Raw genomic sequence first — 54,382 nt, 5'->3', positions numbered from 1 at the left:
TGCTCGCCGCCAAGGACGCCGCTGAGCTGGCCGGACTCTCCGAGTCCGAGACCACCGAGAAGATGATGGAGGCGGCGACCAATGGCTGACCCGAAGGGCTTCCTCACCACCCCGCGCGAGACCGCCTGCTCCCGTCCCGTGGCCGAACGGCTGAAGGACTGGAACGAGGTCTACGTCCCGGGCTCGCTGCTGCCGATCATCAGCAAGCAGGCCGGCCGCTGCATGGACTGCGGCATCCCGTTCTGCCACAACGGGTGCCCGCTCGGGAACCTGATCCCGGAGTGGAACGACTTCGCGTACCGCGAGGACTGGACCGCGGCCTCGGAGCGTCTGCACGCGACGAACAACTTCCCGGAGTTCACCGGGCGGCTGTGCCCGGCCCCGTGCGAGTCGGCGTGCGTCCTCGGCATCAACCAGCCGGCCGTCACGATCAAGAACGTCGAAGTCTCGATCATCGACAAGGCCTGGGACAACGGCGACGTCACCCCGCAGGCCCCGGAGCGGCTGTCCGGCAAGACCGCCGCCGTCATCGGCTCCGGCCCGGCGGGTCTCGCCGCGGCCCAGCAGCTGACCCGGGCCGGCCACACCGTGGTGGTGTACGAGCGCGCCGACCGCATCGGCGGTCTGCTCCGCTACGGCATCCCCGAGTTCAAGATGGAGAAGGTGCACATCAACCGCCGCATCGAGCAGATGCGCGCGGAGGGCACCAAGTTCCGCACGGGCGTCGAGGTCGGCCGCGACATCACCGCCACCGACCTGCGCAAGCGGTTCGACGCGGTGGTCATCGCGGCGGGCGCCACCGTCTCCCGCGACCTCCCGGTCCCGGGCCGCGAGCTGAACGGCATCCACTTCGCGATGGAGTACCTGCCGCTCGCGAACAAGGTCCAGGAGGGCGACTTCATGGCGCCCCCCATCACGGCCGAGGGCAAGCACGTGGTCGTCATCGGCGGCGGCGACACCGGCGCGGACTGCGTGGGCACCGCCCACCGCCAGGGCGCGGCCTCGGTCACGCAGCTGGAGATCATGCCGAAGCCGGGCGAGGACCGTAACGCCAACCAGCCCTGGCCGACGTTCCCGATGCTGTACAAGGTCACCTCGGCGCACGAGGAGGGCGGTGAGCGGGTCTACTCCGTCTCCACCACCCACTTCGAGGGCGACGAGGACGGCAACGTCCAGGCCCTGCACCTCGTCGAGGTGGAGTTCAAGGACGGCAAGCTGGAGCAGAAGCCGGGTACCGAGCGCGTCCTCCCCGCGCAGCTGGTCACCCTGGCGATGGGCTTCACCGGCACCGACCAGGCCAACGGCCTGGTGGAGCAGTTCGGCCTGGAGCTGGACGGCCGCGGCAACGTCGCCCGCGACGCCTCCTACGCGACCAACGTCGACGGCGTCTTCGTCGCCGGCGACGCGGGCCGCGGCCAGTCGCTCATCGTCTGGGCCATCGCGGAAGGCCGCTCGGCCGCCCGCGGCGTGGACCGCTTCCTGACCGGCAGCAGCACCCTCCCGTACCCGGTCAAGCCGACGGACCGCTCGCTGACCGTGTAATACGGGCAGCGGCAACACCCGCAACACCCCCGCCTCGCGAAGGGCGGGACCCCTCATACGGTCCGTACAAAGGCGTACGGAACTCCCGGCACAGCGCCCGCCATGTCCCCGACCAGGGATGGCGGGCGCTGTGGCGTGTGCGGGGCTACTCGGGCTGGACGACCGTGGCGCCCCAGCGGGTGGACGGGGTCGAGGTCGTCACCCAGGCCCCGTAGCCGCCCTGGAGGCCGGAGCCGAGGGGGACGGTGACGCGGGCCGGGTCCGTCGCGGGGCAGTCGACCGTGAACGGGGCCGGGTCGCGGTCCGGGTGGTTGTCGAGGTGGAAGGCCACCTCGATGCTGCCGCCACCGGCACAGCCGAAGGTGATGAACGTGTCCAGCCGCGGCGAGAGGCCGCCCGAGACGAAGCCGCTGGAACCGGTGTGCTCGGCGATCCAGATCAGTCCGTCGGGGCCCGGGTAGCCGATGATCTCGTCTGTCGGTGCGGCCTGGGCCGGTGCTGCCGCGAGCGTCAGCGTGACCGCAGCGGTCAGTGCGGCGAGGGTGGTGGCCTGCTTCTTCATGTGATCCCCCAGGTGGTGTCGTTCGTATCGACACCCGCGACGTTAGCCAGTGGTACTGACACCCGCCTGAGTACAGGTACTTACCCGCGAGTATTGACTAAAAGTCAAATCGGGTCCACGCTCGGGGCGAGCCGTCGTCGCCCTGTGGGAGGTCGCCCGTGAGTACGGAAGAACTGGCCCGGTTGCAAACGGAGTTGGGGGCAGTCGAACTGCCCGGATCCTTCGGCTCGCTCGCGCCGCAGGACGTGACGCGGCTCGCCGACGCGCTGCGCGCCGAGCGCGCGCGGCAGGCCGGCGGGCTGAACGAGGCCGCCGAGGAAGCGCTCAAGCTCGTGCCCGCCCTCGCGCGCGGGGCCGTCCGCAAGGTGCTGTTCCGGTGAGCGCCGGGAGCCGTGCCGAGGTGGAGAAGGTCGCCCGGCTGGTGGGCCTCGACACCGCCGAGGTCGGATTCCTGGCGGGGCTGCCGGGCGAGGACGTACGGGCCTTCCGGGAGCGGGCCACCGCCGCGCTCTTCGACGGCGCCCCCGAGATGCTCGACCGGATCGCCGCCGCCACCAAGCTGGTGCCCGCCGGGGTCGCCGCCGCCATCTCGCAGAAGGCGCTCGGCCCCCGGCTGGCCGCGGCGGTCGCCGGGCGGCTGGAGGCCGGACGCGCCGCCGACATCATCGAGAAGCTGCCCGTCTCCTTCACCGCCGAGTCCTGTGCCCACCTCGACCCGCGGAAGATCGCCGCGGTCGTGGACCGGCTCGACGAAGGGCTCGTCGTACGGATCGCCGTCGTGCTCGCCGAGAGGCGCGACCATCTGACGATGGGCCGGTTCGTCGGGCACATGCGGGACCAGGTGCTCGGGCGGATCCTGGAACAGGTGGGTGACTCCGATGTGTTGAAGGCCGGCTTCTACGTGGACCTGCCCGAGCGGCTGCCCCGGATCCTCGAACTCATGGGCGACGAGCGGCTCGCCTCGGTGGTCCGCACCGCCTCCGCCGCCGGGCTCTGGGAGGAGGCCCTCGCCGTCGCCACCATGGTCGGCGGGGACCAGCGGCTGCGGATCGCCCAGCTCACCGCCCGCCTCGACGGGGCCGAGCTGGACTCACTCGTGCGGGTGACGCACGAGCGGGGGCTGTGGGAGACGCTGCTGCCGCTCGTCGCCCTGCTCGGCGAGGAGGACCGGCTCGCCGTGGCCCGGCTGGACTCCCTGCGGGACCCGCAGGTGCTGGCCGGCGTGGTCCGGGCCGTCGTGGCGACCGGGCTGTGGGGCGAGTTCCTGCCGCTGGTCGGAGTCCTGCCCGAGGAGGCGCGCAAGGTGGTGGCGGACGCGGCGGCCGCGCTGGGCGACGCCGAACTGGACGCGCTCGTACGGGAGGTGGACAAGCAGGACCTGTGGGAGCTGGTGCTGCCGCTGGTCGAGCTGATGGAGGAGGCGGGCAAGGAGCGGATCTTCGCGCTCCCGGCCTTCCAGGACCAATCCTGACCCTGGCCGAGTCGAGGGGTGCGGCGCCATGGCCGGGGCTCTGCCCCCGACCGCTGCTGCCCGGCGCCGCGCCCGAGGCGGTCGGGGGTGCACCGGCACCGCCCCGCAACGCATAGGCCGTACGGGCCATCTGGGGGACGGATCGGTGCAGTTGGGGCGGGACCCCGTCTGGTAACAGTGGGTCACATGCCCATCCGAACGCTGCTGAGCGGCCTCCTCGGCGCCGCCCTGCTGGTCCCGGTACTGCCCACCGGGACGACCGCCGCCGCCGACGCGCGAACCATCGACTACGGCGGTCTGCGGCTCACCGTCCCCGCCGACTGGCGGGTCGTCGACCTCGACCTCGACCCCGACGCCTGCCTGCGCCTCGACCTCCCCACCCTCTACCTCGGCCACGCCGGCACCCAGAGCCGGTGCACCGGCCGGGCCGTCGCCGGCCGCGCCGACACCCTCCACCTCGAACCCCTCGACGGAGCCCCCGAACGCGCCGACATCCCCACCATCGCGGTCGACTCCGGAACCACGCTGCCCGAGACCCCGCCCCGGTCCGACAGCAACGAGCTGCGGTACGCCCTGACCCGGCCCGGCGTCATGGCCACCGTCTCCTACGGGGCCGCGCCCGACGCCGTACGCCGGGTCCTGGCGCGCGCCCGCGCCGTGACCCCCACCGCCCCCCGCCCCAGGCACCCCGCCGAGCCCGCGCTGGCCGCCGACGGCGAGACGCTCCGTACCGCACAGGTGCCCTTCACCGGCGAGGGCTTCGACGCCTGCACCGCCCCGTCCCAGCGGTCCATGGACACCTGGCGGGCCGATTCCCCCTTCGGCGCGGTCGGCATCTACATCGGCGGCGGCGCCCGGGCCTGCGCCCAGCCGCGGCTCACGGCCGACTGGGTCCGGCGGCAGGCCGGGGCGGGCTGGCACCTCATGCCGATCTGGGTGGGCCCGCAGCCCTGGCACAGCGCCGGAACCGGCCTGTCCACCGACCCCTCCGAGGCCGACGCGCAGGGCACGGCCGCCGCCGACGGCGCGGTGGCCGCCGCCGGATCCCTGGGGCTGCCCCCGGGCACCGTGCTCTACAACGACCTGGAGCACTACGACGACCGCGCCACCTGGGAGGCCCCGGTCGTCGCCTACCTGACCGCCTGGACGGTCCGGCTGCACGACCTCGGCTACCGCTCCGGCGCCTACGTCTCGGCGAGCTCCGGGGTCAAGGCGCTGAAGGCCCACCACCACCAGGCCCCCGAGGCCATGCCGGACGTGCTGTGGGTCGCCCGCTGGAACGACTCGCCCTCCGTCGGCGACGCCGACATGGGCCTGCCGACGGGTACCCCCAAGTGGGCGGGCCGGCGCCGCGCCCACCAGTTCCGCGGCGACCACACGGCCTCCTACGGCGGAGTGACCATCACCATCGACCGCAGCTGGATCGACATCGACCCCTCCGTCATCGGGACCGCCGACATCTTCCCGCTCAGCTGACGGGGTCCTCCCGCGGCGGCTCGTCGTCATTGCCCCGGCGGATGGTGCGCAGGCCGCGCGCCGGGGTCCAGGTCCGCACCACCAGATCGTCCCCCTCCACGCCGATGTGCACGACCTCCGTCAGATCGGCGTGGAAGAGGTGGAACGGGTGCGGGGTGTCCGTCTCCTCCGCGTACCGGTGCAGCTCGGGCGGGTCCACCTGCTCCACCGCGCGCCCGGAGATCCGTACGTCCCCGTCCGGCATCTCCTCGCCCGCGCCCGGATTGGTGTGCAGGGCGAACCGCGGATCGCGCTGGAGGTCCCGGGCCTTCAACGAGCCCGCCATCATGCCCAGCCACAGCTCCCCGCCGCGGATGTCGACATTCAGCCCGGCCAGCCGGGGGGAGCCGTCCTTGCGGAGGGTGGCCAGGACGTGGTGCGGGTACTGCGCGAAGCGGGCCTGGACGGCCGCCGCGAACTCCGGCTCCGCCTTCTCGAACGCTGCCCAGTTGTTCTTCGTCATACCTCCATCAAAGCGCGCGGTGCCGACGGACGCCGCTCAGGCGCGCACGATGCCCGCGCCGCGCGCTGCCTTCAGCCAGTCCGGGAACTCGCCGATCAGGCGGTCGTACAGCTCCGAGTCCGGGACGGCGCGTGGGTCGGGGCCCGCGTGGAAGTAGCCGGCGTTGTCCACCACGCGCCGGTCCGGGACGGGCAGTTCGTCCAGCCGGCGCAGGAAGTCGAACTGCGAGCTGCGGGTGTTGCCGAAGCCGACGAACTGCCAGAAGAGCGGCAGCCGGGCCGCCTTGCACAGGTACTTCTCCGCCGCGAACCTGCTGAGCGGCCCTCCGTCCGTCTGGAAGACGACCAAGGCCGGGTCCGCGGCCCCCGAATCCAGGTAGTGGTCGATCACCGCTTCCATCGCCGCGTCGTAGGACGTCTTGCCCATGTGGCCGAGGCGGGAGGCCATCTCGGTGACCCGGCCCTCGTGCCCGGCCAGGGAGATCTCCTCCATCGCGTCGACCTCGGTGGAGAAGAACACCACCGGGACGCGGCCGTCGTCGTCCAGGTGCGCGGACAGCCCCAGCACCCGGTCGGCGAGGGCCTGCACGCTGCCGTCCCTGTAGTACGGGCGCATCGACCCGGAGTAGTCCAGGACCAGGTAGACCGCGGCGCGCCCGCCCTCCAGGCCGTACTTGCGCAGGGAGACCCCGGCGCTCTTGTAGAGGCTCACGAGCGCCGGAGCCGTTTCCTCGACCTTGCGGAGGCTGATCGCACTGCCCGTCATGGGGCCGAGGGTACGTCAGCCCGCCGACAGGAAGGCCAGTTCGGCCGCCAGCCGTTCCCGGTGCGCGGAGGGCGTGCCGAACAGGTGGGCGGAGCCGTGGGCGCGCTTGAAGAACTCGTGCGCCCCGTGCTCCCAGGTGATGCCGATGCCGCCGTGCAGCTGGATCGTCTCCCCGGCGACGTACGCGAACGCCTCCGAGCAGGCCGCCTTGGCCGCGGCGGCGAGCTCCGGCCGGTCCCCGGCGCCGGCGGCTGCCGCGAGGGCCAGCGAACGGGCCGTCTCCACCGCCGTGTACATGTCCGCCAGTCGGTGTTTCACCGCCTGGAAGGAGCCGATGGGCCGCCCGAACTGGACCCGGTCCTTCGCGTACCGGACCGTCACCTCCAGGGCCCGGCCGGCCGCCCCCGCCTGCTCGGCGGCCAGCGCCGTGCAGGCCGCGTCCCGCACCCGCGCGAGGATCCGGGCGCCGTCGGCGCAGAGCAGCCGGGCCGGGGTCCGGTCCAGGGCCAGCTCCGCGAGGGGGCGGGTGCGGTCCATGGTGGACCGTACGGTGAAGGCCGCGGGCGGCGCGGTGAGTTCGAACAGGCCGAGACCGCCGTTGCCGCCCTCGCCGGTCCTGGCGAAGGCCAGCAGCAGCCCGGGCTCCACCGGCCCGGCCAGGACGTACCGCTTGGCCCCGGTGAGCAGCCAGTCGGAACCGGCCCGCTCCGCCCGCGCGGCCAGGTCGTCGGCCGCCCAGCTCCCGCGCCCGGCGGCGGAGGTCTCCGCCCAGGCCAGCGCGCCCACCACCGTGCCCTCCGCCAGCCCCGGCAGGTGCCGTGCGCACGCCTCCCGGTCGCCCGACTCCAGCAGCGCCCGTGCGGTCAGCACCGCCGAGCCCAGATACGGTACGGGGCTCAGCGCGCGGCCCAGCTCCGCCATGACCACCCCGACCTCGGCGGCCCCGCAGCCCAGGCCCCCGTACTCCTCCGGCACCGCCAGCGCGGCCGCGCCCACCTGCGCCGTCAGCGGGGCCCAGGCCGCGTGGCCGGGGTGCCGCGCGAGGACCGCCCGTACGGCCGCGCCCAGTTCCTCCTGCTCGGGGGTCCATTCCAGGCCGGTCATGCGGAATCCCCCCGCGCCGCGCGCCGCAACTCCGTCTTCAGCAGCTTCCCGCCGGCGTTGCGCGGGAGCTCGGCCAGCCGCGTGAACCGCCGCGGCACCTTGAAGTTGGCCAGCCGCTCCCGGGACCAGGCGGTCAGCTCCGCGGCCGTGACCGGGCCGGTGGTGACCACGTAGGCCACCCCGACCTCGCCGAGCCGCTCGTCGGGGGCCCCGACCACCGCCGCGTCGGTGACGGCCGGGTGGGTCAGCAGGACGTTCTCCACCTCCGCCGGATAGGCGTTGAACCCGCCGACCACGTACATGTCCTTCAGCCGGTCGGTGATCGAGAGGTAGCCGCGCCCGTCCAGGACGCCGATGTCCCCGGTGCGCAGCCACCCGCCGGGCAGGATCGCCTCGGCGGTGGACGCCGGGTCGTCCAGGTAGCCGGGGGTGACGTGGTAGCCGCGGACCTGCACCTCCCCGGCCTCCCCGGCGGGCAGCACCGCGCCGAGCGGGGAGGCGATCCGTACCTCGGTGTCCGGCAGCGGCAGGCCGACGGTGTGGGCGAGGGTCCAGGCGTCGGCGTCGGTGGGGCAGACGGTGACGACGCCGCCGGACTCCGTCAGTCCGTACGCCGTGAACACGTCGGGGGCGCCCAGCACCTCGCGGATCTCCTCGACGAGGGCGGTCGGCACGGAGGCGGCGCCGGTGCCGGCCAGCCGCAGCGCGGACAGGTCGTGGGCGGCGCGCCCGGGGTGGCGGATCAGGCCGTGGAAGACGGTCGGCGGACCCATCAGGCAGGTCACCCGCTCGGCGGCCATGCGCGCCAGGATGCGGTCGGTGTCGTAGACGGCCTCGGGGAGCATGGTGACCCCGCGCAGCAGGCAGGCCAGGACGCCCGCCTTGTAGCCGAAGGTGTGGAAGAAGGGGTTGACCAGCAGGTACCGGTCGCCGGGGCGCAGGGTGACCAGCTCGGACCAGGAGCTGTAGAGCAGGATCGTCTGGCCGTGGGTGGTCGTCACGCCCTTGGAGCGGCCGGTGGTGCCGGAGGTGTAGAGGATGTCGCTGAGGTCGTCGGGGCGTATCAGGTCCGCCCGGGCGAGGCGTTCGGCCTCGGTGACGGACTCCCCGGCGGCCAGGTACGCCTCCCAGGTCTCGGCGCCCGTCCCGCCCCGCAGGACGACGGTGGAGCCGAGCGCGCCGAGGTCCTCGCCCGAGGTGTGCAGGGCTTCGGCGTAGTCGGTGCCGAGGAAGCCGCGCTCGGTGAAGAGCACGCGGGCTCCGCTGCGCCGGATGATGTCGGCCGCCTCGGCGGGCTTGTAGCGGGTGTTGACCGGTACGAGGACCGCTCCCGCGGCGACCGCGCCGAGGGCGGCGGTGATCCACCGGCGGCTGTTGGGGGCCCAGAGCGCCACCCGGTCGCCGGGCCGGATCCCGTGCGCGATCGCGGCGCGGGCGGCCGCGGCGGTTTCGGCGGCCAGCCGGGTGAAGGTCCAGCGGACCTCGCCGTCGACGAGCGCCTCCGACTCCCCGTAGGCGGCGGCCGCGTACTCCGGGAGCCGGGCGAGCGTGGCGGGTGGTGCGGGCGGTGGTGGCATCGGACCCTCCCTGTGCGACGAGCGAGTGGCGAGCGAGCGAGCGTGAGCCGTATCCAACCACAGCTATTTCTGTTAGGCATATACCTAGTAGGCATAATCCACTCGGGAGGTTTCCATGCCGGACCTCAAGTCCGCCCTGTCCAGCTTCTGCACCGGCGTCGCCGTCATCACGGCACGCGGAAGCGACGGCCACCCCGTCGGAATGGCCGTGCAGTCCTTCTCCTCCGTGTCCCTGGACCCGCCGCTGGTCTGCTTCTGCCCCGCCCGTACGTCGACCACCTGGCCGAGGATCCGGGCCGCCGGCGCCTTCGCCGTCAACATCCTGGCCGAGGACCAGCAGGAGCTCTGCCGCCGCTTCGCCGTCACCGGGGGAGACAAGTTCGCCGGCGTGCCCTGGCGGGCGGGCGGCAACGGCGCGCCCCTCCTCGACGGGGTCCTCGCGACCGTCGAGTGCGTGCTGGAGGGCGTCCTCGACGGCGGCGACCACGCCATCGTGCTCGGCCGCGTCACCGACCTGACCGCGCACCGCGCCGGCGAGCCGCCGCTGCTCTACTTCCGGCGCGCCTACGGGCGCTTGCCGAGCTCCTCGATGTCGGAGAGCATGGCGGCCGCCAGGTCGCGCTCGGAGGCGTAGTACCGCTCCGCCCACTTGAGGGTGAGCGTCGGGTACGCCCACGCCGCCTCGTCCTTCGCGCCTTCCACGTCGGCCACCGCGCGGCGCCGCATCTTCTCGGCGAACTCCTGGTGCTGTACGAGGACTTCGCGCATCTGCCCGGGCTCCAGCAGGTGGCCCAGCCACAGCCGCAGCATCGGCCCGTGCTTGAGCACCGGTGGGTCGACCGGGGCCTCGCGCGCCCACTCCCGTACGGCCGCCATGCCCTCGTCGGTGATCCGGTAGACCCGCTTGTCGCGGGTGCCGCTCTCCGGGGCGACCATGCGCGAGGAGGCGTAGCCGGCCTTCTCCAGCCGCTTGAGCTCCCCGTAGATCTGGCTGAAGGACGGGCTCCAGTAGAAGAAGCGCAGCGACCAGTCCGACCACTTCTTCAAGTCGTAGCCGGAGAGCTCCTCCCCGAAGGAGAGCAGGCCGAGCACCGCCCAGCTGGTCGCGGGGAGGGTCTGCCTCTTCGTCGCGCCCGCCGCTTCGTCCGCCGCTTCGTCCGCCGTCTCTTCCGCCGTCTCTTCTGCCACGCAGCGCAGTCTACGACCGGTCCCCGCGGTGCCCTTCCCCCTGAGGGGTATGACTGCTAGAAGTATTTCTATTAGAAATAACTCCCTGGATGGAGGGACCTCACCGTGAAGTTCTCGATGATCTTCGAGGCGCAGCTCGTCGATCCCACCCCCGAACGCGAGCGCCAGGTCATCCACGACTGCGTCGAACAGGCCGTCTTCGCCGAGGAGATGGGCTTCGACCGGATCTGGGCCGTCGAACACCACTCCCTGACCCAGTACGCCCACATGAGCGCCTCCGAGATCTTCCTGACCTGGGTCGCCGCCCGGACGCAGAAGATCCGGATCGGCCACGGCGTCGTCACGATGCCCTTCGGCTACCAGCACCCGGTACGCGTCGCCGAGCGCGCCGCCATGCTCGACGTCCTCTCCGGCGGCCGCGTCGACATGGGTGCCGGGCGCGGCGCCACCCGCCAGGAGATGTCCATGTACGGGGTCCGCCCCGAGGACACCTACCCGCAGATGGAGGAAGCGCTGCGGATCTTCTCCGCCGCCTGGAGGGAACCGGAGTTCGAGTGGCACGGCTCCCTCGACATCGGCCCCGGTGCGATCCTGCCCCGCCCCGTCCAGGACCCGCACCCGCCGCTCTTCATGGCCTGCTCCAAGCACGACACCCTCAAGCTCGCCGCCGAACTCGGCATCGGAGCCCTGGTGATGGGCTTCGCCGGCGCCGACGACGTACGCGCCATGCGCAAGTTCTACGACGAGGCCATCGCCACCCGAGGCACCGAGCGCTTCGTGTCCGACCGGCCCAACGACCACCTCTCCGCCCTCTGCCCGACCATCGTCCTCGACGACGCCGAACGGGCGCTGCGGCTCGGCACCCGGGGACAGCGCTTCTTCGCCGAGTCCATCGCGCACTGGTACGGCAACGGCCCCGAACCCACCGGCCACGCCGAGGACGAGGACCACGTGGCCGCCCTCGCGCACGGCCGCGAGGAGCTCGTCGCGAAGCTGCACGAGGCGAACATCCCGGCCCGCCCCGTCGACACCGGCACCTACAACGCGGAGCACGCCTACGGCAGCGCCGAGACCGCCATCGCCTACGTCGAGCAGCTGCGCGAGATCGGCGTCGACGAGGTGATGTGCCTGATCCAGATGGGCACCGTGCCGCAGGAGGCGTGCATGGAGACCATCCGCCAGTGGGGCGAGAAGGTCATCCCGCACTTCCGCGCGCTGGAGGGCTGAGCCATGGCCGTATCCCTCGACGGGAAGGTCGTCGTCATCACCGGCGCCGGGCGCGGCCAGGGCGCGGCCGAGGCCCGGCTGTGCGCCGCGGCCGGGGCCCGGGTCGTCGTCACGGACGTACGGCAGGAGGAGGGCCGGGCGGTGGCGGCCTCGCTGGGTGACCAGGGGCTGTACGTACGGCACGACGTGGCCGACGCGGCGAGCTGGACGGGCGTGGTGGAGGCGGCGGTCGCGGCCTTCGGCACGGTGTCGGCGCTGGTCAACAATGCGGCGCTGTGGCGCACGGCGCACGTGGAGGAGCAGACCCTCGAAGGCTTCGAGGCCCTGCTGCGGGTCAACCTGCTGGGGCCGTTCCTCGGCATCCGGGCGGTGGCGCCGGTCCTGCGGGCGGGTGGCGGGGGCTCGGTCGTCAACATCTCCTCGACGGCCGGACTGGTCGGGATACCGGGCCACGCGGCCTACGGATCCACCAAGTTCGGGCTGCGCGGCCTGACCCGGTCGGCGGCGCTGGACCTGGCGCGCGACCGGATCCGGGTCAACTCGGTGCACCCCGGGGCCATCGACACCCCGATGGTGGCCGAGGCGGTCGCGGGCCGGGACTGGTCGCACGTGCCGCTGGGCCGGATGGGGCGGCCGGAGGAGGTCGGGGAGCTGGTCCTCTTCCTCTGCTCGGACGCGTCCTCGTACGTGACGGGCACGGAGTTCACGGTCGACGGGGGGATGACGACGGCATGAGCGATCTCCTGTCACCGGCGGCCCGGCAGCTGTGCGACGCCATGACGGCCGGCTTCCCCGGCCCCGGCGATCCGGCGGCCCTGCGGGCGGCGGCGGCCTCCGGTCCCCGTCCGCGCGGCCCGGAGGTGGCCTCGGTGTACGACGCGGTGGCGGACGGCGTGCCGGTCCGGGTCTACGACCCCGCCCCGGGAGCCGGGGGCCGCCCCCTGGTCGTCTACCTCCACGGCGGCGGCTGGGTGATGTGCGGCCTGGACACCCACGACGCGCTGTGCCGCAGGCTGGCCGCCGCCTCGGGCGCGGTGCTGGTCTCGGCGGACTACCGACTCGCCCCGGAACACCCCTGGCCGGCGGCGCCGGACGACGCGCTGACCGTGCTGCTGTGGGCGCGCGCGCAGGCGCCGGCGCTGGGCTGCGACCCGGACCGGGTGGTGGTCGCGGGGGACTCCAGCGGCGGCAACCTCGCCGCCGTCACCGCGCTGCGGGCCCCCGAACTGGTCGCGGGCCAGCTGCTGTTCTATCCGCCGCTGGACGCGTCGATGGGCTTCGAGTCGGTGACCGCGTACGGGCGCGGCTACTTCCACACCGCCGCGCACATGGCCTGGTACTGGGACCAGTACGGCGGCGACCCGGACCACCCGCACGTCTCCCCGCTGCGCGCCCCCGACCTGTCGGGGCTCCCGCGCACCCTGATCGTCCTCGCGGACTGCGACGTACTGCGGGACGAGGGCCTCGCGTACGCGCGCCGCCTGGCCGAGGCGGGCGTCGACTGCGCGGTCCAGCTCCACCCGGCCGTCTTCCACGGCTTCCTGGGGCTACCGCTGCAGACCGCGGCGACGGCCCTGGCGGGCGCGGCGGCGTGGGTGGCGGCGGTGGAGTAGGGGGGCGGGGCGGCCGGATTCGAACCGGCGTCCTCCTCCATGCTGTGTAGGCGCACTACCTCTGTGCTACGACCCCGCCCTTGCCCCGGATCCTACGAGACGCGCCGGGAGGACCGCACCCGGATTTCCCCGGGTGTGGTCCGGCGGGCCGCGGCCCTGAAACCGCTGGCCAACGCGCCGCGGGCCTCCGTAGGGTCGCCCGCATGTCCACCACCACCCTCTGGCGCCCTACGGGCCCCGTCGAGCTCGACCTGGTCCGCGCCCTCGACTGGCGGGCCTGGCCGCCGCGCCTGCCGGAGCAGCCGATCTTCTACCCGGTCCTGAACGAGGACTACGCGATCCGCATCGCCCGCGACTGGAACGTCAAGCACGACGGAGCCGGCTTCGTGACCCGCTTCGAGGTGGACTCGGCCTTCCTCGCGCGCTACCCGGTCCGGCAGGCCGGCGGCGAGACCATCCTGGAGCTGTGGGTCCCGGCCGAGGAACTGGACGAGTTCAACCGGCACATCGTCGGCCGCATCGAGGTCGTGCGCGAGTTCCACTGAGCCGGGGACCCGCTGGACCGGCTCGGGTAGATCGAAAACAATGGCCGCATGACGTCACGCGCCAGGTCCTTCGATGCCGCCGCCGCGCTGTACCAGGCCTCGCGCCCCGCCTACCCGGCGGCGCTCTTCGACGCCGTCGAGGAGCTCGCCGGGCGGCCGTTCGCCGGGGCGCGGGTGGCCGACGTGGGGGCCGGGACCGGGATCGCCACCGCGTTGCTGCGCGCCCGCGGGGCCGAGGTCGTCGCCGTCGAGCCGGGGGACGGCATGGCCGCCGAGTTCCGGCGGGCCCACCCGGACATCCCGATCGTGCGCGGCGACGGAGACCGGCTGCCCCTGGCGAGCGGCGCCTTCGACTTCCTCACGTACGCCCAGGCATGGCACTGGACCGACCCCGCCCGCTCCGTCCCGGAGGCCCGCCGCGTGCTGCGCCCCGGCGGCGCGCTCGCGCTGTGGTGGAACGACCTGGATCCCTCGGTCCCCTGGGTCGCCGAACAGGACTCCCGCATCCGCGCCTTCCTGGGGGAGATCGGGCTTCCCCCGCGCGAGACCACGGACGGGCTCGACATCACCGGCCGGCGGCAGGTCCGCTGGTCGCGCCGGATCCCCCTGGAAGCGCACCTCGCCAACCAGGCCAGCCACTCCGCCTTCCTCCTCGTCGGGGAGGACCGCACCCGGGAGTTCATGGACGCCGAGCGCGAGCGACTGCTGGCCCGCTTCCCCGACGGGTCCGTCGAGGAGCCGTACGTGGTCAGCCTCACCGTCGCCCGCGTGTGAGGCGCAGAACAGAGCGCTGGACAACCCGCCCCGGCTGGGTGAGGTTGTGCGCATGACAGCACCGCACCGCCCCCGGACCTTCGGGATCCTGAACGACCTCCTCGCCTTCGTCCTGGAGGTCTTCGCCCTGCTCACCCTCGCCCTGTGGGGCTACCGACCGGGCGGCGGGCTGATCGGTGGAGTGCTGCTCGGTACGGCGGCCGCGGCCGCCGCCGCCCTGCTGTGGGGCGCCTTCGCCGCACCCAAGGCCCGGTACGAGGTCCCGCTGCCCGCCGTGCTCGCCGTCAAGGCCGTGGTGTTCGGGGCCGCCGCCCTCGCCCTGGCCGGGCTCGGGCTGCGGCCGCAGGCCTGCTGGTTCGCGGTGATCGTCCTCGTGAACACCGCTCTCGTCACGTACTACCGCTCTCGCGGCTCCCGCGCCTGAAGCACCTCCGCCCGGCAGGCGGAGGGCGATCCCCACGCGTCGCGCAGCGGGCGGGCCTTGCGCAGCCACAGGGACAGGTCCAGCTCCTCCGTGTAGCCGACCGCCCCGTGGAGCTGGAGTGCGGAGCGGGCCGCCGCGTACGCCGCCTCGCCCGCCGTGAGCTTCGCCGCCGCCACATCCCCGCCGGACAACGACAGCGCCGCCGCCCACACCAGCGGCCGGGCGAACTCCAGGCCCAGCAGGGTGTCCGCCAGCCGGTGCTTGACCGCCTGGAAGGAGCCGATCGGCGTCCCGAACTGGGTGCGCTGCTTCGCGTACTCCACCGTCCGGGCCAGCAGGGTCTCGCCGACCCCCAGGCACTGGGCCGCCGTCAGCAGCCGTGCCCAGCGCCCGGCCGCCTCCGCCGCCTCCGCCACCCGCGGGCCCGCCGCCAGCAGTTCGCCGCCCGCCGCGGGCACGGCCGGCCGGCGGGCCGGGTCCGTCGAGGCCAGGGGCGGACCGCCCCCGTCCGGCGCGAGCCGGAGCTCGCCCGCCCGCGACACCGTGAAGCAGTACGTCGCCGCGTCCGCGTCCAGGGCGTACGGACTCCCGCCCGGCAGCGTCAGCGTCGCCGAGGCCTCGCCCGCCACCAGCCCGGGCAGGAAGCGCTTGGCGGGCCCCTCGTCCCCCAGTCCGGAGAGCAGGACCGCCGCCGCGGCCGTTTCCACCACCGGCCCCGGCACCCCGGCCCGGCCCAGCTCCACGAAGCCGAGGGACAGCTCCAGCGGGAGCGGCCCCACGCCGTCGTACGCCTCGGGCACCGCCAGGGCGAACAGGCCCGTGTCGGCGAGCTTCGACCAGAGCGCCCGCCCCGGCCCGTGCCCGCCGCCCGCCCAGGCCCGTACCACCGCGGGGACCTCGGCCGTGCCCAGCAGGGCGCGCAGCGTACGGGCGAAGTCCGACTGCTCGTCGGTCGGCAGGAAGCGCATCAGCGGCGGCCCTTCGGGAGGCCGAGCAGCCGCTCGGCGATGATGTCGCGCTGGATCTCGTTGGTCCCCGCGTAGATCGGCCCGGCCAGCGAGAAGACCCACGGCTCGGCCCACTCGCCCTCCGCCAGCTCCGCGTCCGGCCCCAGCAGGTCCAGCGCCGTCTCGTGCAGCGCGATGTCGTACTCCGACCAGAACACCTTGTTCAGACTGGACTCGGCGCCGATGGTCTCGCCCGCCGCGAAGCGGGAGGCGTTGGCCCAGGTGAACAGCTCGTAGGCGCGCGCCCCGACCACCGAGTCCGCGACCCGGTCCCGCAGCGCGGTGTCGGACGGGTCGCCCTGCTCCCGCCACAGCCCGACCAGCCGGTCCGCGGCCGCCAGGAACCGCCCGGGGGAGCGGAGCGTGAGCCCGCGCTCGTTGCCGGTGGTCGACATCGCGATCCGCCAGCCCTGGCCGGGCTCCCCGATCACGTCCTCGTCCGGTACGAAGACCTGGTCCAGGAAGAGCTCCGCGAAGGCCGGCTTGCCGTCGAGCCGGCCGATGGGCCGCACGGTCACCCCGGGCGCGCGCAGGTCGAACATCAGGTACGTCAGCCCCTGGTGCGGTTTCGGGGTGTCCGGCTCGTTGCGGAAGATACCGAACGCGCGGTCCGCGAAGGCGGCCCGCGAGGACCAGGTCTTCTGCCCGGACAGCAGCCAGCCGCCCTCCGTGCGCACCGCCCGCGACTTCAGCGAGGCCAGGTCGGAGCCCGACTCCGGCTCCGACCAGGCCTGCGCCCAGATCACCTCGCCGCTCGCCATGGACGGCAGCACCCGCCCCCGCTGCTCGGGCGTCCCGTGGTCGAAGAGGGTCGGGGCCAGCAGGTTGATGCCGTTCTGCGAGACCCGGCCGGGCGCGCCCGCCGCCCAGTACTCCTCCTCGAACACCAGCCACTTCACGATGTCCACGCCCCGGCCCCCGTACTCCTCGGGCCAGGACACCACCGACCAGCGGTCCGCGTGCAGGAGCGCCTCCCACTCCCGGTGGGCCGCGAAGCCCTCCTCCGTCTCCAGCGAGGGGAGGGGAGCGGGCGGCACGTGGGCGCGGAGCCAGGCCCGGGCCTCCGCCCGGAAGGCCTCCACGTCGGGCGTCTGCGTCAGGTCCATCAGCCGTTCGCCTCCTTCATGGCGGCGATGTTGACGCCGCCGAGCGAGTCCGCCGCCGTCTCCGCGTTGTGCGCGTGGGCCAGGTGGTGCAGGCCGAACACCGAGTCCATGCCGGTGTGCAGGCCCTGGAGGTCCTCGGCCTGGTTGACGGCCCGCTTGGTCAGGGCCAGCCCGAAGCCGGGCATCTCGGCGATCCGCAGCGCCAGCCGGTCCGTCGCCTCCGCCAACTCCGCCCGTTCCACGACCCGGTTGACCATGCCGACCTCGTAGGCCCGCCGTGCGCTCATCCGGTCGCCCGTGTACAGGAACTCCTTCGCGATCCGCGGCGGCATCGCCCACGGGTGCGCGAAGTACTCGACCCCGGGGATGCCCATCCGTACGACCGGGTCAGCGAAGAAGGCGTCCTCGCTCGCCACGATCAGATCGCAGACCCAGGCCAGCATCAGCCCGCCCGCCACGCACGCCCCGTGCACCGAGGCGATCACCGGCTTCGGCAGCTCGCGCCACCGCCGGCACATCCCGAGGTAGACCTCCGACTCGCGCGCGAAGCGGGATTCGGCGCCCGGTCGCCGCGAGTGGTCCCACCACAGGCCGGCCCGCCGCTCGAAGGGCAGATGGGCGTCGCGCTCCGGGGTGCCGATGTCGTGGCCCGCGGAGAAGTGCTCGCCCGCCCCGGCCAGGACGACCACCTTCACCTCGGGGTCGTCGGCGGCGCGGTAGAAGGCGTCGTCCAGGGCGTAGGTCATGGCGCTGTTCTGCGCGTTGCGGTACCGGGGGCGGTTCATGGTCACGTACGCGACCGGGCCGCGCCGCTCGTACAGCACCACGGGGGCTTGGGGCTCGGGCATGCGGGGATCCTTCCCTAACAAGTGTTTGGTAGGTTAACGTACGGCCATGAGCAGCGTCGAGGAGTTCCGCACCGAGGTTCGGAGTTGGCTACGGGCCCACCTCACCGGCGAGTTCGCCGCCCTCAAGGGCCGCGGCGGACCCGGCCGGGAGCACGAGGCATTCGCCGAACGCCTCGCCTGGGAGCGGCACATGGCGGCCCACGGCTGGACCTGCCTCGGCTGGCCCGTCGAACACGGAGGCCGCGGCGCGAGCATCGAGGAGCAGATCGCCTTCCACGAGGAGTACGCCCTCGCCGACGCCCCCGCCCGCGTGAACCACATCGGCGAACAGCTCCTCGGCCCCACCCTCATCGCCCACGGCACCGAGGAGCAGAAACGCCGCTTCCTCCCGAACATCCGTGCCGTGGAGGAGCTGTGGTGCCAGGGCTACAGCGAGCCCGACGCCGGCTCCGACCTCTCGAACGTCCGCACCCGCGCGACCCTCCACCGAGGGGAATGGGTGATCGACGGCCAGAAGATCTGGACCTCCCTCGCCCACGAGGCCCAGTGGTGCTTCGTCCTCGCCCGCACCGAACCCGGCTCGCGCCGCCACGCCGGCCTGTCCTACCTGCTCGTCCCCATGGACCAGCCCGGGGTCGAGGTCCGGCCCATCGTCCAGCTCACCGGCACCTCCGAGTTCAACGAGGTCTTCTTCGACGGCGCCCGCACCGACGCCGCCCACGTCGTCGGCGCACCCGGCGAGGGCTGGGCCGTCGCCATGGCCACCCTCGGCTACGAGCGCGGCGTCTCCACCCTCGGCCAGCAGGTCGGCTTCCGCCGCGAGCTGGAAACCCTCGCCGCACTCGCCCGCCGCAACGGCGCCATGGCCGACCCCCTCGTCCGCGACCGCCTCGTCCAGGCCTGGATCGGGCTGGAAACCATGCGCGCCACCGCCCTGCGCCCCGCGGCCGCCCCCTCCATGGCCAAGCTGTACTGGGCCCGCTGGCACCGGGACCTCGGCGAACTCGCCATGGACGTCTGCGGAGCCGCCTCGCTCCTCGCGGCGGGCGCGCACGGGGACCCGTACGACCTCGACGACAGTCAGCGGCTCTTCCTCTTCTCCCGCGCCGACACCCTCTACGCGGGCTCGGACGAGATCCAGCGCACCCTCATCGCCGAGCGGATCCTCGGCCTGCCCAAGGAGGTACGGGCGTGACCACCCCCGACTACGTCCCCGGCCACGGACTGCTGAAGGACCGCACCGCCGTCATCACGGCCGCCGCCGGCGCCGGGATAGGCGGGGCCACCGCCCGCCGCTTCCTGGAGGAAGGCGCCCGGATCATCGTCAGCGACGCCCACGCGCGCCGCCTGAAGGAGACCGAGGACGCGCTCGCCGCCGATTTCGGGGCGGACCGCGTCACCTCCCTCCCGTGCGACGTCACCGACGAGGACCAGGTGCGGGCCCTCTTCGCGCTCGCCGAGCAGACCCACGGCCGCCTCGACATCGTCGTCAACAACGCCGGCCTCGGCGGCACCGCCGCCCTCGTCGACATGACCGACGACCAGTGGTCCCGCGTCCTCGACGTCACCCTGAACGGCACCTTCCGCTGCACCCGCGCCGCGATGCGGTCGCTCCGGGCCTCCGGTGGCGGCGGAGTCATCGTGAACAACGCCTCCGTCATCGGCTGGCGCGCCCAGACCGGCCAGGCCCACTACGCCGCCGCCAAGGCCGGGGTGATGGCGCTGACCCGCTGCGCGGCCCTGGAGGCCGCCGAGTTCGGCGTACGGATCAACGCGGTCGCCCCGAGCCTGGCCATGCACCCGCACCTGGTGAAGGTCACCAGCGAGGAGCTCCTCGCCGAACTCACCGCCCGCGAGGCCTTCGGCCGGTACGCCGAGCCCTGGGAGGTCGCCAACGTCATCGTCTTCCTGGCCAGCGGCTACTCGTCGTACATGACCGGCGAGACCGTCTCGGTCAGCAGCCAGCACGCGTAGGCCGAGAATGGACGCGTGCCAACGAACAAGCCGACTCAGAAGAAGAAGCCGCAGGTGACGGCCTCACCCGAGCGGCGCCGCGAACTCCTCGACACCGCCGCCGAGGTCTTCGCCGCGCAGGGCTACAACGCCACCACCGTCCGCAAGATCGCCGACGCCGCCGGGATGCTCGCCGGCAGCCTCTACTACCACTTCGATTCCAAGGAATCGATGCTCGACGAGATCCTCTCGGCCTTCCTGAACGAGCTGTGGGAGGGCTACGACACCGTCCTCGCCGCCGGCCTCGGCCCCAGGGAGACCATCGAGGCCCTCGTCACCGAGTCCTTCCGGGAGATCGACCGGCACCGCGCCGCCGTCGCGATCTACCAGAAGGAGTCCCGCACGCTCTCCGCGCAGCCCCGCTTCCACTACCTGTCCGACTCGCAAGTGAAGTTCGAGAAGGCCTGGCTGGGGACGCTGGAGCGCGGGGTCGCCGCCCAGGTCTTCCGCGCCGACCTCGACATCCGCCTCACCTACCGCTTCGTCCGCGACACGGTGTGGGTCGCGGCCTCCTGGTACCGGCCCGGCGGACAGCACAGCCCCGAGGAGATCGCCCGCCAGTACCTGTCGATGGTGCTGGACGGGATCGCCGTACGCACGTAACCCATCTGAGGAGTCCCGATGCCCGAGGCCTACATAGTCGACGCCGTACGCACCCCCGTGGGTCGGCGCAAGGGCGGCCTGTCCGCCGTCCACCCGGCCGACCTGGGAGCGCACGTGTTGAAGGCGCTGGTCGAACGGTCCGGGGTGGACCCGGCCGCCGTGGAGGACGTGGTGTTCGGCTGCCTCGACACGGTGGGGCCGCAGGCCGGGGACATCGCGCGGACCGCGTGGCTGGCGGCGGGCCTGCCGGAGGAGGTGCCGGGGGTGACGGTGGACCGCCAGTGCGGCTCCTCCCAGCAGGCCGTGCACTTCGCGGCGCAGGGCGTCCTGTCCGGCACCCAGGACCTGGTGGTCGCGGGCGGCACCCAGAACATGTCGATGATCCCGATCGCCTTCGCCTCGCGGCAGGCGGCGGAGCCGCTCGGCTTCACGGAGGGCCCGTACGCGGGGTCGCAGGGGTGGCGGGCGCGGTACGGGGACGCGCCCGTGAACCAGTTCCACGGCGCCCAGCTGATCGCGGAGAAGTGGGGCATCACGCGGGAGGACATGGAGCGCTTCGCGCTCCGCTCCCACCGGCGGGCGATCCGCGCGATCGACGAGGGCCGCTTCTCGCGCGAGACGGTGCCGTACGGCGACGTACTGGTGGACGAGGGCCCGCGGCGGGACACGACCCTGGAGAAGATGGCGACCCTCCAGCCGGTGGTCGAGGGCGGCACCATCACGGCGGCGGTCTCCTCCCAGGTCTCCGACGGCGCGGCGGCGATGCTGATCGCCTCCGAGCGGGCGGTCCGGGAACACGGCCTGCGGCCGCGGGCCCGCATCCACCACCTCTCGGTGCGGGGCGAGGACCCGATCCGGATGCTGTCGGCGCCGATCCCGGCCACGGCGTACGCGCTGAAGAAGACGGGCATGTCCCTGGCCGACATCGACCTGGTGGAGATCAACGAGGCGTTCGCGCCGGTGGTGCTGGCGTGGCTGAAGGAAACGGGGGCCGACCCGGACCGGGTGAACGTCAACGGTGGTGCCATCGCTCTGGGCCACCCGCTGGGGGCCACCGGCGTCAAGCTGATGACCACCCTCCTGCACGAACTGGAGCGCACGGGGGGCCGGTTCGGCCTCCAGACCATGTGCGAGGGGGGCGGCCAGGCCAACGTGACCATCATCGAGCGCCTGTAGCGGGCGGGGCTCGCCCGGCGGGGGCACGACACCGGCCCCGCCGGCGCGGGTGGCACGCAGGACGGAGGTCACACACGCGCCGCGACACGGCCCGACGGACGTGTGCTAGCTTAGAGCTCGTTGCAGTTGTGGTACCCATGAACTTTATGTGCGCCTGACGGGAATGTTCCTCAGGCGCTTTTATTGTTTTTCGCCGGAATCTCCGGATGGGGCCCTTGCCGCCTATTCAGGAGATTCAAAATGGCACTTGGCACCGTGAAGTGGTTCAACTCGGAAAAGGGCTTCGGCTTCATCGAGCAGGACGGCGGCGGCCCGGACGTCTTCGCCCACTACTCGAACATCGCCACCTCCGGCTTCCGTGAGCTCACCGAGGGCCAGCGCGTGTCCTTCGACGTGACCCAGGGCCAGAAGGGCCCCCAGGCGGAGAACATCATCCCCGCCTAAGTTCTTCAGCATGCCGGGGTCCGCACCGTGAGGTGCGGACCCCGGCATGTCTGCTGTTTCGACCTTTGTTTTACCTGCCGGTTTCAGGAGGGCTTTCTCGCATGACCAGCTCCAGCTCCGCACGACCCAGCCGCCGCCCCACCCGGGGTCGAGGAGCGGCCCAGGGACGTCCGAAGGCTGGCGCGGGACGGCAGAAGTCCGCCCCCGTGGCCCGGCCCCAGGAATTCACCATGCCCGAGCCGATCGAGCCGGCGCTGCCGCCGGTCGCCGCGTTCGAGGACATGGACATGCCCGAGGCGCTGCTGAAGACCCTCGCCGCCCAGGGCGTGACCGAGCCGTTCCCGATCCAGGCCGCGACCCTGCCGAACTCCCTGGCCGGCCGCGACCTGCTCGGCCGCGGCCGTACCGGCTCCGGCAAGACGCTGGCCTTCGGCCTGGCGCTGCTGGCCCGTACCGCAGGCCGCCGCGCGCAGCCCAAGGCGCCGCTCGCGATGGTCCTCGTACCGACCCGCGAGCTCGCGCAGCAGGTGACAGACTCCCTGGCCCCGTACGCCACGGCCGTCAACCTGCGCATCGCGACCGTCGTCGGCGGCATGTCGATCAACCGGCAGTCCGGCGCCCTGCGCCGCGGCGCCGAGGTGCTCGTCGCCACTCCCGGCCGGCTCAAGGACCTCATCGACCGCGGTGACGCGGACCTCTCGCAGGTCTCGATCACCGTCCTCGACGAGGCCGACCAGATGACCGACATGGGCTTCATGCCGCAGGTCACGGCGCTGCTCAAGCAGGTCGAGGCCGGCGGCCAGACCATGCTGTTCTCGGCGACGCTGGACAAGAACATCGACAAGCTCGTCAAGATGTTCCTGACCGACCCGGTCGGCCACTCCGTCGACCCGTCGGCCGGCGCGGTCACGACGATGGAGCACCACGTGCTCTACGTGATGGACGAGACCGACAAGAAGGCCGTGGCGACGCGCATAGCCGCCCGCGACGGCCGGGTGATCATGTTCGTGGACACCAAGCGCGGGGTCGACCGCATGGTCAAGAAGCTCCTCGCGGAGGGTGTCCGGGCCTCCGGCCTGCACGGCGGGCGCTCGCAGCCGCAGCGCAACCGCACCCTCGACTGGTTCAAGACGGGCGAGGTCACCGCGCTGATCGCCACCAACGTGGCCGCGCGCGGCATCCACATCGACGACCTCGACCTCGTCGTCAACGTGGACCCGCCCACCGACCACAAGGACTACCTGCACCGCGGCGGCCGTACCGCCCGCGCCGGCGAGTCCGGCAGCGTGGTCACCCTGGTGCTGCCCGACCAGAAGCGGGACATGACCCGCCTCATGTCGGACGCCGGGATCTCCCCGCGCACCGCGCAGATCAAGTCCTCCGACGAGGAGCTGTCCCGGCTGACCGGCGCCAAGGAGCCCTCGGGCGTCCCGGTGGTGCTGGAGGTGCCGCAGCAGCCCGCGCCCAAGCAGCGCACCGGCTCGGGCTCCGGTTCGGGTTCCGGTTCCGGCTCGCGCCGCAGGTCGGGCGGGGCCCGCACCGGCTCCGCCGCGGGCGGCGCACCGGCGGCAGGCGGCCGCGGCCGCCGTTCCGGTGGCGGTTCCGGTCAGGCTCCGGCGGCCTCCGGGTCGGGCCAGGCCCGGCGCGGGCAGGGCGGCGGCGGCCAGGGCGGCGGGGCCACCGGCTCCGGTGACCGCGGCCGGCGCGGCGGTGGCGGCGCCTCCGGTGGCGCGGCCGCGGCTTCCGCGCGCAGCCGGGTCGGCTCCGGCGGGCAGGGCCGCCGCCGGGCGGTCTGACCGTACGTACCTCCACGCCGGGCAGGGGGCACCTCCCAGCGGTAGCTGGGGGAGCTTCGCGCGCTGCCCGGCGTAGTGCTTTCCGCTAGCGGACCAGCTTGTTCTGGAGCTTCGCCAGGGTCCGCAGGTCCAGGCCCAGGCCGTCCGTCAGGTAGCCGTAGAAGCTGCCGTAGTCGGCCTCCAGCTCGGCCGTCGCGGAGTCCAGGTAGTCCTGGCGGACCTCCTGGAGCGGGATCAGCAGGTCGGGGTTCTGCATCCGCCCGGACTGCTTGAGGCCCGCCCGCACCTGGGCGTCGTACGCGGCGCGGAAGGTGTTCGACGCCAGGTAGTCGCGCGCCGCGGCCTCCTCGGGGACGGCCAGGGCGCGCAGCAGGACATAGCTCATCCAGCCGGTCCGGTCCTTGCCCGAGGTGCAGTGGTACAGCAGCGGACCCTGTCCGCCGTCCGCGATCTCCCGCAGGGTCGCCGCGAACTGCGCCCGGTTCTCGGGGCTGGTCACGAAGGTGCGGTAGATGTCGCGCATGTAGGCCTCGGCGCGGCCGCCGCCCAGCATCTGCTCCTGCTTGGCGGGGTCGCCGCTGGCGATCGCGCCGACGAGGGTCCCGTAGAGGCCGAGGTCGCTGACCGGGCGCGAGGTGGGGGAGAGTCCGGCGGGCAGCTTGTCGGCGCCGTCGTACTGGAGCTCCATCGGGATGCGGAAATCGACGACCTTCGTGAGGCCGAGACCGGACACGGTGGTGATGTCCGCGGCGGTCAGCTTGCTCAGCGCGTCGGAGCGGTAGACCAGCCCCTGGCGGACCTGGCCGCCGGTGTAGGTGCGGTAGCCGCCGAGGTCCCGGAGGTTGACGGCGCCCTGGAGGGGGATCTGGCGAATCGTTTCTGCCGAGGCGGACGCGTGGTGGCGCGCGTGCCGGGCGGCGGTGGTGGTGGGGGCGCCGGTCGCCTGGGCCGCGTACGCGGAGGCGGGCAGAGTCCCGATGGCGAGGGCTGCGGCGGCCGCCGCGGTCGCCAGGCGGATTCGGGCACGGCTCATCTTGTGCGACTCCCGTAACGGAGAAGGGGATCACCCTGCTGGTGGCAGGGTGCGGAGCGAGTGCAGTGCTTCGAGTACCTGATGTGCCTCGGCCATGACGCGGGAGACGAGCTCCGCACAGGACGGGAGATCGTCGATCACCCCCGCGACCTGGCCTGATGCCATGACTCCGAGGTCCGTACGGCCCTCGACCATGGACGCCTTGAGGAGCATGGGGGTGTTCGCGGCGAGCAGGACCTGGCTCCAGGACAGGTCCTTGCCGTGTTTCATCGCCAGCCCGTCGCGCACCATCTGCGGCCAGCTCAGCCCGGAGAGCCTCCGGAAGCCGGCCGCGTGCCGGACCGCCCTGGCCAGCGCCCCGGCGCGGCCCGCCCGCTCCAGGGAGTCGACCAGCTCGGTGCGGAGCATGCGGTGGGGCAGGCCGTCGACGGCCGTGGTGACGGTGACGTCCTTGACCGTGGCCTTGAGGTACTCGGCCTTGACGGAGTCCGGGACGGTGGAGTCGGAGGTCAGCAGGAAGCGGGTGCCCATGGCGATGCCCGCGGCCCCGTACGAGAGCGCCGCGACCAGGCCCCGGCCGTCGCTGAAACCGCCCGCCGCGACCACCGGGATGTCCACGGCGTCCACGACCTGGGGCAGCAGCACGGTCGTGGCCACGTCCCCGGTGTGCCCGCCGCCCTCGCCGCCCTGCACGATCACCGCGTCGGCGCCCCAGGCGGCCACCTTCTCGGCGTGCCGCCGGGCCCCGATCGAGGGGATCACCATCACGCCCGCGTCCTTGAGCCGTGCGATCAGCTCCTTGGAGGGCGCCAGCGCGAAGGAGGCGACCCGTACGCCCTCGTCGATGATCAGCCGGGCGCGCTCGGCCGCGTCCCCGGCGTCGGCGCGCAGGTTGACCCCGAAGGGGGTTCCGTCCGGCGTGCGGGACTTGACCTCCCGGACCGCCGATCGCAGTTGGTCCATGGTCATCGTGGCCGAGGCCAGGATCCCGAGCGCCCCCGCGTTGGCCGCGGCCGACACCAGGCGGGGGCCCGCGACCCAGCCCATGCCCGTCTGCACGATGGGGTGCTCGACCCCGACCAGCCCGGTGAATGCCGTCTCCACCGGATCAGCTCCGTACTTCGCGGTCGCGCAGGCCCTTGGGGTCGATGACCTCGCGGATCAGCCGCAGCTCCTCGGCGGTCGGCTCCCGGGTGTACGGAACGTCGTCCGCGATCGCGAGCTCGAAGGCGGTGGCCTCCCGCACCTGGTCGACGGTGACCCCCGGGTGCAGGGAGGCCAGGCGCATGGAGTGGCCGGGGCCGGTGAAGTCGAAGACGCCGAGGTCGCTGACCACGCGGGGCAGGCGGTGGTAGCGGGCGGCCGAGGGGCCGGCCGCCTCGGCGCGGTCGTGGCCGACGCCGCTGACCATGTCGACGCGTTCGACGAAGACCCGGGTGGAGTGCTTCGGGATCCAGTAACTCACCGGGTTGTTGAGGGTGTTGACCGGCGCTCCGCGCACTCCGAGGAGCTGGCGGGTCGGCTGTGCCCAGTCGCCGATGCAGGAGATGTTCTGGTTGCCGTACCGGTCGATCTGGCTGGCGCCCATCATCACGTGCCGCTTGCCGCCGGTGACCATGGTCAGGTGGCGCCGGTACGGGAGCCAGCCCTCGGTCGAGCCGTCGAGGCCGATGAGCATGGCTTCGCCGTCGGTCAGCAGCAGGTCGGGGGAGAAGGTCCGCTTCGCGAGCCGGGCGCCGAAGGACGGGATCAGGCCCATCGGGCTGGCGAGCACCTCGCCGTTGGCGCGCCAGGCTTCGGCGCAGGCGATCACACAGTATTCCGAACGGCTGATCACTTCTGCTCCTCGTGCCAGGTCCGGACGGCGGACTGGTAGTCGTGCTCGCTCCCACCCGAGAGGAAGCGGTCGGCGAACTCGGGCCAGGGGGTGGTCGCGTAGAGCTTCTGGAAGGCCTCGTCGCGGTCGTAGTCGGGCACGCAGGAGGTGAAGTGCGCGCCGTTCGGGGTCTCGACGACCCCGGTGACGGAGTGGCGGCTGACGAGCAGGGACTGCGGGGGACCGGCCTTGGTGAGCTCGGCGGTCTCGACGAGCTGCTCGCAGGAGACGTAGGCGGCGTCGGCGGCCTCGCAGAAGAGGTCGTCGAAGTACGGGTCCGGGCCGAGGTACTGGGCGTTGCCGAGGCGGTCGGCGCGGTTGAGGTGGACCAGCGCGGCGTCCATGCGCAGGGCGGGGACGGCGACCAGCTCCTCGCCGTCGTCGTACGGGGAGGTGACGGTGCGCAGCTCCGGGTTGACCCGCATCACGTCGGAGCCGAGGCCGGCGCGGACGGGGAGGAAGGGCAGCCGGTTGGCGGCGGCGTGCAGGCCCCACATGAACATGGCCTCGTCGTACTCGGTGAGCGTGAAGGCGGCGCGCTCGCGGGCGGCCCGGAAGTGCGGCTCCAGCGGGATCGAGTCGAGGGTGGCGAAGGGGGCGACGAGCCGGCGGATGCGGCCCGCGGCGGCCAGCATGCCGACGTCGGGGCCGCCGTACGAGATCACGGTGAGATCGGTGATCTCGGAGCGGAGCAGTGCGCGCACCAGGGCCATGGGCTTGCGCCGCGAGCCCCAGCCGCCGATGCCGAGGGTCATCCCGCTGCGCAGCCGCCCGACCACCTCTTCGGGGGTCATGCTCTTGTCGGTCATGAACGCTCTTCCTTCCCGAAGGTGTCGCGGACCCGGTCGGCGACCCCGCTGAGGTTGGCCTCGAACGTGAAGCCCTGCTCGAAGCGGTAGCTGCGGCGCACGTCGACGGGGTCGATGCCGTTGATGGCGGCCTTGGCCAGCCGGATGAGGTAGCCGTCCTTCTTCGCGATCTCGGCGGCCAGCTCCAGGGCGGCGGAGCGCAGTCCGTCGCGCGGGACCACCTTCCAGACCGAGCCGTGCGCGTGCAGTTCGGCGGCGGTCGCGGTGCGGGACGTGTAGTAGAGCGCGCGCATCAGGTGCTGCGGGACGAGGCGGGCCAGGTGGGTGGCGGCGCCGAGGGCGCCGCGGTCCAGCTCGGGGAGCCCGAAGGTCGCGTCGTCGCTCGCCACGATCGCGTCGGCGTTGCCGACGAGGCCGATGCCGCCGCCGAGGCAGAAGCCGTTCACGGCCGCGACGACCGGCACCTCGCACTCGTACACGGCGGCGAAGGCCTCGTAGCAGCCCCGGTTGGCGCCGATGAGGGCGGAGTGCGCGGTGTCGCGCTGCATCTCCTTGATGTCGACCCCGGCGTTGAAGCCGCGACCCTCGGCGGCGAGGACGACGCAGCGGACCTCGGGGTCGCGGCCGGCTGCCCGCAGGGCGTCGGCGAGGTCGTACCAGCCCTGTACGGGGAGCGCGTTGACGGGCGGGAAGTCGACTGTGACCAGTGCGATGCCCTTGTCCGGGCTTGAGGTGGAGACACCCATGAGCGGATCAGCTACCTTTCCACCAAACATTTGTTAGGTGAGGAAGGTAGCAGCCTATGGAGCTCGACGGGAGGGTTGTCGTCGTCACCGGCGGGACCCGGGGCGTCGGCGCCGGGATCGCCCGGTCGTTCCTCGCGGCCGGCGCGGAGGTCGTCGTCTGCGCGCGGCGGCCACCGGAGGAACCGGTGGCGGAGGGCGGGCGGGGGGCCTCGTACATCCCGCTGGACCTGCGGAACCCGGCCGCCGTGGAGGACTTCTTCGGCGCGGTCGCGGGGCGGTACGGGCGGCTCGACTGCCTGGTCAACAACGCGGGCGGGACCCCGTACCGGCTGCTGGGGGAGGGAGGCGCGGAGCGGCACGCGCGGGTCGTCGAGCTGAACCTGGTGGTCCCGATGACGGCCTCGCTCGCGGCGTACCCGTGGCTGCGGGCCACGCGGGGCTCGGTGGTGATGGTCGGCAGCGTCAGCGGGACCCGGCCCTCGCCGGGAACGGCCGCCTACGGGGCGGCGAAGGCGGGCCTGGAGAACCTGGCCCGCTCGATGGCGGTGGAGTGGGCGCCCGAGGTACGCGTCAACTCCCTGGTCCTGGGCATGGTGCGGACCGAACTGGCGCACCTGCACTACGGGGACGAGGCCGGGATCGCGGCGGTCGGCGCGACCGTACCGCTGGGGCGGCTGGCGGAACCCTCCGACGTGGGGGAGGCGGCGGTGTTCCTGGCCTCCGGCCGGGCGGGGTACGTGAGCGGGGCGAGCCTGCTCGTGCACGGGGGCGGGGAGCGCCCGGCGTTTCTGGATGCGGCAACTGCGAACAAGGAGAAGTGAGATGGCGGGACTGTGCGAAGGCCGGGTCGTGATCGTGACGGGCGCGGGGCGGGGGCTGGGGCGGGCCCACTCGCTGGCCTTCGCGGCGGAGGGGGCGAAGGTCGTCGTCAACGACCTGGGGGTGGGACTGGACGGGCTGCCGGGGCCCGACTCCCCGGCGAGCCTGGTCGTCTCGGAGATCCGGGCGCTGGGCGGGGAGGCGGTGGCGCACGGCGGGGACATCGCCACGTCGGAGGGGGCGGCCTCGCTGGTGTCGTGCGCGCTGGACTCCTTCGGGCGGCTGGACACGCTGGTCAACAACGCGGGGTTCCTGCGGGACCGGATGCTCGTGAACCTGGAGGAGGACGACTGGGACGCGGTCATGCGGGTGCACCTGAAGGGGCACTTCCTGCCGCTGCGGGCGGCGGCCGCGTGGTGGCGGGCGGAGGCGAAGGCGGGGCGGCAGGTCGCGGCCCGGGTGGTCAACACCTCTTCGGGGGCGGGCCTGCTGGGCTCGGTCGGCCAGGGCAACTACAGTGCGGCGAAGGCCGGGATCCTGGGGCTGACGGCGGTCGCGGCGGCGGAGATGGGCCGGTACGGGGTCCAGGTCAACGCGATCGCGCCGGCGGCGCGGACCCGTATGACGGAGCGGACCTTCGCGGAGACGATGGCGGCGCCGGGGGCGGGGGAGTTCGACGCGATGGCCCCCGAGAACGTCTCCCCTCTGGTGGTGTGGCTGGGGTCGGACGCATCGGCCGGTGTCTCCGGACGGGTCTTCGAGGCGGAGGGCGGCCGCATCACGGTGATGCAGGGCTGGCGCCCCGGCCCCACCGCCGACCGGGGCGCCCGCTGGACCCCCGCCGAGGTGGGCGATGCGGCGGCCAAACTCCTCACCGCGACCGAGCCCCCGCTCCCGCCCTACGGCTCCAACTGACCCCCCGCCCCCGGGCGCGGGCTGCATCCCGCCCGGCCAGGCGCGACTCAGAGACTCCGCCCCGCACCCCGCTCCTCAATCGCCGGAGGGGCTGAAGGTGCCTGGCGCGGCCGGGTGCGTGCTGCTCAAAGATCGGGGCTCTGCCCCGGACCCCGCGCCTCAAGCGCCGGCGGGGCTGATTGGTCCCGGCGGGGCTGACTGGTCCCGGCGCGGCTGGAATGGCCGGCCGGGGCTGGGAGGTGCCCGGTGGTGTGGATGGTGTTCTCGGGGTCGGGCGGTTCGGCGCCGGGGTCGGGGACGGGGTGGGGTGTCGGCCGGGACTAAAACGAGATGAATTCGGCGCACGCTCCCGTCCGGCATAGCCGACCCGGAAAGGGCGCCGAACATCGAAGCCCGTCCCGGACGACACCCCACCCCCGCCCCGACCCCCGCGAAGCCCCTGCCAAGAGACGGGCCAAGCGCCCGGCCAGGGAACCGGCCCCGGCCCCCGCGAAGCCCCCGCCAAGGGATCGGCCGAGAGCCCGGCCAGGGAACCGGCCCCCGCGAAGCCCCCGTCATGGCCCGGCCCCACCCCGGCCCCGGCCCCCGCGAAGCCCCCGCCGAGAGACCGGCCGAGAGCCCGGCCAGGGAACCGGCCCCCGCCAAGCCCCCCGCCGACAGGCCGGCCGGGCCCTCGGCCAGGAAGCGGCCCCGTGCCGCGGAGCCCCCGCCAGGGGCCGGTCAGGGGTCAGGACTCCGACAGGCGGGCGGCCGCGCGGAGTTGGCGGGTGTTGGAGCCCCGGAGGAAGCGGATCACCGTTTCCAGTTCCTCCGTCGTGAATTCGGCGCACAGCTCCGCCACCTCGCGGGCCCAGTCGTCGAACACCGGGCTGAGGGCGTCCAGGCGGTCCGGGAGCGCCTCCACCAGCACCCGCCGCTTGTCCGTCGGGTGCTTGACCCGGCGGACGTACCCCTTCCGTTCCAGCCGGTCGATCAGGCCCGTCACCGACGCCGGTGCCAGCGCCGTGTGCTGCGACAGCTCCTTCGCCGTCAGCGGGCCCCGCCTCTGCAGCAGGTCCAGGGTCTTGGTCTCCGTCGCGCCGAGTCCCTGCTTCGCGGCCGCCGCCTCGTGGAACATCACCGTCGCCGCGCTCGTCTCCCGCCCGGTCCGGTTGAGCTCCTCCAGTACCGCCGCCCGCCGCGCCTCCGCCTCTTCGCTCATGGGGTCACCGTACCAAGAAGTTCGTTCGCCCGAACGAAAGAGTTGCGATCAGCCATGCCCCGTGCGAGTCTTTCGTTCGGACGAACGAAATAAATGCTCTGGAGGTTGTCATGAACGGCATGACCCCGACCCCGACCCCGACCCCGATCCCACATCCACGCCGCTGGGCCGCCGCCGTCGTCATGATGGTCGCCGCGCTCATGGACCTGCTCGACGTCACCATCGTCAACGTCGCCATCCCCTCCATAGGCCGCGACCTGCACGCCTCGGAGAGCGCCCTGCAGTGGCTCGTCTCCGCCTACCTCCTCGGCTTCGCCGCCACCCTCATCGTCTCCGGTCACCTCGGCGACCGGTACGGACGCAAGGCACTCTTCCTCGCCGGCACCGCCGGCTTCGGCCTCGCCGGCCTCGCCTGCGGCATCGCCCAGAGCCCCGGCCAGCTGATCGCCGCCCGCGCCGCGCAGGGCGTGACCGCCGCCCTGCTGATGCCCCAGGTGCTCGGCTCCTTCCGTACCCTCTTCCACGGCAAGGAGCGCGGCGCCGTCTTCGGGATGTACGGAGCCGTCGCCGGCTTCGCCTCCGCCGTCGGCCTGCTGCTCGGCGGCCTGCTCACCGACGCCGACCTCTTCGGCTGGGGCTGGCGCTCCGTCTTCCTCGTCAACGTGCCCGTCGCCCTCGCCACCCTCCTCGCCGGCGCCGTCCTGGTCCCCGCCACCCGCGAACGCGGCGCCGGCCGGCCCGACCTGCTCGGCAGCCTCGTCCTCGCCGCCGGGCTGATCGCCATCGTGCTCCCCCTCGTCCAGGGCGAGGCCAACGGCTGGCCGCTGTGGGGCTGGCTCTGCCTCGCCGCCGGCGTCCTCGCCGTCGCCGGCCTGGGCGTGCTCGAAGCCCGCCGCCGCACGGCCGCGACCGTACCCCTGCTGCCCGTCCGCGCGTTCCGGCTGCCCGCCTTCTCCGTCGGCCTCGCCGTCCAACTGCTCTTCGCCGTCGGCATGCAGGGCTTCTTCCTCGTCTTCGCGATCTGGCTCCAGGGCGGCGAGGGCTACACCCCGATGCAGGCCGGCCTGGTCACCGTCGCCTTCTCGGTCGGCGGCTTCCTCACCGCCCCGGCCGCGGACGCCCTCGCCGTCCGCTTCGGCCGCCTCGTCCTGGCCGCCGGCGCGCTCATGATGGCGGGCGGCTTCGCCGGGGTCTGGTACGCCGTCGCCCACTCCACCGCCGCGCACACCGGTGCCTGGCCGCTCGTCCCCGGCCTGCTCGTCGCCGGCGCCGGACTCGGCTTCCTCGTGGTGCCGCTGGTCAACGTGGTGCTCTCCGCCGTCCCCGCCGACATCGCCGGCGGCGCCTCCGGAATCTTCTCCACCGCCCAGCAGTTCGGCGGCGCCCTCGGCGCGGCCGTCATCGGCTCCGTCTTCTTCGGCGCCCTCGCCGACGGCGGCCCCACCCACGCCCTGACCACCGCCATGCCCTGGGTGAGCGCCGGGTTCCTGCTCAGCGCGGTGCTGTGCCTGCTGCTGCCCCGCACCGCCGTGGCCCCCGACCCGCGTCCGGAGGCCGAGCCCGTGGCCGCGTAGAACCTCGTGGCGCATACGCAAGAACCGGGCCGGGGCGGCGAACACCCCGGCCCGCGCCCTTTCCCGCTCAGCGGGAACACGGCCTCCCACCCGCCCCCGCCCCCCGCCTACCGTCTGCCGCACCACACACCACCGCAGCCGGGAGGACCCCATGCTGAACGACCGGCACCGGCGCGAAGCCGCCGGGCTGCTGAGGGCGGCGGAGCGGCGGCGGGCCCCCACGCGGCCGCTGACCGAGCTGTACGAGGGCATCGGCGCGCAGGACGCGTACGAGATCCAGCTCCTCGGCATCCGGGCGCGCTGCGCGGACGGCGCCGTCGTCACCGGCCACAAGGTCGGGCTCTCGTCCCCCGTCATGCAGGCCATGATGGGCGTCGACGAGCCCGACTACGGCCACCTCCTCGACACGATGGAACTCCGCGAGGACACCCCCGTCGCCGTCGCCGCGTACTGCGCGCCCCGCATCGAGGTCGAGGTCGGCTTCGTCCTCGGCGCCGACCTGCCGGGCGAGGGCTGCACCGAGGCCGACGTCCTCGCCGCCACCGCACGCGTCGTACCCGCCCTGGAACTCATCGACAGCCGGATCGCGGACTGGCGGATCTCCCTCGCCGACACCATCGCCGACAACGCCTCCTCCGCCGGCTACGTCATCGGGGAGGGCCGCGACCCGCGCGAGCTGGACCTCAAGTCGATCGAGGCCCGGCTGGAGAGCGGCGGCGAGACCCTGGCCACCGGCCGCTCCGACGCCGTCCTCGGCGACCCCGCCACCGCCGTCGCCTGGCTGGCCCGCACCGTCGCCCGCTTCGGCGTCCCCCTGCGCAAGGGCCACCTCGTGCTGCCCGGCTCGTGCACCCGAGCCGTGGACGTGTCCGCCGGGCGCACGTACACCGCCGAGTTCACCGGGCTCGGCCCGGTGTCCCTCTCCTTCTCCTGAGCGAGGTATCCGTGAGGAAAGCGACCGCCGCCATCGTCGGCTCCGGCAACATCGGCACCGACCTGCTCCACAAACTCCTGCGCTCCCCGTACATCGAGCCCCGCTGGATGATCGGTGTCGACCCCGACAGCGAGGGCCTCGCCCGGGCCCGCCGCCTCGGCCTGGAGGCCTCCCACGGGGGCGTCGACCGGCTGCTGGACCGCGATGAACTGCCCGACCTCGTCTTCGAGGCCACCTCGGCGTACGTGCACCGCGCCAACGCCCCCCGCTACGCGGCCCTCGGCATCAGGGCGATCGACCTGACCCCGGCCGCCGTCGGCCCGGCCGTCGTCCCGCCCGCGAACCTGACCGCCCACCTCGACCGGGCCAACGTCAACATGATCACCTGCGGCGGGCAGGCCACCATCCCCATGGTGTACGCCGTCTCCCGCGTGGTCCCCGTCGCCTACGCCGAGATCGTCGCCTCGGTCGCCTCCGTCTCGGCGGGCCCCGGCACCCGCGCCAACATCGACGAGTTCACCCGCACCACCGCGCGCGGCATCGAGGAGATCGGCGGCGCCGCACGCGGCAAGGCCGTCATCATCCTCAACCCCGCCGAGCCGCCCGTCATCATGCGCGACACCGTCTTCTGCGCGATCCCGGCCGACGCCGACCGCGAGGCCGTCGCCGCCTCCGTCAAACGGGTCGCCGAGGAGGTGGCGTCGTACGTACCCGGCTACCGGCTGCGCACCGAGCCGCAGTTCGACGACCCCTCCCCGCTGAACGGCGGGACGGCCCGCGTCGCGATCTTCCTGGAGGTGGAGGGCGCGGGCGACTACCTGCCCCCGTACGCCGGGAACCTCGACATCATGACCGCCGCCGCCACCAAGGTCGGCGAGGAGTTCGCGAAGGGACTCACCGCGTGAGCGCGCAGCCGAAGACCTACTCCGACCGCCTCGACATCCGCATCACCGACTCCTCGCTGCGCGACGGCTCGCACGCCAAGCGCCACCGGTTCACGGGCGAGGACGTACGGTCCGTGGTCGCCGCCCTCGACGCCGCCGGCGTCCCCGTCATCGAGGTCACCCACGGGGACGGGCTCGGTGGCTCCTCCTTCAACTACGGCTTCTCCCTGACCCCCGAGCAGGAACTCATCAAGATCGCCGCCGAGACGGCGCGGAACGCGAAGATCGCCTTCCTGATGCTGCCCGGCCTGGGCGTCAAGGACGACATCCGCGCCGCCCACGCGGGCGGCGGCGCGATCTGCCGGATCGCCACGCACTGCACCGAGGCCGACATCTCCGTCCAGCACTTCGGGCTCGCCCGCGAGATGGGCCTGGAGACCGTCGGCTTCCTGATGATGGCCCACTCCACCACCCCCGAGAACCTCGCCCGTCAGGCCAGGATCATGGCCGACGCCGGCTGCCAGTGCGTGTACGTCGTCGACTCCGCCGGCGCGATGGTCATGGACGAGGTCACCGACCGGGTGGCGGCGCTGGTCGCCGAGCTCGGCGACGACGCCCAGGTCGGCTTCCACGGCCACGAGAACCTCGGCCTGGGCGTGGGAAATTCGGTCGCCGCCGTACGGGCCGGGGCGCTCCAGATCGACGGCTCCACCCGCCGCCTCGGCGCGGGCGCCGGCAACACGCCCGTCGAGGCCTTCGCCGCCGTCTGCCAGAAGATGGGCCTGCGCACCGGCATCGACGTCCTGAAGATCATCGACGCGGCGGAGGACGTGGTCCGGCCCGTCATGGACGAGGAGTGCCGACTCGACCGCATGGCCCTGCTCATGGGCCACGCCGGGGTCTACTCCAGCTTCCTCAAGCACGCCTACCGGCAGGCCGAGCGCTACGGGGTCTCCGGCGCCAAGATCCTGCTCCGCGCGGGCGAACGCCGCCTGGTCGGCGGCCAGGAGGACCAACTGATCGACATCGCCCTGGAACTCGCCGCCGAGCGCTAGACCGCCCCGCCCGGGTCTCGTGCCCGCACCCGCCCGGTCAGCGCGGGCAAACCCAGCCTCGCCGGCGTTTGAGGCGCGGGGCACGGGGCGGAGCCCCGATCTTTGAGCCGCACCCGCCCAGTCAGGGCGCCAAATCCAGCCCCGCCGGCGTTTGAGGCGCGGGGGCTGGGGCGGAGCCCCAGGACACGGTGCCGCGCCCGACCGCGCACCGAAGCACACCACAACGAAGTGGAGGGCCACCCATGGCCGAACCGACCGCAGCCGACGAAGCCCCCCGCACCATCGAGGCGGCCGCAGTGCCAACCCGCTTCGCCCGCGGCTGGCACTGCCTCGGACTCGCCGCCCCCTTCCGGGACGGAACCCCGCACGAGATCGAAGCCTTCGGCACCCGTCTCGTCGTCTTCCAGAGCCAGGACACCGGCGCACTGCACGTCCTGAACGCCTACTGCCCCCACATGGGCGGCAACCTCGCCCACGGCACCGTCAAGGGCGACACCCTCGCCTGCCCCTTCCACGACTGGCGCTGGTCCGGCAACGGCCGCTGCGCCGCCATCCCCTACGCCCGCCGCGTCCCGCCCCGCGCCCGCACCCGCGCCTGGACCACCCTGGAGCGCAACGGCCAGCTCTACGTCTGGCACGACCCCGAGGGCAACCCGCCCCCGGCCGACGTCACCATCCCCGAGATCGAGGGCGCCGGCAGCCCCGAATGGAGCGACTGGAGCTGGAACTTCCTGCGCGTCGAGAACTCCAACTGCCGCGAGATCGTCGACAACGTCGTCGACATGGCGCACTTCTACTACGTGCACTACGCCTTCCCGCACTACTTCAAGAACGTCTTCGACGGCCACGTCGCCACCCAGTACATGGAGTCCACCCCGCGCGGCGACGTCGACCTCGGCACCCTCTCCACCGGCGGCGGCCTGCGCTCCGACGCCTCTTACCACGGCCCCTCCTACATGATCGACAAGCTGTGGAGCGACGTCGGCGGCGGAGTCGAGCTGGAATCCGTCCTGATCAACTGCCATTACCCGATCGACGAGAACAGCTTCATGCTCATGTACGGGGCCATCGTCAAGAAGCTCCCCGGCATGACCGACGCCCAGGCCGCCGACGCCGCCCGCCTCACCTCCGAGGGCCTCGCCGTCGGCTTCGAGCAGGACGTCGAGATCTGGCGGAACAAGACCCGCATCGACAACCCCCTCCTCACCGAAGAGGACGGCCCCGTCTACCAGCTGCGCCGCTGGTACGAGCAGTTCTACGTGGACGCCGCCGACGTCAAGGACGAGATGGTCCGCCGCTTCGAGTTCGAGATCGACACCACCCGCGCCACCGCCGCCTGGAAGGCCGAGGTCGCCGAGAACCTCGCCCGCCGCGCGGCCGGGGGCGCCTGATGCGCCCCGTCACCTGCGCGGAGTGCGGCACCGGCGTGCTGTGCGAGAAGTTCAGCCCCGCGCACACCCAGGTCCAGTGGACCGGCGAGGCCGCCGCGCTCTGCCCGCGCATCGCCGCCGAGGTGGCGGCCGGCAGGCCCAGCGCCCGCGTCCGCACCTGCCCGGAACTGCGCGCGAGCATCGAGGCCGCCGTCCGGGAGGGCCGCCTGGAGGTGCCCACCGATGTCTGACCTCCCCTCCTTTACGTCGGCCCCTGCGGCGGCGGTCCCGCAGGCGGCCCCCGCTCCGCCCCGAGGCGGAGCCACCGGCACGCTGCGGGTGCGCGTCCGCCGGCGCGTGCAGGAGACCCCGGAGGCCGTCTCCCTCGTCCTGGACCCGGAACTCCCCTACTCACCCGGGCAGTTCCTCACCGTCCGGATCCCGGGCGGCGCCGCCCGCTGCTACTCCCTGGCCAGCTCCCCGCACACCGGCGAGCCCATGCGGATCACCGCCAAACGGGTACCCGGCGGGCGCGGCTCCGGCTGGATCTGCGACACGGTGGCCCCGGGCGACGAACTGGAGGTCCTGCCGCCCGCGGGCACCTTCACCCCCGGCCCCGGCGGCCTCGACCGGGACCTCCTCCTGGTCGCGGGCGGCAGCGGGATCACCCCCGTGCTCTCCCTCGCCAAGTCGGCGCTGGCGGCGGGCCGGGGGAGCGTCGCCCTGCTGTACGCCAACCGCGACCCCGAGTCGGTGATCTTCCGGGACGAGCTGTGGGGGCTGGCCGAGGCGCATCCGGGCCGGCTGACCGTCACCCACTGGCTGGAGACCCTCCAGGGGCTGCCGACCGCCGTGCAACTCGGCGCGCACCTGGCCCCGTACGCCGGCCGCGACGCCTACCTGTGCGGGCCCGGCCCGCTGATGGACGCCGCCGAGAGCGCGCTCCGCTCGGTCGGGGCCGCGCCGCGCCGGATCCACCGCGAGCGGTACTTCTCGCTGAGCGCGGACGTCTTCGCGGCGCCCCCGCCCCCGGCCCCCGCGAGGGGCGGGACCACCGCCGAGGTGGAACTCGACGGAGAACGCCACACCGTGCCCTGGCCCCAGGGGACCCCTCTGCTCGACGCGCTGCTCGCGGCCGGCGTCGCGGCCCCGTACTCCTGCCGGGAGGGGGCCTGCAGCGCCTGCTGCTGCCGGGTCGTGGCGGGCGAGGTCACGATGGCCCGCAACGAGGTCCTGGACCGGGAGGACCTGGCCGAGGGCTACGTCCTGGCCTGCCAGGCGCTCCCGCTCGGCCGTGACCCCGTGCGGATCACCTACGACTAGAACCGCGGGCGGCAGGGAAGGGCTTGGGCATGCCTGCCGTTGTCACTCTTGCCGTCGTCGGCGCGGGGAACCGGGGCACCGGCTACGCGCGCTGGGTCCTGGCCCACCCGCAGCGGGCCAGGGTCGTCGCCGTCGCCGAACCGCGCACGGTCCGGCGGGAGCGGCTGGCGGCCGCCCACGGCATCGAGCCCGGGTCGGCGGTGGGCGACTGGCGGGAGCTGGCCGCCCGCGGGCGGATCGCGGACGCGGTGCTGATCTGCACCCTGGACCGTGACCACCTGGAGCCGGTGCTGGCGTTCGCCGCACTGGGCTGCCACATCCTGCTGGAGAAGCCGATGGCGCTGACGGAGGACGAGTGCCGGCGCATCGTGGACGCGGTGGAGCGGGCCGGGGTGACCCTCTCGGTCGGCCACGTCCTGCGCTACACCCCCTACACGCGGGCGCTGAAGGCCGTCGTCGACTCCGGACGGCTCGGGGAGGTCGTCAGCGTCCAGCACCTGGAGCCGGTCGGCTTCTGGCACCAGGCCCACTCGTTCGTACGGGGCAACTGGCGCCGCGAGGACGAGGCGACGACCATGCTGATGGCCAAGTCCTGCCACGACCTGGACTGGCTCCAGTACGTGCTCGGCGGGCCGCCCGTCCGCGTCTCCAGCTTCGGCCGCCTCTCCCACTTCAGGCCCGGCAACAGGCCCGCCGGCGCGGCGGACCGCTGCCTGGACTGCGCCGTGGAGAGCGCCTGCCCGTACTCCGCCACGCGCGAGTACGGCGACCGGCTGGCCCGCGGCGAGCACACCTGGCCGCTGAACGTGCTCGTCGACGAGTTCACGCCGGAGGCACTGGAGAGCGCGCTGCGGGAGGGACCGTACGGGCGGTGCGTGTACGCCTGCGACAACGACGTGGTCGACCACCAGGTGGTGGCCATGGAGTTCGACTCCGGAGCCACGGCCACCTTCACGATGACCGCCTTCACCGAGCAGGCGGACCGCCAGACCCGCATCTTCGGGACCCGCGGCGAGCTGCGGGGCGACGGGAAGAGCCTGCGCGTCTACGACTTCCTGACGCGGACCGAGGAGGCCGTCGCCGCCGGCGGGGGAGGGCCGATGGACGCCGCCGGGGGCCACGGCGGCGGCGACGCCGGCCTCATGGACGCCTTCGTCTCCGCCGTCGCCACCGGCAACCCGGGGCTGGTGAAGTCCGGCCCGCGGGAATCCCTCACCAGCCACCTCACCGTGCCGGCTGCCGAACGGGCCCGCCGCTACGGCACCGTGGAACCCGTGGGACTCCCGGACTAGGGAGCCAGGCGCTGCGCCAGTTCCCCGGCATCGGCCAGGAACCAGGTCTGCCGCCCCCGGTTGCACTCGCGGACGAAGTCCCGCAGCGCCGAACTGGCCTCGGTGTGCCGGGAGATGTCGCCGAGGACCACCATGCCCATGCGGTACTGGGCGAACTTCTGGACGATCTCGCCCGCGACGCGGGTGCGCAGCCGGAAGAAGTCGTCGCCGAACCGCTCGGCGGGGATGACGACCCACTGGGCACCCTGGTACGAGGCATTGCCGATGAAGTCCAGCGCGTCGGCCACCGCGGCGATGGGCTCGCCCTCGGCGGCGCACATCAGGACGGGGATGTCGTGGATGGTCTGCAGGCTGCTCATGGGCTCCAACGTAACGGGCCCGGCCCCCTGGCGAGGGGTCGGGTCCGTGAGGTATCAGTACCCGCTACATCCACTCGCTGAACCGCAGCCAGCCCATCATGTTGTCCATCGCCTGTGCGGACACCGCCGGTTGCAGCTCCCGCGCCGGGTCGGCGGCCGGGCTCCCGGCGCGCCCCGGCCCGTACAGCTCGCGCCACACGGCCCGCGCGCACGCCGCGACCACCGGTCCCAGCCGGGCCAGTTCGCGCTCGCCCCGGCAGGAGGAGACCGAGACGGCGGCGATGGCCCGGCCCGCGCCCCGCAGCGGCGCCGCCACGCAGGAGATGCCGCGGAAGCTCTCCTCCCGGTCGTAGGCCACCCCGCGCTCGCGGGTCGCCGCCAGCTCCGAGCGCAGCGCGAGCGGCCGGATCAGCGTGCGGGCCGTACGCGGCCGCAGCCCCTGGGCCAGTACGTGCTCCACCGCCGCCGGATCGCTGAAGGCGAGGACCGCCTTGCCGGCGGCCGTGCAGTACGCGGGCATCCGCCCGCCCACCCGGGAGGGCACGGCCGTGGCCTCCGAGCCGCCGATCCGCTCCAGGCAGACCACCTCCGCCCCGTCCAGCACGGAGAGGTGCACCAGCCGGCCCGTCTGCTCGTGCAGTGCGTGCAGGAGGGGGAGGGCGGCCCGGCGCAGCCGGTTGTGGTGGGAGGCCAGCGCGCCCAGCTCCAGCATCCGCATGCCCATCCGGTAGTCCCGGCCCTCGCGGTCCAGCCAGCGCAGCTGCACCAGCTGGTCGAGGATCCGGTGGGCGGAGGAGCGCGGGATTCCGGAGCGGCGTACGACCTCGGTGAGCGAGAGCCGCGGCTGCGGACCCTCGAAGGCGCCCAGCACCCGCGCGGCCTTCTCCAGCAGCGACAGCGGTGCGAGCTCGGACTCCATGACCTGGTCAAGCACGAGGAACCCCCTGCGTGAGGCGTTGGGGCGACCCTGCCACGGGCCCCCGGGCGGAGGGAAGAACCGGGACCCATGTATTTCATTCAGTAATACTTCGGGTAGCCAGGTGCGGCCCCGGGACCGGCTTCCCACTCAGCGGGAACCGCCCGTTCCACGCCCCCGACCCCCGGGCGTACGGTCACCGCACCTCGAAGCCGCCGACCCTGAGAAAGGGACACCATGAGCGACGAAGACGTCCTCGACGCAGTCCGAGCCCTCGCCCCGGTCCTGCGCGAACGCGCCGCCGAAGCGGAGGCCCAGCGCAAGGTGCCCGAGGCGAGCATCAAGGAGCTCGCCGACACAGGCTTCTTCCGCCTCCTCCAGCCCAAGGCCCACGGCGGACTCGCCGCCCACCCCGCCGTCTTCTACGCCGCCGTCAAGGAGATCGCCAAGGCCTGCGGCTCCACCGGCTGGGTCGCCTCCGTCGTCGGCGTGCACCCCTGGCACGTCGCGCTCTACGACCCCCGCGCACAAGAAGAGGTCTGGGGCAAGGACCGCGACACCCGCATCTGCTCCTCCTACGCCCCCACAGGCCAGGTCACCCCCGTCGACGGCGGCTTCACCCTCAGCGGCCGCTGGCACTTCTCCTCCGGCTGCGACCACACCGACTGGGCCCTGCTCGGCGGACTCGTCACCGACGCCGACGGCCGGCCCGTGGACATGCGGACCTTCCTCGTCCCCCGCTCCCAGTACCGCGTCGACGAGGTCTGGGACACCGTCGGACTGCGCGGCTCCGGCTCCAACGACATCACCCTGGACCAGGTCTTCGTCCCCGAGCACCGGGCCCTGAGCTTCGGACCGGTCACCGCCCTCCAGGTCCCCGGCCACCGGGTCAACCCCGAGCCGCTCTACCGGCTCCCGTACGCGGCCGTCTTCACCACCACCATCTCGACCCCGATCGTCGGGATCGCCGAAGGCGCGTACGAGGACCACGTCGCCGCCACCCGCGAACGCTTCCGCATCTCCTACGGCCAGCAGGTCGCCGAGGACCCCTTCGCGCAGGTCCGCATCGCCCGCGCCGCCAGCGACATCGACGCCTCCTGGCTCCAGCTCCGGCGCAACATCACCGAGCTGTACGCCCTCGCCGAAGCCGGCGCGGAACTGCCGATGCCGCTGCGCACCCGGGCCCGCCGCGACCAGGTCCTCGCCACCGAGCGCTGCGTCGCCGCCGTCGACCTCCTCATGGAGAACGCGGGCGGCAGCGCGATGCGCACCGGCCCCAACCCCGTCCAGCGGGCCTGGCGCGACGTCCACACCGGGCGCGGCCACGCCGCCAACGACCCCGAGCGGGCCCTGGTCCTCTTCGGCCAGGGCGCCCTCGGCCTCGACATCCAGGACACGATGCTTTGAATCCTCCCCTCCGAAGAGGGGATTCCTGGCTCACGCCGCCTGTTGGACCAGCGGCCCATCAGGTCTTCCACGATCAACGCCAGCCGGGTTGAAACCAGCCCGGATCGTAGGGATGCGAAAGGAGGACGTGCGTGCTTGGCTCTCGCGACGCAATGTCCACAATGCGTGCTATCGGTTCGGGCGGGGGCTCGTACACGTTTCAGAACACCTCGCGCACCGTAAAGGCCGGCGCGCTCACCCTCCACTTCCACGAGGCCGGGCCCGCGCACCCGGACGCCCCCGTCGTGATCATGCTGCACGGCGGCGGCCCCGGCGCCTCCGGCTGGTCCAACTTCGGAGGCAACCTCCCCCACTTCGCCGAGCACTTCCGCACCCTGCTCGTCGACCAGCCCTGCTACGGCCGCTCCGACAAACCCGAACCCGACCGCGACTACTTCACCTACAGCGCCCGCGCCCTCGTCGCCCTCATGGACGAACTGCGCATCGAGCGCGCCCACTTCATCGGGAACTCCCTCGGCGGCGGCACCGCCACCCGCCTCGCCCTCGACCACCCCGACCGGGTGGACAAGCTCCTGCTCATGGGCCCCGGCGGGATCTCCCTCAACCTCTTCTCCGCCGACCCCACCGAAGGCATCAAGCGCCTCTTCGAGTTCAGCCTCGCTCCCGAGCCCACCCGCGAACAGATGCGCACCTTCCTCACCACCCTCGTGTACGACCCGGCCATCGTCACCGACGAACTGGTGGAGGAGCGCTACCGCCAGGCCACCGACCCCGAGGCCGCCCTCGGCAACGCCCGAATGGCCGCCTCCTTCGCCACCTGGCCCGAGGACACCATGCTCTGGCGCGAGGCCCACCGCATCACCCGGCCCGTGCTCCTGACCTGGGGCCGCGAGGACCGCGTCAACCCCGTCGACGGCGCCTTCCTCGCCCTGAAGGCCATCCCCGACGCCCGGCTCCACGTCTTCCCGCGCTGCGGCCACTGGGCGCAGACCGAGGCCGCCGCCGAGTTCAACCGCCTCGCCACCGACTTCTTCCGCCACTAGGAGCCTTCACATGGACATCCGCGCACTCGGCTACCTCCGCATCGAGACCGCCGACCTCGCCGCGTGGCGTACGTACGTCCTCGACATCCTCGGTATGACCGAGGCCCAGGGCACCACGGACACACAGCTGAACGTCCGCATCGACGACCGCATCCACCGCTTCCAGTTCGTCACCGGCACTCAGGACCGGCTGCTCGCCGCCGGCTTCGAGCTTCCGAACGCCCGCGCTCTGGAAGACGCCGCCGCCGAGCTGGAGGCCGCCGGATACGCCGTCAAGGAGGGCGACGCCGCCACCCTCGCCGACCGGCGCGTCCAGGGCCTGGTCCACTGCGAGGACCCCAGCGGCAACCCGCTGGAGCTCTACTGGGGCCAGGCCCAGGACCACACCCCGCTCGCCGCCCCCTACGGGAACCGCTTCGTCACCGGCGATCTGGGCCTCGGCCACGTCGTCCTCCCGGCCCCCGACACCGAGGCCACCCTCGACTTCTACGAGAACCTCCTCGGCTTCCAACTGCGCGATTCGATGAAGCTGCCCCCGGTCGCGGTCCCCACCGGCGAGCCCGGCCGCGACTTCCACTGGATGCACTTCCTCAGCCCCAACCGCCGCCACCACAGCCTCGGCCTCTACCCGGGCGCGCTGCCGCCCGGCATCGTCCACTTCATGGTCGAGCTGGGCACCCTCGACGACGTCGGCTACTGCCTGGACCGGATGAACAGGGCGGGCATCCCCATCGCCTCCACCCTCGGCCGGCACTCCAACGACCACATGGTCTCCTTCTACGCGCAGGCCCCCGGCGGCTTCCAGGTCGAATACGGCTGGGACGGGCTGATCGTCGATCCCGCCACCTGGACGGCGAAGGAGATCACCGCGGACAGCTTCTGGGGCCACCAGTGGAACGGCTGATCGACCCGGCCGCGTTCCGTGAGGTGCTCGGCTCCTTCGCCTCCGGCATCACCGTCGTCGCGGCCGCCGGGGACGACGGCCGCCCGGTGGGCCTGGCCTGCCAGTCCTTCGCCTCCCTCTCCCTGGACCCGCCGCTGGTCCTGCTGTGCGTGGGCCGGTCCTCCTCCAGCTGGCCCGCCGTACGGGCCGCCGGACGGTTCGGGGTGAGCATCCTCGCCGAGGAGCAGCGGGCGGTCTGCGAGGCCCTCGGGCGGCGCGGCGGCGAGAAGTTCGAGGGCGTGGACTGGGAGCTGTCGGAGCACGGCGCCGTCCGCGTCCGAGGGTCGCTCGCCACCGTCGACTGCGCCCTCGAAGCCGTCCACGAGGCCGGGGACCACTACCTCGTGACCGCCCGGGTCCTCGAACTGACCGCCCGCGACGGCGGATCGCCCCTGCTGTACTTCCGCAGCGCCTACGCCACCGGAGCCTTCGGATGACATCTGAGCACGAGTCCGCATACGAGTATGACGTGGTCGTGGTGGGGTCCGGCGCGGCCGGCCTCGCCGCGGCCGTCACCGCCCGACTGCGCGGCCTTTCCGCCCTCGTCGTCGAGAAGACCGACAAGTACGGCGGCTCCACCGCCCTGTCCGGCGGCGCCATCTGGGTCCCCGGCAACCTCCACCTCGACCGGGCGGGCCTCGCCGACACCCACGACAAGGCCCGCGCCTACCTCGACGCCACCGTCGGCGACCGCGTCCCGGCCGCCCGCAAGGACGCGTACCTTTCCCACGGGCCGTGCATGGTCCGCGAGTTCCACGACCGCACCGAGATCCGCTTCATGTACACCCCCGGCTACCCGGACTACTTCCCCGAGGCCCGGGGCGGCATGGCGCAGGGCCGCTCCGTCGAGCCGTGCATCGTGGATCTCAACCGTCTGGGCGCCCTGCGCCACGGCATGCGCCGGGCGGGCCTGCCCACCTACGGGCTGACGATGACCTCGTACGACTTCCGCTTCCTGAACATGGTCGGCCGCACCTGGGCGGGCAGGAAGACGTCCCTGAAGGTCGGGGCGCGGGCGCTGGGGGCGCTGGTCACCGGCCGCAGGCTGCTCTCCCTCGGCGAGGCGCTGATCGCCCGGATGCGGCTCTCCCTGGACCGGCTCGGCGGGGAGCTGTGGCTGTCGGCGCCGCTGACCGGGCTGGTCACGGACGCCGCGGGCCGGGTGACGGGCGTACGGGTGGACCGCGAAGGCCGCGAGGTGACCGTACGTGCCCGGGGCGGGGTGGTACTGGCCTCGGGCGGGTTCTCGCACGACCAGGCGCTCCGGGAGAAGCACCTGCCCGCGCCCACCTCGACGGCCTGGACGCACGCCTCGGAGGGCCAGACCGGCGACGCCCTGCGGCTCGGTGAGGAACTGGGGGCCGCCACCGACCTGCTGGACAAGGTCTGGGGCGCGCCCTCGGTGTGCCCGCCGGGCGAGAAGCCGTTCTTCCTGGTCGCCGACCGCGGCATCCCGGGGATGGTGATCGTCGACGAGGCGGGGGAGCGGTACGCCAACGAGGCGCTGCCCTACCACGCGTTCGTGGACCGGATGTACGCCGCCGACCGCCCGGAGGCCAGGACGGTGCCGTCCTGGCTGATCCTCGACACCCGCTCCAAGGCCCGCTACCTCTTCGCCGGCCTCTTCCCCGGGCAGCCCTTCCCCGCGTCGTGGTCGAAGAGCGGCTTCCTGAGGAAGGCGGACACGGTGGAGGAACTGGCCCGGCGGATCGCCGCGCCCGGCCTGCCCGCGGCCGTCCGCCGCTTCAACGCATTCGCCGAGGCGGGCAGGGACGAGGACTTCGGGCGCGGCGAGAGCGTCTACGACCGCTACTACGGCGACCCGACCCTGCCGAACCCGAACCTGGCGCCGCTCGTGAAGGCCCCCTTCTACGCCGTCCCCGTGCACCCGGGGGACATCGGCACCAAGGGCGGCCTCGTCACGGACGGGGACGGCCGGGTGCTGCGCGAGGACGCCACGCCCATCGAGGGCCTCTACGCCTCCGGCAACTGCTCGGCGGCGGTGATGGGGGAGACCTACCCCGGGCCGGGCGCGACGATCGGCCCGGCCATGGCCTTCGGCTGGGCCGCGGTCAACGCCATCGCCGCGGCCCTCGGCGGTCAGGACAGCTTGCCGTCGTAGTCCGGCAGCTTGACGGTGCGCTCGGCGTGCCCGCCGACCAGGTCGCTCTCGTTGTTGCCGATGTTGGCGATGATCGTGTAGCCGCGGGCCTCGATCTCGGCGCGCTTGCCGGTCTTGTAGGCGCTGACCTGGTCGAACAGGTCGGGCAGATCGCGGACGTAGAGCCCGGAGACCGGGTAGCCGACCGCCTTGAGGTTCCGCTCGGTGAGGGAGTACACGATCCCGGGGCGGGCGGTGACGAAGAAGACGGCGACCCCGCGGTCGTTCGCGTACCGGGTCAGCTCGCGGACCTTGGCGATCGCGGGGGTCGGGAACGTCCAGAACCAGTGGAAGTCCGTCTCCAGCGAGGTGTTGTCGATGTCGAGGACGATCGCGGGCTTCTCACCGGCGGGGGAGGCGGCGATGCGCTGCTCGATGGCGGGGCGGGCGGCGTCGATGACGGCGGCCACGTCGCGCTGCCAGGTGGCGTAGTCGATGCCGAGGATCGCCGCGTTTCCGCCAGGTGCGGATGCGGTGACGGACGCCGGCGCGGCCGGGGCCGCCTGGGCGGCGGTGGCCGGAACCAGGGTCAGGACGGCGGCCGCTGCGGCCACCGCGGCGGCGGTGGTGGCGGTACGGGTGCTGCGCATGGGGGACGCTCCTCGATCACGCGTTGGCATGTACGTGATCAGAGTTGGCGAGATCCACACCGATGTCTACTGGTCGGTAGGAAACTTTTTGTGGCCACGCGGTGAATCCGGTGGGACTCAAGTCCGGAAGCACCGCGTCCTGTTCGGGGCTAGGTATCGCAGTCCAGGACGGTGTGGCACAGCCCGCACCGCGCCCTCAGCCGTCCGCGCACCGGCACCCGCAGCCCCTGCCCGCACACCGGGCAGGGGAAGCTCACCCGCAGGCCGCCGTCGCGGCGTTCGAAGCGGTATGCCGTGCCGTACGCCGCCCCCTGCCCCGAAGCCGCCCCGGCCCGGCGGTCCTTGGCGTAGCGCAGCCGCGCCACCGGGCCCGCGGCGGTCAGGGGAGGCCGGCGCAGGTCCCGCTCGGCCATGGCGCGGCCGCGCGCGTAGGCCTCGTACGCCTGCGGGCTGGTGAACCAGGCGGAGAGGTCCTCGCCGGTCAGCCGGGAGCGGCGGGCGAGGACGTACCCGAACTCCTCGGGGGTGAGGTAGCCGAGCTTCTGGTGGGTCAGGGCGTCCTCGCGGTACGCGTCGAGCAGCAGCCAGCCGACGCCGAGGTAAGCGGCGGCGGTGTCGGTGAGGATCTCGTTCTCCGCGGTGGCCGGGAAGGACAGGCCCAGGCGGTGCAGCAGGACGTGGGTGACCTCGTGGGCCAGGGCCGCCGCCAGATCGCGCCGGTGGACGCGGAAGCGGTCGTTGGCCTCGATGAAGTACTCGGGCCCCGCCGCGAGCTCCACGGTGGCCGCCTCCTCCATCGGCCGGAAGCTGACCACCATGCGCGCGTCGGGCAGCCGCAGCGCGCGCACGATCGCCGAGGCCACGCGCTGGGCCCCCAGGTGCAGGTCGTCGTCGGTCGTGAAGGTGGCGTCGGCGGGGGTGAGGCTGTCGGCGTAGGCGCGGATCCCGTCGGCCGAGAGCCGCCGGAAGAGCGCGGTGATCGAGGCGCGCACCGTCTCCAGGTGGGGAAATCCGTGCTCGATCGGGCTGCGGCGCCCGCCGTTCTCCGTCATGCCGCCTCCAGGGCCGGAAGTTGTCCGAAAACGCGTTCTTGATGCCCGCCATACGTCGGATGTGTCATGGACTCGTCATTCACCCGATGGCACGCACGGCCCAACCCCCCACGAAAGGCAGTGTGTTGACTGTGAGTACCCTTGTGCGGTTCATGAAGCGGACCCTCGCCGTCGGCGCGGTCGCCCTCGCCGCCGTCAGCCTCCAGCCCGGCTCCGCCACCGCCTCCACCGCACCCGTCGTCGGCGGCACCCGCGCCGCCCAGGGCGAGTTCCCCTTCATGGTGCGCCTCTCCATGGGCTGCGGCGGCGCCCTCTACACCCAGCAGATCGTCCTCACCGCCGCCCACTGCGTCGACGGATCCGGCAACAACACCTCCATCACCGCCACCGCCGGGGTCGTCGACCTCAACAGCTCCAGCGCCATCAAGGTCAAGTCCACCAAGGTCCTCCAGGCCCCCGGCTACAACGGCTCGGGCAAGGACTGGGCGCTGATCAAGCTCGCCAAGCCGATCAACCTCCCGACGCTCAAGATCGCCGAGACCAAGGCCTACGACAACGGCACCTTCACCGTCGCCGGCTGGGGCGCCACCCGCGAAGGCGGCGGCCAGCAGCGCTACCTGCGCAAGGCCACCGTCCCCTTCGTCTCCGACGCCGACTGCCAGGCCGCCTACGGCAGCTCCCTCGTCCCGGGCGAGGAGATCTGCGCCGGCTTCCTCGACCAGGGCGGCGTCGACACCTGCCAGGGCGACTCCGGCGGCCCGATGTTCCGCCGCGACAACGCCGGAGCCTGGATCCAGGTCGGCATCGTGAGCTGGGGCGAAGGCTGCGCCCGGCCCGACTACCCCGGCGTCTACACCGAGGTCTCCACCTTCGCCTCCGCGATCAAGTCCGCGGCGGCCACCCTGTAGCCCCTCCTCCTCCTTCCGGCCGGTCGGCAACCGGCCGGAAGGACGAGGCGCCATGCCCCGAATGTACGTAACGTCGGCTGACGGGCCGCGAGGCTGCGGTTGCGGGCCGACCTCCGCACCGGTCCCATGGAACGAGACCATCGGCATCGGGCGACAGTGGGGCAGGCAGCGCATGGCGATCAGAGTGGTCATCGCGGACGACCAGGAGATGGTCAGAACCGGATTCCGGATGATCCTCGAAAGCCAGCCGGACATCGAGGTCGTCGCCGACGTCGTCGATGGCGAGGCGGCACTGGCCGCGGTCGCCGAACACCGCCCCGACGTCCTCCTGCTCGACATCCGCATGCCGAAGCTCGACGGCCTGGAGGTGACCCGCCGCCTCTCCGGCACCACGGGCCCCTCCGGCAGCACCGACACACCCCGCATCGTCATCGTCACCACCTTCGACCTCGACGAGTACGTCCACGCGGCGCTCCACGGCGGAGCCTCCGGCTTCCTCCTGAAAGACGCCAGCCCGGCCATGCTGGTTGAAGCGGTACGCGCGGCCGCCGTCGGCGACTCGCTGGTCTCCCCGGCCATCACCGTTCGCCTGCTGCGCGAGATGGCCCCGCGCACCCCCGCCGCCCAGGCGGCCCGCCGCCCCGGCGAACCCCTGACCGAGCGGGAACGCGAGGTCGTCCGCTGCCTCGCCCGCGGCCTGACGAACGCCGAGATCGCCCGCGAGCTCTTCGTCTCCCTCTCCACGGTCAAAACCCACCTGGCCAACGTCCAGGCCAAACTCGACGCCCGCAACCGCGTCGAAATCGCCGCCTGGGCCTGGGAAAGCGGCCTGGCCGCCACAACGGCGTGACCCCCGGTCCCCCCGCCGGCCAAATCCAGCCCCGCCGGCGTTCGAGGCGCGACGTCCGGGGCGGAGCCCCGGGGAGCCGGGGCGCAGGTGCCCCGACGCCGGGCGCCCCCGCCGCCACGGGCCCTCGTACGACCAGCGGCCCCCGCGGGGGAGCGGCACCGTGAGCCCCCTCTCCGGCTGGGCCCGCCGCAACCCCCACACCGCCAACTGGGTCCGCCTCTGCCTCTCCCTCGTCCTCCTCGCCCTCGTCACCTTCGAGGGCGTCGTCCTGGCCCGCCAGCCCAGCGCCCCGCACGCCACCGTCTGGGTGTCCGGCATCCTCGTGTGCCTCAGCGCAGCGCCCTGGCCCCGCATCCCCCTCCTCGCCCGCGCCTGGTTCGCCGCCACCGTCACCTGGACCGCCACCCTCCTCCTCATCTTCGGCAACCACCCCATCGTCGTCTGGGGCGGCGGCGAGGCCGTCGCCCTCCTCGTCCTCCTCACCCAGGTCCTGCTGCGCGCCCCCGCCCGGACCGCCGCCGTCCTCGGCCCCCTCCTCGGCCTCGGCTGCATGGCCGTACCCGTCCGGGACACCGACCCCGGCCGGTTCACCCTCCTCTTCTCCGTCCTGACCGTGGTCGTCGGCGCGTTCTCGCTGCTCCTGCGCCTCCAGTCGGTCCAGCGCGTGCGCGAACTGCGCGCCGTCCGCACCGCCGAACGCCTCGAGCTCGCCCGCGAGCTCCACGACCTCGTCGCCCACCACGTCACCGGCATCGTCGTCGAGGCGCGCGCCGCCCGCTTCACCAAGGTCTCCGCGGAACGCGCCGGCGAGATCTTCGGCCGGATCGAGAGCGCCGGCGGCGAGGCCCTCGGCTCGATGCGCCGCCTCGTCACCGTCCTCCGCGAGAGCGACGGCCCCGACGGCACCGAAGCCCCCGGCGGTCGCACCAGCCCAGTCGCCGGCCTCGCCGACATCCGCGTCCTCACCGAACGCTTCTCCGTCACCGGCCCGCCCGTCGTCCTCTACGTGGAGGCCGGCCTCCAGGACCGCCTCCCCGCCGACGTTGCCGCCACCGCCCACCGCATCGTCCTGGAGGCCCTCACCAACATCGGCAAGCACGCCGCGACCGCCACCGCCGTCCGCATCGGCCTGCGCACCGTCCCCGCCGGCCTGGAGGTCCGTATCGCCGACGACGGCGGCCGCCCCGCCAAACTCTCCGAGAACGCCCGCGGCGGCGGCTACGGCCTCGCGGGCATGGCCGAACGCGCCGAGGCCCTCGGCGGCTCCCTCACCGCCGGCCCGGCCCCGGAAGGCGGCTGGCTGGTCACCGCGACCCTGCCGCTGTAGGGGCGGCCGCGGCCGGTATCCGTCTCACTGGCCGACTGCCCGAACGAACACCCGCCCCCGCCACGTATTCTCGGGAACCATGAACAACAGCGACATCGACGAGACCGACGCGCACGTCTCCGCCGAGCTCGCCCGCCTGCGGGACAGCATCGACAACATCGACGCGGCCGTGGTCCACATGCTCGCCGAGCGCTTCAAGTGCACCCAGCAGGTCGGCCACCTCAAGGCCAGGCACCACCTGCCCCCGGCCGACCCCGGCCGCGAGGCCAGCCAGATCGCCCGGCTCCGCCAGCTCGCGGAGAACGCCAAGCTCGACCCGGCCTTCGCCGAGAAGCTCCTGAACTTCATCATCGCCGAGGTCATCCGCCACCACGAGACCATCGCCGCGGCCGAAGAGTAGACCCCCCGTACCCCCGCGCCTCAAACGCCGGCAGCGGCAAAATCCAGCCCCTCCGGTGTTTGAGGAGCGGGGTCCGGGGCGGAGCCCCGATCTTTGCGCCGCACGGGCCCACCGCCCAAGCCACGCCGGCCCGCCCGGCAGGGCCCCGGCAGGGCCTGGTGCCCCCTACGGCCCAGCGCAGCGGTGGGGCAGCATGGGCCCCATGTCCGCACTGACGCGCAACGAAGCGCAGCTCCGAGCACAGCTCCTCGACGTCCACCACTACAACGTCGGCCTCGACCTCACCACCGGCGACGACACCTTCGAGTCCGCCACCGTCATCCGGTTCACCACCCGCACCGCCGGAGACACCTTCCTGGAGCTGAAACCGGACCTCCTGCGCTCCGTCGCCCTCGACGGCACGGCCCTCGACCCGGCCGCCCTCGACGGCAACCGCTTCCCGCTCACCGGCCTCACCCCCGGCCCCCACGAGCTGCACGTCGACGCCCGCATGCGCTACTCCCGCACCGGCGAGGGCCTGCACCGCTTCACCGACCCCGCGGACGGAGAGACGTACGTCTACACCCAGATGTTCCTGGACGACGTCCAGCGCGTCTTCCCCGCCTTCGACCAGCCCGACCTGAAGGCCGTCTTCGAGTTCACCGTCACCGCCCCCGCGCACTGGACCGTCCTCACCAACGGCATCACCACGCGCGTCGGCGACCGGGACACGGACGGCGGCGCCGCCGGCCTCTGGCAGTCCGCCCCGACACCCGTCATCTCCACCTACCTCGCCGCCGTCGCCGCCGGCCCCTGGCACAGCGTCCGCACCGAGCACGCCGGCCTGCCCTTCGGCATCCACTGCCGCCGGTCCCTCGCCCCCCACCTGGACGCCGACGCCGAAGAGATCCTCTCCGTCACCACGGCCTGCTTCGACCGCTACCACGAGAAGTTCACCGAGCCCTACCCCTTCGACTCCTACGACCAGGCCTTCGTCCCCGAGTTCAACGCGGGCGCCATGGAGAACCCCGGCCTCGTCACCTTCCGCGACGAGTTCGTCTTCCGCTCCGCCGTCACCGACACCGAACGCCAGCGCCGCGCCATGGTCATCGCCCACGAGATGGCCCACATGTGGTTCGGCGACCTCGTCACCCTCGCCTGGTTCGACGACATCTGGCTCAACGAGTCCTTCGCCGAGTACATGGGCTACCAGACCCTCACCGAAGCCACCCGCTTCACCGGCACCTGGACCGAATTCGGCATGGAGCGCAAGCCCTGGGGCTACGACGCCGACCAGCGCCCCTCCACCCACCCCGTCGCCCCCGACCCCGACGACGTCCCCGACACCGCCTCCGCCCTCCTCAACTTCGACGGCATCTCCTACGCCAAGGGCGCCTCCGCCCTGCGCCAGCTCGTCGCCTGGCTCGGCGAGAAGGACTTCCTGGCTGGCATCAACACCCACTTCGCCCGCCACAAGTTCGCCAACGCCTCCCTCGCCGACTTCGTGGACTCCCTCGCCGCCCACACCGAACGCGACGTCCACGCCTGGGCCGACGTCTGGCTGCGTACCACCGGCATCGACACCCTCGCCCCGCAGATCGACGAGGCCGCCGACGGCTGGACCCTCACCGTCGACCGCCACGGCAGCCGCCCCCACCACATCGCCGTCGGCGTCTACGACCACGACCCCGTCGACGCCCGCATCCTCGAACTGCGCGAACTCCTCGACCTCGACGTCCCCTCCGGCGACGTGGTATCCGCGAGCGGACCGCGCCCCGCCCTCCTCGTCCTCAACGACGCCGACCTCACCTACGCCAAGGTCCGCCTCGACGAAACCTCCGTCCAAACCGCCCTGAGCGGCCTCTCCGGCATCCCGGACCCGCTCACCCGCGCCGTCGTATGGAACTCCCTGCGCGACATGGTCCGCGACGGCGAACTGGAGCCGGAGGCCTACCTGATGACCGCCGCCGCCCACCTGCACCAGGAACGCGACCTGGCCGTCGTCCAGGGCGTCCTCGCCTTCGCCCGCAACCACATCGCCGTACGCTACGTCGCCCCCCAGGAGCGGCCGGCCGCCCTGGCCACCATCACCTCCATCGCCCGGGACCTCCTGCGGCGCACCGAGGACGGCTCCGACCCCGGCCTGCGGCTCACCGCCGTCCGCGCCCTCGTCGACAGCGCCACCCAGCCCGACACCATCGCCGCCTGGCTCGCCGACGACACCGTCCCCGGCGGCCCCGAGCTCGACCCCGAACTGCGCTGGCGCATCCTGGCCCGCCTCGCCGTCCTCGGCGCGGTGGGGGAGCGGGACATCGACGCCGCCCTCGCCGCCGACCCCAGCGCCACCGGCGAGGAAGGCGCCGCCCGCTGCCGCGCCGCGCTCCCCACGGCCGAGGCCAAGGCCGCCGCCTGGCAGCGCCTCTTCCACGACGACAGCCTCTCCAACTACCTCTTCAGCGCCACCGCCCAGGGCTTCTGGCAACCCGAACAGGCCGACCTCGTACGGGAGTACGTGACCCGCTTCTACCCGGAGGCCGTCGCCCTCGGCGCCCGCCGAGGCCCCGCCATCGGCGAGGCCGCCGGCCGCTGGGCCTTCCCCGCCTACGCCATCGACGAGATCAACCTCCGGGCCGGCCGCGCCTGCCTGGACAACCCCGACATCCTCCCGCTGCTGCGCCGCAAGCTCGTCGACCAGCTCGACGACCTCGCCCGCGCCCTCCGCATCCGCACCCCCTGACCCCACCGGCGCCCCCCCCCCGGGGGGGGGGGGCCCCCCCCACCCCCCCCCCCGGGGGGGGGGGGCGGGGCCCCCCCCCCCCGGGCCCCGCCCCAATCGGGCCCCCCCGCGGGCGT

General features: G+C 73.1%; 57 protein-coding genes and 1 tRNA gene (1 of these 58 cut by a window edge). 38 read left to right on the top strand and 20 right to left on the bottom strand.

The genetic code is table 11. From position 1 onward, the window contains the following. Positions 1-89, top strand: partial view of a glutamate synthase large subunit gene (gene gltB, locus ACGFYU_RS17115; RefSeq protein WP_393828265.1) — the 3' portion only. Its footprint begins 4,453 nt before the window's first position; only the last 89 of its 4,542 coding nucleotides appear in the window; the start codon falls outside the window, past its left edge; the stop codon is at positions 87-89. After that, positions 82-1,542 (top strand): glutamate synthase subunit beta, encoded by a 1,461-nt coding sequence (locus ACGFYU_RS17110; protein WP_393828097.1) that lies wholly within the window; start codon positions 82-84, stop codon positions 1,540-1,542. Before gltB ends, ACGFYU_RS17110 begins: the two co-directional genes overlap by 8 nt. 145 nt (positions 1,543-1,687) lie before the next feature. Here ACGFYU_RS17110 and ACGFYU_RS17105 read toward each other — a convergent pair whose 3' ends face one another. Next, a complete protein-coding gene (locus ACGFYU_RS17105) occupies positions 1,688-2,104 on the bottom strand; it encodes a hypothetical protein (protein WP_393828096.1) in 417 nt (138 codons plus the stop codon). Positions 2,105-2,262: 158 nt separating this feature from the next. Between ACGFYU_RS17105 and ACGFYU_RS17100 the strand changes: the two genes are divergently transcribed. From ACGFYU_RS17100 to ACGFYU_RS17090, 3 genes are all read left to right on the top strand, one after another. Beyond that, on the top strand, positions 2,263-2,484 hold the full coding sequence (locus tag ACGFYU_RS17100) for a hypothetical protein (RefSeq protein WP_393828095.1): 222 nt from the start codon (positions 2,263-2,265) through the stop codon (positions 2,482-2,484). After that, a complete protein-coding gene (locus tag ACGFYU_RS17095; RefSeq protein WP_393828094.1) occupies positions 2,481-3,575 on the top strand; it encodes a hypothetical protein in 1,095 nt (364 codons plus the stop codon). The genes ACGFYU_RS17100 and ACGFYU_RS17095 overlap by 4 nt, the downstream gene beginning before the upstream one ends. Positions 3,576-3,761: 186 nt before the next feature. Next, the gene (locus ACGFYU_RS17090) at positions 3,762-5,051 is read left to right on the top strand and encodes a DUF1906 domain-containing protein (protein ID WP_393828093.1); all 1,290 of its coding nucleotides are present in this window, start codon (positions 3,762-3,764) and stop codon (positions 5,049-5,051) included. Here the strand turns inward: ACGFYU_RS17090 and ACGFYU_RS17085 are convergent. From ACGFYU_RS17085 to ACGFYU_RS17070, 4 genes are read right to left on the bottom strand one after another with little or no spacing between them, the layout of a single operon-like run. After that, positions 5,044-5,553, bottom strand: a complete 510-nt coding sequence (locus ACGFYU_RS17085; protein WP_393828092.1) for a pyridoxamine 5'-phosphate oxidase family protein — start codon at positions 5,551-5,553, stop codon at positions 5,044-5,046. The genes ACGFYU_RS17090 and ACGFYU_RS17085 overlap by 8 nt on opposite strands. A gap of 36 nt (positions 5,554-5,589) precedes the next feature. Continuing rightward, positions 5,590-6,318: a vWA domain-containing protein gene (locus tag ACGFYU_RS17080; protein ID WP_393828091.1), complete on the bottom strand. Its 729-nt coding sequence runs from the start codon at positions 6,316-6,318 to the stop codon at positions 5,590-5,592. 15 nt (positions 6,319-6,333) lie between these two features. Beyond that, positions 6,334-7,422, bottom strand: coding sequence for an acyl-CoA dehydrogenase family protein (locus ACGFYU_RS17075; protein ID WP_393828090.1), 1,089 nt, complete (start codon positions 7,420-7,422; stop codon positions 6,334-6,336). Further along, positions 7,419-8,999: a FadD3 family acyl-CoA ligase gene (locus ACGFYU_RS17070; protein WP_393828089.1), complete on the bottom strand. Its 1,581-nt coding sequence runs from the start codon at positions 8,997-8,999 to the stop codon at positions 7,419-7,421. The genes ACGFYU_RS17075 and ACGFYU_RS17070 overlap by 4 nt, the downstream gene beginning before the upstream one ends. Positions 9,000-9,114: 115 nt before the next feature. Here ACGFYU_RS17070 and ACGFYU_RS17065 point away from each other — a divergent pair, with 115 nt between their 5' ends. Beyond that, entirely contained in the window at positions 9,115-9,633 is a 519-nt protein-coding gene (locus tag ACGFYU_RS17065; protein WP_393828088.1) for a flavin reductase family protein, read from the top strand. On the opposite strand, the gene ACGFYU_RS17060 is transcribed toward ACGFYU_RS17065, so the two are convergent. After that, entirely contained in the window at positions 9,564-10,091 is a 528-nt protein-coding gene (locus ACGFYU_RS17060) for a PadR family transcriptional regulator (RefSeq protein WP_393828264.1), read from the bottom strand. The genes ACGFYU_RS17065 and ACGFYU_RS17060 overlap by 70 nt on opposite strands. A gap of 201 nt (positions 10,092-10,292) precedes the next feature. Between ACGFYU_RS17060 and ACGFYU_RS17055 the strand changes: the two genes are divergently transcribed. Genes ACGFYU_RS17055 through ACGFYU_RS17045 form a run of 3 tightly spaced genes read left to right on the top strand, consistent with a single transcriptional unit; the run spans position 10,293 to position 13,027 of the window. Continuing rightward, the gene (locus ACGFYU_RS17055; RefSeq protein WP_393828087.1) at positions 10,293-11,414 is read left to right on the top strand and encodes an LLM class flavin-dependent oxidoreductase; all 1,122 of its coding nucleotides are present in this window, start codon (positions 10,293-10,295) and stop codon (positions 11,412-11,414) included. Between the two features lie 3 nt (positions 11,415-11,417). Next, complete coding sequence (locus ACGFYU_RS17050; RefSeq protein WP_393828086.1) at positions 11,418-12,149, top strand: SDR family NAD(P)-dependent oxidoreductase; 732 nt, start codon at positions 11,418-11,420, stop codon at positions 12,147-12,149. Next, a complete protein-coding gene (locus tag ACGFYU_RS17045) occupies positions 12,146-13,027 on the top strand; it encodes an alpha/beta hydrolase (RefSeq protein WP_393828085.1) in 882 nt (293 codons plus the stop codon). Before ACGFYU_RS17050 ends, ACGFYU_RS17045 begins: the two co-directional genes overlap by 4 nt. Positions 13,028-13,030: 3 nt before the next feature. On the opposite strand, the gene ACGFYU_RS17040 is transcribed toward ACGFYU_RS17045, so the two are convergent. Continuing rightward, positions 13,031-13,105: transfer RNA gene (locus tag ACGFYU_RS17040), tRNA-Ala, on the bottom strand. Between the two features lie 125 nt (positions 13,106-13,230). On the opposite strand from ACGFYU_RS17040, the gene ACGFYU_RS17035 reads away from it, so the two are divergent. The 3 genes from ACGFYU_RS17035 to ACGFYU_RS17025 are packed head-to-tail and all read left to right on the top strand — an operon-like array spanning position 13,231 to position 14,770. Next, the gene (locus tag ACGFYU_RS17035; RefSeq protein WP_393828084.1) at positions 13,231-13,572 is read left to right on the top strand and encodes a hypothetical protein; all 342 of its coding nucleotides are present in this window, start codon (positions 13,231-13,233) and stop codon (positions 13,570-13,572) included. Positions 13,573-13,620: 48 nt separating this feature from the next. Then, the gene (locus ACGFYU_RS17030) at positions 13,621-14,346 is read left to right on the top strand and encodes a class I SAM-dependent methyltransferase (protein WP_393828083.1); all 726 of its coding nucleotides are present in this window, start codon (positions 13,621-13,623) and stop codon (positions 14,344-14,346) included. A gap of 52 nt (positions 14,347-14,398) precedes the next feature. Beyond that, positions 14,399-14,770 carry a DUF2568 domain-containing protein gene (locus ACGFYU_RS17025; RefSeq protein WP_393828082.1) on the top strand — a complete coding sequence of 124 codons (372 nt, stop codon included), beginning with the start codon at positions 14,399-14,401 and terminating at the stop codon, positions 14,768-14,770. Here ACGFYU_RS17025 and ACGFYU_RS17020 read toward each other — a convergent pair. Genes ACGFYU_RS17020 through ACGFYU_RS17010 form a run of 3 tightly spaced genes read right to left on the bottom strand, consistent with a single transcriptional unit; the run spans position 14,743 to position 17,731 of the window. After that, positions 14,743-15,738 carry an acyl-CoA dehydrogenase family protein gene (locus ACGFYU_RS17020; RefSeq protein WP_393828081.1) on the bottom strand — a complete coding sequence of 332 codons (996 nt, stop codon included), beginning with the start codon at positions 15,736-15,738 and terminating at the stop codon, positions 14,743-14,745. The genes ACGFYU_RS17025 and ACGFYU_RS17020 overlap by 28 nt on opposite strands. Beyond that, a complete protein-coding gene (locus ACGFYU_RS17015; protein ID WP_393828080.1) occupies positions 15,738-16,883 on the bottom strand; it encodes an acyl-CoA dehydrogenase family protein in 1,146 nt (381 codons plus the stop codon). Before ACGFYU_RS17015 ends, ACGFYU_RS17020 begins: the two co-directional genes overlap by 1 nt. Then, positions 16,883-17,731: an enoyl-CoA hydratase gene (locus ACGFYU_RS17010; RefSeq protein ID WP_393828079.1), complete on the bottom strand. Its 849-nt coding sequence runs from the start codon at positions 17,729-17,731 to the stop codon at positions 16,883-16,885. Before ACGFYU_RS17010 ends, ACGFYU_RS17015 begins: the two co-directional genes overlap by 1 nt. A gap of 46 nt (positions 17,732-17,777) precedes the next feature. Between ACGFYU_RS17010 and ACGFYU_RS17005 the strand changes: the two genes are divergently transcribed. From ACGFYU_RS17005 to ACGFYU_RS16980, 6 genes are all read left to right on the top strand, one after another. Then, entirely contained in the window at positions 17,778-18,926 is a 1,149-nt protein-coding gene (locus ACGFYU_RS17005; protein WP_393828078.1) for an acyl-CoA dehydrogenase family protein, read from the top strand. Further along, complete coding sequence (locus ACGFYU_RS17000) at positions 18,923-19,705, top strand: SDR family oxidoreductase (protein WP_393828077.1); 783 nt, start codon at positions 18,923-18,925, stop codon at positions 19,703-19,705. The genes ACGFYU_RS17005 and ACGFYU_RS17000 overlap by 4 nt, the downstream gene beginning before the upstream one ends. Before the next feature lie 15 nt (positions 19,706-19,720). Further along, on the top strand, positions 19,721-20,347 hold the full coding sequence (locus ACGFYU_RS16995; RefSeq protein WP_393828076.1) for a TetR/AcrR family transcriptional regulator: 627 nt from the start codon (positions 19,721-19,723) through the stop codon (positions 20,345-20,347). Positions 20,348-20,365: 18 nt separating this feature from the next. Further along, on the top strand, positions 20,366-21,523 hold the full coding sequence (locus ACGFYU_RS16990) for an acetyl-CoA C-acetyltransferase (protein WP_393828075.1): 1,158 nt from the start codon (positions 20,366-20,368) through the stop codon (positions 21,521-21,523). Positions 21,524-21,763: 240 nt separating this feature from the next. Then, the gene (locus ACGFYU_RS16985) at positions 21,764-21,967 is read left to right on the top strand and encodes a cold-shock protein (RefSeq protein ID WP_079425878.1); all 204 of its coding nucleotides are present in this window, start codon (positions 21,764-21,766) and stop codon (positions 21,965-21,967) included. A gap of 101 nt (positions 21,968-22,068) precedes the next feature. Further along, complete coding sequence (locus ACGFYU_RS16980; RefSeq protein WP_393828074.1) at positions 22,069-23,763, top strand: DEAD/DEAH box helicase; 1,695 nt, start codon at positions 22,069-22,071, stop codon at positions 23,761-23,763. A gap of 85 nt (positions 23,764-23,848) precedes the next feature. Here ACGFYU_RS16980 and ACGFYU_RS16975 read toward each other — a convergent pair whose 3' ends face one another. The 5 genes from ACGFYU_RS16975 to ACGFYU_RS16955 are packed head-to-tail and all read right to left on the bottom strand — an operon-like array spanning position 23,849 to position 28,227. Continuing rightward, entirely contained in the window at positions 23,849-24,796 is a 948-nt protein-coding gene (locus tag ACGFYU_RS16975; protein WP_393828073.1) for a tyrosine-protein phosphatase, read from the bottom strand. Between the two features lie 30 nt (positions 24,797-24,826). Continuing rightward, entirely contained in the window at positions 24,827-25,900 is a 1,074-nt protein-coding gene (locus ACGFYU_RS16970; RefSeq protein ID WP_393828072.1) for an NAD(P)H-dependent flavin oxidoreductase, read from the bottom strand. 4 nt (positions 25,901-25,904) lie between these two features. Then, positions 25,905-26,633: a CoA-transferase subunit beta gene (locus ACGFYU_RS16965; protein ID WP_393828071.1), complete on the bottom strand. Its 729-nt coding sequence runs from the start codon at positions 26,631-26,633 to the stop codon at positions 25,905-25,907. Further along, complete coding sequence (locus tag ACGFYU_RS16960; RefSeq protein ID WP_393828070.1) at positions 26,630-27,481, bottom strand: CoA transferase subunit A; 852 nt, start codon at positions 27,479-27,481, stop codon at positions 26,630-26,632. Before ACGFYU_RS16960 ends, ACGFYU_RS16965 begins: the two co-directional genes overlap by 4 nt. Further along, entirely contained in the window at positions 27,478-28,227 is a 750-nt protein-coding gene (locus ACGFYU_RS16955) for an enoyl-CoA hydratase family protein (protein WP_393828069.1), read from the bottom strand. Before ACGFYU_RS16955 ends, ACGFYU_RS16960 begins: the two co-directional genes overlap by 4 nt. A gap of 56 nt (positions 28,228-28,283) precedes the next feature. On the opposite strand from ACGFYU_RS16955, the gene ACGFYU_RS16950 reads away from it, so the two are divergent. Both ACGFYU_RS16950 and ACGFYU_RS16945 read left to right on the top strand, forming a co-directional pair. Then, positions 28,284-29,048: an SDR family oxidoreductase gene (locus ACGFYU_RS16950; protein WP_393828068.1), complete on the top strand. Its 765-nt coding sequence runs from the start codon at positions 28,284-28,286 to the stop codon at positions 29,046-29,048. A 1-nt stretch (position 29,049) separates the two neighbouring features. Further along, positions 29,050-29,961 carry an SDR family oxidoreductase gene (locus tag ACGFYU_RS16945; protein ID WP_393828067.1) on the top strand — a complete coding sequence of 304 codons (912 nt, stop codon included), beginning with the start codon at positions 29,050-29,052 and terminating at the stop codon, positions 29,959-29,961. A 727-nt stretch (positions 29,962-30,688) separates the two neighbouring features. Here the strand turns inward: ACGFYU_RS16945 and ACGFYU_RS16940 are convergent. Then, positions 30,689-31,162 (bottom strand): MarR family winged helix-turn-helix transcriptional regulator, encoded by a 474-nt coding sequence (locus tag ACGFYU_RS16940; RefSeq protein ID WP_393828066.1) that lies wholly within the window; start codon positions 31,160-31,162, stop codon positions 30,689-30,691. A 110-nt stretch (positions 31,163-31,272) separates the two neighbouring features. On the opposite strand from ACGFYU_RS16940, the gene ACGFYU_RS16935 reads away from it, so the two are divergent. The 8 genes from ACGFYU_RS16935 (at position 31,273) to ACGFYU_RS16900 (ending at position 39,594) form a co-directional block, all read left to right on the top strand. Then, on the top strand, positions 31,273-32,736 hold the full coding sequence (locus ACGFYU_RS16935) for an MFS transporter (RefSeq protein WP_393828065.1): 1,464 nt from the start codon (positions 31,273-31,275) through the stop codon (positions 32,734-32,736). A gap of 151 nt (positions 32,737-32,887) precedes the next feature. Continuing rightward, positions 32,888-33,670: a 2-keto-4-pentenoate hydratase gene (locus ACGFYU_RS16930; RefSeq protein ID WP_393828064.1), complete on the top strand. Its 783-nt coding sequence runs from the start codon at positions 32,888-32,890 to the stop codon at positions 33,668-33,670. Positions 33,671-33,681: 11 nt separating this feature from the next. After that, positions 33,682-34,575, top strand: a complete 894-nt coding sequence (locus ACGFYU_RS16925) for an acetaldehyde dehydrogenase (acetylating) (protein ID WP_393828063.1) — start codon at positions 33,682-33,684, stop codon at positions 34,573-34,575. Continuing rightward, positions 34,572-35,609 carry a 4-hydroxy-2-oxovalerate aldolase gene (dmpG, locus tag ACGFYU_RS16920; RefSeq protein ID WP_393828062.1) on the top strand — a complete coding sequence of 346 codons (1,038 nt, stop codon included), beginning with the start codon at positions 34,572-34,574 and terminating at the stop codon, positions 35,607-35,609. Before ACGFYU_RS16925 ends, dmpG begins: the two co-directional genes overlap by 4 nt. A 242-nt stretch (positions 35,610-35,851) precedes the next feature. Further along, positions 35,852-37,000, top strand: coding sequence for a Rieske 2Fe-2S domain-containing protein (locus tag ACGFYU_RS16915; protein WP_393828061.1), 1,149 nt, complete (start codon positions 35,852-35,854; stop codon positions 36,998-37,000). Further along, complete coding sequence (locus tag ACGFYU_RS16910; RefSeq protein WP_393828060.1) at positions 37,000-37,230, top strand: hypothetical protein; 231 nt, start codon at positions 37,000-37,002, stop codon at positions 37,228-37,230. The genes ACGFYU_RS16915 and ACGFYU_RS16910 overlap by 1 nt, the downstream gene beginning before the upstream one ends. After that, positions 37,223-38,302, top strand: a complete 1,080-nt coding sequence (locus ACGFYU_RS16905) for a 2Fe-2S iron-sulfur cluster-binding protein (protein ID WP_393828059.1) — start codon at positions 37,223-37,225, stop codon at positions 38,300-38,302. The genes ACGFYU_RS16910 and ACGFYU_RS16905 overlap by 8 nt, the downstream gene beginning before the upstream one ends. A gap of 29 nt (positions 38,303-38,331) precedes the next feature. Next, positions 38,332-39,594 (top strand): Gfo/Idh/MocA family protein, encoded by a 1,263-nt coding sequence (locus ACGFYU_RS16900; RefSeq protein WP_393828058.1) that lies wholly within the window; start codon positions 38,332-38,334, stop codon positions 39,592-39,594. Here the strand turns inward: ACGFYU_RS16900 and ACGFYU_RS16895 are convergent. Then, complete coding sequence (locus ACGFYU_RS16895; RefSeq protein WP_393828057.1) at positions 39,591-39,953, bottom strand: DUF4180 domain-containing protein; 363 nt, start codon at positions 39,951-39,953, stop codon at positions 39,591-39,593. The two genes, ACGFYU_RS16900 and ACGFYU_RS16895, sit on opposite strands and share 4 nt — an antisense overlap. A gap of 64 nt (positions 39,954-40,017) precedes the next feature. Next, positions 40,018-40,887 (bottom strand): IclR family transcriptional regulator, encoded by an 870-nt coding sequence (locus tag ACGFYU_RS16890; RefSeq protein WP_393828056.1) that lies wholly within the window; start codon positions 40,885-40,887, stop codon positions 40,018-40,020. Between the two features lie 219 nt (positions 40,888-41,106). Here ACGFYU_RS16890 and hsaA point away from each other — a divergent pair, with 219 nt between their 5' ends. From hsaA to ACGFYU_RS16865, 5 genes are all read left to right on the top strand, one after another. After that, a complete protein-coding gene (gene hsaA, locus ACGFYU_RS16885; RefSeq protein WP_393828055.1) occupies positions 41,107-42,276 on the top strand; it encodes a 3-hydroxy-9,10-secoandrosta-1,3,5(10)-triene-9,17-dione monooxygenase oxygenase subunit in 1,170 nt (389 codons plus the stop codon). 161 nt (positions 42,277-42,437) lie between these two features. Continuing rightward, entirely contained in the window at positions 42,438-43,319 is an 882-nt protein-coding gene (gene hsaD / locus ACGFYU_RS16880) for a 4,5:9,10-diseco-3-hydroxy-5,9,17-trioxoandrosta-1(10),2-diene-4-oate hydrolase (RefSeq protein ID WP_393828054.1), read from the top strand. A gap of 10 nt (positions 43,320-43,329) precedes the next feature. Further along, entirely contained in the window at positions 43,330-44,223 is an 894-nt protein-coding gene (locus tag ACGFYU_RS16875) for a VOC family protein (RefSeq protein WP_393828053.1), read from the top strand. Next, positions 44,211-44,699: a flavin reductase family protein gene (locus tag ACGFYU_RS16870; RefSeq protein ID WP_393828052.1), complete on the top strand. Its 489-nt coding sequence runs from the start codon at positions 44,211-44,213 to the stop codon at positions 44,697-44,699. The genes ACGFYU_RS16875 and ACGFYU_RS16870 overlap by 13 nt, the downstream gene beginning before the upstream one ends. Next, the gene (locus tag ACGFYU_RS16865) at positions 44,696-46,384 is read left to right on the top strand and encodes an FAD-dependent oxidoreductase (RefSeq protein ID WP_393828051.1); all 1,689 of its coding nucleotides are present in this window, start codon (positions 44,696-44,698) and stop codon (positions 46,382-46,384) included. The genes ACGFYU_RS16870 and ACGFYU_RS16865 overlap by 4 nt, the downstream gene beginning before the upstream one ends. Here ACGFYU_RS16865 and ACGFYU_RS16860 read toward each other — a convergent pair. Beyond that, positions 46,363-47,013 carry an HAD family acid phosphatase gene (locus ACGFYU_RS16860; protein ID WP_393828050.1) on the bottom strand — a complete coding sequence of 217 codons (651 nt, stop codon included), beginning with the start codon at positions 47,011-47,013 and terminating at the stop codon, positions 46,363-46,365. The two genes, ACGFYU_RS16865 and ACGFYU_RS16860, sit on opposite strands and share 22 nt — an antisense overlap. 149 nt (positions 47,014-47,162) lie before the next feature. Then, positions 47,163-48,065 carry a hypothetical protein gene (locus tag ACGFYU_RS16855; RefSeq protein WP_393828049.1) on the bottom strand — a complete coding sequence of 301 codons (903 nt, stop codon included), beginning with the start codon at positions 48,063-48,065 and terminating at the stop codon, positions 47,163-47,165. 152 nt (positions 48,066-48,217) lie between these two features. Between ACGFYU_RS16855 and ACGFYU_RS16850 the strand changes: the two genes are divergently transcribed. From ACGFYU_RS16850 to pepN, 5 genes are all read left to right on the top strand, one after another. After that, positions 48,218-48,973, top strand: a complete 756-nt coding sequence (locus ACGFYU_RS16850; RefSeq protein WP_393828263.1) for a serine protease — start codon at positions 48,218-48,220, stop codon at positions 48,971-48,973. A gap of 172 nt (positions 48,974-49,145) precedes the next feature. Then, positions 49,146-49,823 carry a response regulator gene (locus ACGFYU_RS16845; protein WP_393828048.1) on the top strand — a complete coding sequence of 226 codons (678 nt, stop codon included), beginning with the start codon at positions 49,146-49,148 and terminating at the stop codon, positions 49,821-49,823. 160 nt (positions 49,824-49,983) lie between these two features. After that, positions 49,984-51,150: a sensor histidine kinase gene (locus ACGFYU_RS16840; protein ID WP_393828047.1), complete on the top strand. Its 1,167-nt coding sequence runs from the start codon at positions 49,984-49,986 to the stop codon at positions 51,148-51,150. A gap of 79 nt (positions 51,151-51,229) precedes the next feature. Beyond that, positions 51,230-51,550, top strand: a complete 321-nt coding sequence (locus tag ACGFYU_RS16835) for a chorismate mutase (RefSeq protein WP_393828046.1) — start codon at positions 51,230-51,232, stop codon at positions 51,548-51,550. A 202-nt stretch (positions 51,551-51,752) separates the two neighbouring features. Then, positions 51,753-54,266 carry an aminopeptidase N gene (gene pepN / locus ACGFYU_RS16830; protein ID WP_393828045.1) on the top strand — a complete coding sequence of 838 codons (2,514 nt, stop codon included), beginning with the start codon at positions 51,753-51,755 and terminating at the stop codon, positions 54,264-54,266. Positions 54,267-54,382: the final 116 nt, after the last annotated feature.

It is taken from the genome of Streptomyces sp. NPDC048337 (genome assembly GCF_043201175.1).
In the GTDB taxonomy this organism is placed as follows: Bacteria; Actinomycetota; Actinomycetes; order Streptomycetales; family Streptomycetaceae; genus Streptomyces.
The sequence above is the reverse complement of the archived record's forward strand: the minus strand, read 5'-3'. Positions and strand labels throughout refer to the sequence as shown.

Coding starts and splice junctions, on each gene's coding strand:
- ACGFYU_RS17110 (WP_393828097.1), top strand. CDS start 82: ATGGCTGACCCGAAGGGCTTCCTCACCACCCCGCGCGAGACCGCCTGC.
- ACGFYU_RS17105 (WP_393828096.1), bottom strand. CDS start 2,104: ATGAAGAAGCAGGCCACCACCCTCGCCGCACTGACCGCTGCGGTCACG.
- ACGFYU_RS17090 (WP_393828093.1), top strand. CDS start 3,762: ATGCCCATCCGAACGCTGCTGAGCGGCCTCCTCGGCGCCGCCCTGCTG.
- ACGFYU_RS17085 (WP_393828092.1), bottom strand. CDS start 5,553: ATGACGAAGAACAACTGGGCAGCGTTCGAGAAGGCGGAGCCGGAGTTC.
- ACGFYU_RS17080 (WP_393828091.1), bottom strand. CDS start 6,318: ATGACGGGCAGTGCGATCAGCCTCCGCAAGGTCGAGGAAACGGCTCCG.
- ACGFYU_RS17075 (WP_393828090.1), bottom strand. CDS start 7,422: ATGACCGGCCTGGAATGGACCCCCGAGCAGGAGGAACTGGGCGCGGCC.
- ACGFYU_RS17070 (WP_393828089.1), bottom strand. CDS start 8,999: ATGCCACCACCGCCCGCACCACCCGCCACGCTCGCCCGGCTCCCGGAG.
- ACGFYU_RS17065 (WP_393828088.1), top strand. CDS start 9,115: ATGCCGGACCTCAAGTCCGCCCTGTCCAGCTTCTGCACCGGCGTCGCC.
- ACGFYU_RS17050 (WP_393828086.1), top strand. CDS start 11,418: ATGGCCGTATCCCTCGACGGGAAGGTCGTCGTCATCACCGGCGCCGGG.
- ACGFYU_RS17045 (WP_393828085.1), top strand. CDS start 12,146: ATGAGCGATCTCCTGTCACCGGCGGCCCGGCAGCTGTGCGACGCCATG.
- ACGFYU_RS17035 (WP_393828084.1), top strand. CDS start 13,231: ATGTCCACCACCACCCTCTGGCGCCCTACGGGCCCCGTCGAGCTCGAC.
- ACGFYU_RS17030 (WP_393828083.1), top strand. CDS start 13,621: ATGACGTCACGCGCCAGGTCCTTCGATGCCGCCGCCGCGCTGTACCAG.
- ACGFYU_RS17025 (WP_393828082.1), top strand. CDS start 14,399: ATGACAGCACCGCACCGCCCCCGGACCTTCGGGATCCTGAACGACCTC.
- ACGFYU_RS17020 (WP_393828081.1), bottom strand. CDS start 15,738: ATGCGCTTCCTGCCGACCGACGAGCAGTCGGACTTCGCCCGTACGCTG.
- ACGFYU_RS17015 (WP_393828080.1), bottom strand. CDS start 16,883: ATGGACCTGACGCAGACGCCCGACGTGGAGGCCTTCCGGGCGGAGGCC.
- ACGFYU_RS17010 (WP_393828079.1), bottom strand. CDS start 17,731: ATGCCCGAGCCCCAAGCCCCCGTGGTGCTGTACGAGCGGCGCGGCCCG.
- ACGFYU_RS17005 (WP_393828078.1), top strand. CDS start 17,778: ATGAGCAGCGTCGAGGAGTTCCGCACCGAGGTTCGGAGTTGGCTACGG.
- ACGFYU_RS16990 (WP_393828075.1), top strand. CDS start 20,366: ATGCCCGAGGCCTACATAGTCGACGCCGTACGCACCCCCGTGGGTCGG.
- ACGFYU_RS16985 (WP_079425878.1), top strand. CDS start 21,764: ATGGCACTTGGCACCGTGAAGTGGTTCAACTCGGAAAAGGGCTTCGGC.
- ACGFYU_RS16980 (WP_393828074.1), top strand. CDS start 22,069: ATGACCAGCTCCAGCTCCGCACGACCCAGCCGCCGCCCCACCCGGGGT.
- ACGFYU_RS16975 (WP_393828073.1), bottom strand. CDS start 24,796: ATGAGCCGTGCCCGAATCCGCCTGGCGACCGCGGCGGCCGCCGCAGCC.
- ACGFYU_RS16960 (WP_393828070.1), bottom strand. CDS start 27,481: ATGACCGACAAGAGCATGACCCCCGAAGAGGTGGTCGGGCGGCTGCGC.
- ACGFYU_RS16955 (WP_393828069.1), bottom strand. CDS start 28,227: ATGGGTGTCTCCACCTCAAGCCCGGACAAGGGCATCGCACTGGTCACA.
- ACGFYU_RS16950 (WP_393828068.1), top strand. CDS start 28,284: ATGGAGCTCGACGGGAGGGTTGTCGTCGTCACCGGCGGGACCCGGGGC.
- ACGFYU_RS16945 (WP_393828067.1), top strand. CDS start 29,050: ATGGCGGGACTGTGCGAAGGCCGGGTCGTGATCGTGACGGGCGCGGGG.
- ACGFYU_RS16940 (WP_393828066.1), bottom strand. CDS start 31,162: ATGAGCGAAGAGGCGGAGGCGCGGCGGGCGGCGGTACTGGAGGAGCTC.
- ACGFYU_RS16935 (WP_393828065.1), top strand. CDS start 31,273: ATGAACGGCATGACCCCGACCCCGACCCCGACCCCGATCCCACATCCA.
- ACGFYU_RS16930 (WP_393828064.1), top strand. CDS start 32,888: ATGCTGAACGACCGGCACCGGCGCGAAGCCGCCGGGCTGCTGAGGGCG.
- ACGFYU_RS16915 (WP_393828061.1), top strand. CDS start 35,852: ATGGCCGAACCGACCGCAGCCGACGAAGCCCCCCGCACCATCGAGGCG.
- ACGFYU_RS16910 (WP_393828060.1), top strand. CDS start 37,000: ATGCGCCCCGTCACCTGCGCGGAGTGCGGCACCGGCGTGCTGTGCGAG.
- ACGFYU_RS16905 (WP_393828059.1), top strand. CDS start 37,223: ATGTCTGACCTCCCCTCCTTTACGTCGGCCCCTGCGGCGGCGGTCCCG.
- ACGFYU_RS16900 (WP_393828058.1), top strand. CDS start 38,332: ATGCCTGCCGTTGTCACTCTTGCCGTCGTCGGCGCGGGGAACCGGGGC.
- ACGFYU_RS16895 (WP_393828057.1), bottom strand. CDS start 39,953: ATGAGCAGCCTGCAGACCATCCACGACATCCCCGTCCTGATGTGCGCC.
- hsaA (WP_393828055.1), top strand. CDS start 41,107: ATGAGCGACGAAGACGTCCTCGACGCAGTCCGAGCCCTCGCCCCGGTC.
- hsaD (WP_393828054.1), top strand. CDS start 42,438: ATGCGTGCTATCGGTTCGGGCGGGGGCTCGTACACGTTTCAGAACACC.
- ACGFYU_RS16875 (WP_393828053.1), top strand. CDS start 43,330: ATGGACATCCGCGCACTCGGCTACCTCCGCATCGAGACCGCCGACCTC.
- ACGFYU_RS16865 (WP_393828051.1), top strand. CDS start 44,696: ATGACATCTGAGCACGAGTCCGCATACGAGTATGACGTGGTCGTGGTG.
- ACGFYU_RS16860 (WP_393828050.1), bottom strand. CDS start 47,013: ATGCGCAGCACCCGTACCGCCACCACCGCCGCCGCGGTGGCCGCAGCG.
- ACGFYU_RS16855 (WP_393828049.1), bottom strand. CDS start 48,065: ATGACGGAGAACGGCGGGCGCCGCAGCCCGATCGAGCACGGATTTCCC.
- ACGFYU_RS16850 (WP_393828263.1), top strand. CDS start 48,218: ATGAAGCGGACCCTCGCCGTCGGCGCGGTCGCCCTCGCCGCCGTCAGC.
- ACGFYU_RS16845 (WP_393828048.1), top strand. CDS start 49,146: ATGGCGATCAGAGTGGTCATCGCGGACGACCAGGAGATGGTCAGAACC.
- ACGFYU_RS16835 (WP_393828046.1), top strand. CDS start 51,230: ATGAACAACAGCGACATCGACGAGACCGACGCGCACGTCTCCGCCGAG.
- pepN (WP_393828045.1), top strand. CDS start 51,753: ATGTCCGCACTGACGCGCAACGAAGCGCAGCTCCGAGCACAGCTCCTC.